Source organism: Dorea sp. ICN-14282 (genome assembly GCF_037890115.1).
GTDB classification, from domain to species: Bacteria; Bacillota; Clostridia; order Lachnospirales; family Lachnospiraceae; genus Dorea_B; species Dorea_B phocaeensis.
Window position 1 is genome coordinate 402,870 of the sequence record NZ_JBBKBH010000002.1, and the last position, 57,671, is coordinate 460,540.

Annotated in this window: 57 protein-coding genes and 4 pseudogenes (2 of these 61 cut by a window edge); 11 read left to right on the forward strand and 50 right to left on the reverse strand. The window is 40.1% G+C overall.

Features of this window, described 5'->3' with window-relative positions; translation table 11 throughout:
* Together WKT00_RS07375 and WKT00_RS07380 are read right to left on the reverse strand one after the other, a co-directional pair.
* Window positions 1-400 carry the beginning of an MFS transporter gene (locus WKT00_RS07375; protein ID WP_159459856.1) on the reverse strand. It extends 1,073 nt beyond the left edge of the window, so the window shows 400 of its 1,473 coding nt (coding positions 1-400); its start codon is at window positions 398-400; its stop codon lies beyond the left edge, outside the window.
* A 46-nt stretch (window positions 401-446) separates the two neighbouring features.
* Entirely contained in the window at window positions 447-2,375 is a 1,929-nt protein-coding gene (locus WKT00_RS07380; RefSeq protein ID WP_101695107.1) for an NAD(P)/FAD-dependent oxidoreductase, read from the reverse strand.
* A 215-nt stretch (window positions 2,376-2,590) separates the two neighbouring features.
* Between WKT00_RS07380 and WKT00_RS07385 the strand changes: the two genes are divergently transcribed.
* Window positions 2,591-3,190 (forward strand): TetR/AcrR family transcriptional regulator, encoded by a 600-nt coding sequence (locus WKT00_RS07385; protein ID WP_340262538.1) that lies wholly within the window; start codon window positions 2,591-2,593, stop codon window positions 3,188-3,190.
* Window positions 3,191-3,247: 57 nt separating this feature from the next.
* Here WKT00_RS07385 and WKT00_RS07390 read toward each other — a convergent pair whose 3' ends face one another.
* The 11 genes from WKT00_RS07390 to WKT00_RS07440 form a co-directional block, all read right to left on the reverse strand.
* On the reverse strand, window positions 3,248-5,536 hold the full coding sequence (locus WKT00_RS07390) for a leucine-rich repeat domain-containing protein (RefSeq protein ID WP_340262540.1): 2,289 nt from the start codon (window positions 5,534-5,536) through the stop codon (window positions 3,248-3,250).
* Between the two features lie 211 nt (window positions 5,537-5,747).
* The gene (dhaL, locus tag WKT00_RS07395) at window positions 5,748-7,496 is read right to left on the reverse strand and encodes a dihydroxyacetone kinase subunit DhaL (RefSeq protein WP_101695110.1); all 1,749 of its coding nucleotides are present in this window, start codon (window positions 7,494-7,496) and stop codon (window positions 5,748-5,750) included.
* Window positions 7,497-7,523: 27 nt separating this feature from the next.
* The gene (locus tag WKT00_RS07400) at window positions 7,524-8,087 is read right to left on the reverse strand and encodes an SIS domain-containing protein (protein ID WP_340262542.1); all 564 of its coding nucleotides are present in this window, start codon (window positions 8,085-8,087) and stop codon (window positions 7,524-7,526) included.
* Window positions 8,088-8,098: 11 nt separating this feature from the next.
* Complete coding sequence (locus WKT00_RS07405; RefSeq protein ID WP_340262545.1) at window positions 8,099-8,989, reverse strand: sugar phosphate isomerase/epimerase family protein; 891 nt, start codon at window positions 8,987-8,989, stop codon at window positions 8,099-8,101.
* Window positions 8,990-9,018: 29 nt separating this feature from the next.
* Window positions 9,019-10,026 carry an ABC transporter permease gene (locus WKT00_RS07410; RefSeq protein WP_101695113.1) on the reverse strand — a complete coding sequence of 336 codons (1,008 nt, stop codon included), beginning with the start codon at window positions 10,024-10,026 and terminating at the stop codon, window positions 9,019-9,021.
* Window positions 10,027-10,045: 19 nt separating this feature from the next.
* On the reverse strand, window positions 10,046-11,527 hold the full coding sequence (locus WKT00_RS07415; RefSeq protein ID WP_173814993.1) for a sugar ABC transporter ATP-binding protein: 1,482 nt from the start codon (window positions 11,525-11,527) through the stop codon (window positions 10,046-10,048).
* 93 nt (window positions 11,528-11,620) lie between these two features.
* Window positions 11,621-12,613, reverse strand: a complete 993-nt coding sequence (locus WKT00_RS07420) for a substrate-binding domain-containing protein (RefSeq protein ID WP_101695115.1) — start codon at window positions 12,611-12,613, stop codon at window positions 11,621-11,623.
* Window positions 12,614-12,727: 114 nt separating this feature from the next.
* The gene (locus WKT00_RS07425) at window positions 12,728-14,131 is read right to left on the reverse strand and encodes an ATP-binding cassette domain-containing protein (protein ID WP_101695116.1); all 1,404 of its coding nucleotides are present in this window, start codon (window positions 14,129-14,131) and stop codon (window positions 12,728-12,730) included.
* The gene (locus tag WKT00_RS07430) at window positions 14,106-15,143 is read right to left on the reverse strand and encodes a sensor histidine kinase (RefSeq protein ID WP_244094160.1); all 1,038 of its coding nucleotides are present in this window, start codon (window positions 15,141-15,143) and stop codon (window positions 14,106-14,108) included. The genes WKT00_RS07425 and WKT00_RS07430 overlap by 26 nt, the downstream gene beginning before the upstream one ends.
* A 12-nt stretch (window positions 15,144-15,155) precedes the next feature.
* The gene (locus WKT00_RS07435) at window positions 15,156-16,757 is read right to left on the reverse strand and encodes a response regulator (RefSeq protein ID WP_173814994.1); all 1,602 of its coding nucleotides are present in this window, start codon (window positions 16,755-16,757) and stop codon (window positions 15,156-15,158) included.
* Between the two features lie 145 nt (window positions 16,758-16,902).
* Window positions 16,903-17,346, reverse strand: coding sequence for an RpiB/LacA/LacB family sugar-phosphate isomerase (locus WKT00_RS07440; protein ID WP_173814995.1), 444 nt, complete (start codon window positions 17,344-17,346; stop codon window positions 16,903-16,905).
* Window positions 17,347-17,693: 347 nt separating this feature from the next.
* On the opposite strand from WKT00_RS07440, the gene WKT00_RS07445 reads away from it, so the two are divergent.
* Window positions 17,694-18,476 carry a DeoR/GlpR family DNA-binding transcription regulator gene (locus WKT00_RS07445; RefSeq protein WP_173814996.1) on the forward strand — a complete coding sequence of 261 codons (783 nt, stop codon included), beginning with the start codon at window positions 17,694-17,696 and terminating at the stop codon, window positions 18,474-18,476.
* On the opposite strand, the gene WKT00_RS07450 is transcribed toward WKT00_RS07445, so the two are convergent.
* From WKT00_RS07450 to WKT00_RS07550, 21 genes and pseudogenes are all read right to left on the reverse strand, one after another.
* Window positions 18,457-19,149 (reverse strand): vWA domain-containing protein, encoded by a 693-nt coding sequence (locus WKT00_RS07450; protein ID WP_340262566.1) that lies wholly within the window; start codon window positions 19,147-19,149, stop codon window positions 18,457-18,459. The two genes, WKT00_RS07445 and WKT00_RS07450, sit on opposite strands and share 20 nt — an antisense overlap.
* Window positions 19,150-19,834: 685 nt before the next feature.
* The gene (locus tag WKT00_RS07455; RefSeq protein WP_340262569.1) at window positions 19,835-23,350 is read right to left on the reverse strand and encodes a choice-of-anchor I family protein; all 3,516 of its coding nucleotides are present in this window, start codon (window positions 23,348-23,350) and stop codon (window positions 19,835-19,837) included.
* Window positions 23,351-23,473: 123 nt separating this feature from the next.
* Window positions 23,474-24,364: a YitT family protein gene (locus WKT00_RS07460; RefSeq protein ID WP_101695122.1), complete on the reverse strand. Its 891-nt coding sequence runs from the start codon at window positions 24,362-24,364 to the stop codon at window positions 23,474-23,476.
* A 161-nt stretch (window positions 24,365-24,525) separates the two neighbouring features.
* Window positions 24,526-25,269: an EFR1 family ferrodoxin gene (locus WKT00_RS07465; protein ID WP_101695123.1), complete on the reverse strand. Its 744-nt coding sequence runs from the start codon at window positions 25,267-25,269 to the stop codon at window positions 24,526-24,528.
* A gap of 44 nt (window positions 25,270-25,313) precedes the next feature.
* The gene (locus WKT00_RS07470) at window positions 25,314-26,504 is read right to left on the reverse strand and encodes a cation:proton antiporter domain-containing protein (RefSeq protein WP_340262578.1); all 1,191 of its coding nucleotides are present in this window, start codon (window positions 26,502-26,504) and stop codon (window positions 25,314-25,316) included.
* A 130-nt stretch (window positions 26,505-26,634) separates the two neighbouring features.
* Window positions 26,635-26,889, reverse strand: a complete 255-nt coding sequence (locus WKT00_RS07475) for a hypothetical protein (RefSeq protein ID WP_101695125.1) — start codon at window positions 26,887-26,889, stop codon at window positions 26,635-26,637.
* A gap of 256 nt (window positions 26,890-27,145) precedes the next feature.
* Entirely contained in the window at window positions 27,146-27,298 is a 153-nt protein-coding gene (locus WKT00_RS07480; RefSeq protein WP_159459857.1) for a hypothetical protein, read from the reverse strand.
* 283 nt (window positions 27,299-27,581) lie between these two features.
* Window positions 27,582-27,932: a HEPN domain-containing protein gene (locus tag WKT00_RS07485; RefSeq protein WP_101695327.1), complete on the reverse strand. Its 351-nt coding sequence runs from the start codon at window positions 27,930-27,932 to the stop codon at window positions 27,582-27,584.
* A 34-nt stretch (window positions 27,933-27,966) separates the two neighbouring features.
* The gene (locus WKT00_RS07490; RefSeq protein WP_101695126.1) at window positions 27,967-28,308 is read right to left on the reverse strand and encodes a nucleotidyltransferase family protein; all 342 of its coding nucleotides are present in this window, start codon (window positions 28,306-28,308) and stop codon (window positions 27,967-27,969) included.
* 317 nt (window positions 28,309-28,625) lie between these two features.
* Window positions 28,626-29,135: pseudogene (locus WKT00_RS07495) on the reverse strand (lysine--tRNA ligase); the annotation flags it as partial.
* 207 nt (window positions 29,136-29,342) lie between these two features.
* Entirely contained in the window at window positions 29,343-30,569 is a 1,227-nt protein-coding gene (locus WKT00_RS07500) for a tyrosine-type recombinase/integrase (RefSeq protein ID WP_340262585.1), read from the reverse strand.
* A 30-nt stretch (window positions 30,570-30,599) separates the two neighbouring features.
* Window positions 30,600-30,776: a hypothetical protein gene (locus WKT00_RS07505; RefSeq protein ID WP_004843915.1), complete on the reverse strand. Its 177-nt coding sequence runs from the start codon at window positions 30,774-30,776 to the stop codon at window positions 30,600-30,602.
* Between the two features lie 89 nt (window positions 30,777-30,865).
* A complete protein-coding gene (locus WKT00_RS07510) occupies window positions 30,866-31,090 on the reverse strand; it encodes a DUF6462 family protein (protein ID WP_009245419.1) in 225 nt (74 codons plus the stop codon).
* Between the two features lie 109 nt (window positions 31,091-31,199).
* A complete protein-coding gene (locus WKT00_RS07515; protein WP_101695128.1) occupies window positions 31,200-31,967 on the reverse strand; it encodes a hypothetical protein in 768 nt (255 codons plus the stop codon).
* A complete protein-coding gene (locus WKT00_RS07520) occupies window positions 31,967-32,899 on the reverse strand; it encodes a MarR family transcriptional regulator (protein WP_101695129.1) in 933 nt (310 codons plus the stop codon). The genes WKT00_RS07515 and WKT00_RS07520 overlap by 1 nt, the downstream gene beginning before the upstream one ends.
* Window positions 32,900-33,481: 582 nt before the next feature.
* Window positions 33,482-34,495 (reverse strand): DHH family phosphoesterase, encoded by a 1,014-nt coding sequence (locus WKT00_RS07525; RefSeq protein ID WP_101695131.1) that lies wholly within the window; start codon window positions 34,493-34,495, stop codon window positions 33,482-33,484.
* Window positions 34,496-34,528: 33 nt separating this feature from the next.
* Window positions 34,529-34,786: pseudogene (locus WKT00_RS07530) on the reverse strand (DUF1653 domain-containing protein); the annotation flags it as partial.
* Between the two features lie 70 nt (window positions 34,787-34,856).
* Window positions 34,857-35,172: pseudogene (locus tag WKT00_RS07535) on the reverse strand (arsenate reductase family protein).
* A gap of 1 nt (window position 35,173) precedes the next feature.
* A complete protein-coding gene (locus WKT00_RS07540) occupies window positions 35,174-35,629 on the reverse strand; it encodes a YaiI/YqxD family protein (RefSeq protein WP_101695133.1) in 456 nt (151 codons plus the stop codon).
* A 10-nt stretch (window positions 35,630-35,639) separates the two neighbouring features.
* A pseudogene (locus WKT00_RS07545) lies at window positions 35,640-35,774 on the reverse strand (VOC family protein); the annotation flags it as partial.
* 169 nt (window positions 35,775-35,943) lie between these two features.
* Window positions 35,944-37,512 (reverse strand): PucR family transcriptional regulator, encoded by a 1,569-nt coding sequence (locus tag WKT00_RS07550; RefSeq protein WP_159459858.1) that lies wholly within the window; start codon window positions 37,510-37,512, stop codon window positions 35,944-35,946.
* Window positions 37,513-37,680: 168 nt separating this feature from the next.
* Here WKT00_RS07550 and WKT00_RS07555 point away from each other — a divergent pair, with 168 nt between their 5' ends.
* The 3 genes from WKT00_RS07555 to WKT00_RS07565 all read left to right on the forward strand — a co-directional run bounded on the left by WKT00_RS07555 (window position 37,681) and on the right by WKT00_RS07565 (window position 41,466).
* Complete coding sequence (locus WKT00_RS07555) at window positions 37,681-38,970, forward strand: cytosine permease (protein WP_159459859.1); 1,290 nt, start codon at window positions 37,681-37,683, stop codon at window positions 38,968-38,970.
* A 28-nt stretch (window positions 38,971-38,998) separates the two neighbouring features.
* Window positions 38,999-40,087, forward strand: coding sequence for a DUF917 domain-containing protein (locus tag WKT00_RS07560; RefSeq protein ID WP_101695136.1), 1,089 nt, complete (start codon window positions 38,999-39,001; stop codon window positions 40,085-40,087).
* A gap of 101 nt (window positions 40,088-40,188) precedes the next feature.
* The gene (locus WKT00_RS07565) at window positions 40,189-41,466 is read left to right on the forward strand and encodes a Sapep family Mn(2+)-dependent dipeptidase (RefSeq protein WP_159459860.1); all 1,278 of its coding nucleotides are present in this window, start codon (window positions 40,189-40,191) and stop codon (window positions 41,464-41,466) included.
* 322 nt (window positions 41,467-41,788) lie between these two features.
* Here the strand turns inward: WKT00_RS07565 and WKT00_RS07570 are convergent, their stop codons facing one another.
* From WKT00_RS07570 to WKT00_RS07580, 3 genes are all read right to left on the reverse strand, one after another.
* The gene (locus WKT00_RS07570; RefSeq protein ID WP_242953077.1) at window positions 41,789-42,052 is read right to left on the reverse strand and encodes an ArsR/SmtB family transcription factor; all 264 of its coding nucleotides are present in this window, start codon (window positions 42,050-42,052) and stop codon (window positions 41,789-41,791) included.
* Between the two features lie 47 nt (window positions 42,053-42,099).
* Entirely contained in the window at window positions 42,100-42,879 is a 780-nt protein-coding gene (locus tag WKT00_RS07575) for an HAD-IC family P-type ATPase (protein WP_340262607.1), read from the reverse strand.
* A gap of 199 nt (window positions 42,880-43,078) precedes the next feature.
* Window positions 43,079-43,435, reverse strand: coding sequence for a helix-turn-helix transcriptional regulator (locus WKT00_RS07580; protein WP_044942672.1), 357 nt, complete (start codon window positions 43,433-43,435; stop codon window positions 43,079-43,081).
* Between the two features lie 398 nt (window positions 43,436-43,833).
* Between WKT00_RS07580 and WKT00_RS07585 the strand changes: the two genes are divergently transcribed.
* From WKT00_RS07585 to WKT00_RS07600, 4 genes are all read left to right on the forward strand, one after another.
* The gene (locus tag WKT00_RS07585; protein WP_003431289.1) at window positions 43,834-44,019 is read left to right on the forward strand and encodes a cysteine-rich KTR domain-containing protein; all 186 of its coding nucleotides are present in this window, start codon (window positions 43,834-43,836) and stop codon (window positions 44,017-44,019) included.
* Between the two features lie 16 nt (window positions 44,020-44,035).
* Window positions 44,036-45,022, forward strand: a complete 987-nt coding sequence (gene rlmN, locus WKT00_RS07590; RefSeq protein WP_006774449.1) for a 23S rRNA (adenine(2503)-C(2))-methyltransferase RlmN — start codon at window positions 44,036-44,038, stop codon at window positions 45,020-45,022.
* Window positions 45,023-45,076: 54 nt separating this feature from the next.
* Window positions 45,077-45,763 carry a hypothetical protein gene (locus WKT00_RS07595; RefSeq protein WP_318262928.1) on the forward strand — a complete coding sequence of 229 codons (687 nt, stop codon included), beginning with the start codon at window positions 45,077-45,079 and terminating at the stop codon, window positions 45,761-45,763.
* A gap of 322 nt (window positions 45,764-46,085) precedes the next feature.
* Window positions 46,086-46,304, forward strand: a complete 219-nt coding sequence (locus tag WKT00_RS07600) for a DUF6061 family protein (protein ID WP_117500817.1) — start codon at window positions 46,086-46,088, stop codon at window positions 46,302-46,304.
* A gap of 74 nt (window positions 46,305-46,378) precedes the next feature.
* On the opposite strand, the gene WKT00_RS07605 is transcribed toward WKT00_RS07600, so the two are convergent.
* Genes WKT00_RS07605 through WKT00_RS07615 form a run of 3 tightly spaced genes read right to left on the reverse strand, consistent with a single transcriptional unit; the run spans window position 46,379 to window position 48,346 of the window.
* Window positions 46,379-47,281 carry a TlpA disulfide reductase family protein gene (locus tag WKT00_RS07605; protein WP_117500816.1) on the reverse strand — a complete coding sequence of 301 codons (903 nt, stop codon included), beginning with the start codon at window positions 47,279-47,281 and terminating at the stop codon, window positions 46,379-46,381.
* Window positions 47,282-47,322: 41 nt separating this feature from the next.
* Window positions 47,323-48,210, reverse strand: coding sequence for a 4Fe-4S binding protein (locus WKT00_RS07610; RefSeq protein ID WP_009263529.1), 888 nt, complete (start codon window positions 48,208-48,210; stop codon window positions 47,323-47,325).
* A complete protein-coding gene (locus WKT00_RS07615; RefSeq protein WP_009263530.1) occupies window positions 48,203-48,346 on the reverse strand; it encodes a CD1871A family CXXC motif-containing protein in 144 nt (47 codons plus the stop codon). Before WKT00_RS07615 ends, WKT00_RS07610 begins: the two co-directional genes overlap by 8 nt.
* 93 nt (window positions 48,347-48,439) lie before the next feature.
* On the opposite strand from WKT00_RS07615, the gene WKT00_RS07620 reads away from it, so the two are divergent.
* Both WKT00_RS07620 and WKT00_RS07625 read left to right on the forward strand, forming a co-directional pair.
* Complete coding sequence (locus tag WKT00_RS07620; protein WP_022024520.1) at window positions 48,440-49,120, forward strand: response regulator transcription factor; 681 nt, start codon at window positions 48,440-48,442, stop codon at window positions 49,118-49,120.
* Complete coding sequence (locus WKT00_RS07625; RefSeq protein WP_117500814.1) at window positions 49,117-50,274, forward strand: sensor histidine kinase; 1,158 nt, start codon at window positions 49,117-49,119, stop codon at window positions 50,272-50,274. The genes WKT00_RS07620 and WKT00_RS07625 overlap by 4 nt, the downstream gene beginning before the upstream one ends.
* Before the next feature lie 240 nt (window positions 50,275-50,514).
* Here WKT00_RS07625 and WKT00_RS07630 read toward each other — a convergent pair whose 3' ends face one another.
* From WKT00_RS07630 to greA, 10 genes are all read right to left on the reverse strand, one after another.
* Window positions 50,515-50,811: a hypothetical protein gene (locus tag WKT00_RS07630; RefSeq protein ID WP_243037740.1), complete on the reverse strand. Its 297-nt coding sequence runs from the start codon at window positions 50,809-50,811 to the stop codon at window positions 50,515-50,517.
* A 90-nt stretch (window positions 50,812-50,901) separates the two neighbouring features.
* Window positions 50,902-51,222, reverse strand: coding sequence for an SdpI family protein (locus WKT00_RS07635; RefSeq protein WP_255779374.1), 321 nt, complete (start codon window positions 51,220-51,222; stop codon window positions 50,902-50,904).
* A 39-nt stretch (window positions 51,223-51,261) separates the two neighbouring features.
* Complete coding sequence (locus WKT00_RS07640) at window positions 51,262-51,558, reverse strand: hypothetical protein (RefSeq protein ID WP_008976879.1); 297 nt, start codon at window positions 51,556-51,558, stop codon at window positions 51,262-51,264.
* A gap of 10 nt (window positions 51,559-51,568) precedes the next feature.
* Window positions 51,569-52,567: a DUF6017 domain-containing protein gene (locus WKT00_RS07645; RefSeq protein ID WP_340262670.1), complete on the reverse strand. Its 999-nt coding sequence runs from the start codon at window positions 52,565-52,567 to the stop codon at window positions 51,569-51,571.
* Between the two features lie 90 nt (window positions 52,568-52,657).
* Window positions 52,658-53,557: a ParB/RepB/Spo0J family partition protein gene (locus WKT00_RS07650; RefSeq protein WP_009246957.1), complete on the reverse strand. Its 900-nt coding sequence runs from the start codon at window positions 53,555-53,557 to the stop codon at window positions 52,658-52,660.
* Window positions 53,547-54,332, reverse strand: coding sequence for a ParA family protein (locus WKT00_RS07655; RefSeq protein WP_009246958.1), 786 nt, complete (start codon window positions 54,330-54,332; stop codon window positions 53,547-53,549). Before WKT00_RS07655 ends, WKT00_RS07650 begins: the two co-directional genes overlap by 11 nt.
* Entirely contained in the window at window positions 54,311-54,568 is a 258-nt protein-coding gene (locus tag WKT00_RS07660) for a DUF6462 family protein (protein ID WP_009246959.1), read from the reverse strand. The genes WKT00_RS07655 and WKT00_RS07660 overlap by 22 nt, the downstream gene beginning before the upstream one ends.
* A 32-nt stretch (window positions 54,569-54,600) precedes the next feature.
* On the reverse strand, window positions 54,601-54,837 hold the full coding sequence (locus tag WKT00_RS07665) for a DUF6462 family protein (RefSeq protein WP_008976884.1): 237 nt from the start codon (window positions 54,835-54,837) through the stop codon (window positions 54,601-54,603).
* 239 nt (window positions 54,838-55,076) lie between these two features.
* Window positions 55,077-57,047 carry a lysine--tRNA ligase gene (gene lysS, locus WKT00_RS07670; RefSeq protein WP_445292931.1) on the reverse strand — a complete coding sequence of 657 codons (1,971 nt, stop codon included), beginning with the start codon at window positions 57,045-57,047 and terminating at the stop codon, window positions 55,077-55,079.
* A 144-nt stretch (window positions 57,048-57,191) separates the two neighbouring features.
* On the reverse strand, window positions 57,192-57,671 hold the 3' portion of the coding sequence (gene greA / locus WKT00_RS07675) for a transcription elongation factor GreA (RefSeq protein WP_101695155.1). Its footprint extends 3 nt past the window's final position; 480 of the gene's 483 nt are visible here — the last part of the coding sequence; the start codon falls outside the window, past its right edge; it ends in the stop codon at window positions 57,192-57,194.

Below are 57,671 nucleotides of genomic sequence, written 5' to 3' on the forward strand. Positions count from 1 at the left end.
TGTTAGCAACCATACCTGCGTTTCCAATTCCCTGAACCATAACACAGATCAGGAACGCCGCAAGGTTTGGCGCAAATAACGTACCGATGTCACAAAGGATTACGATCAGCAAGGATCCTCCCATAATCTTACGAATTCCAAGTTTCGGAATCAAAAACATGGACACAGAAGTTGCCACTACCATAATTGCAGTCTGAAGCGCTTTGCCCGCCGAATAGTACTGCCCTGCATCCCAGTCTGCCATAATATAGGATGTACACATAGAAAATGCACGCATATAAAAATGAATTCCAAAAAATCCGATTAATAATGCGATGGTTACAATTGCTCTTTTTGCTGGATCAATATATACGAGTACGTCATCCTCGTCATTGATCATGGTCTTTGCTTGTGTTGACATAATTTCCCTCATCTTTCTTTGTTCGTATATGATTCTTCTGTATTTCTTAGTCTTCTTCCAGGACGCGAATACAATGATACCCCTGGTGAATCGCATTGATAATCTTTCCTGGCTTTACATTGTCTCCAATTTGGACACATTCAAATCCCGCCTTTAAGATATCCATATAAAGATCCGAATTCGCTCTGTATCCTGTCGCGAACACCACGCTGTCACAATTAACCTTTTGGATCTCCCCATTCTTAGAAACGAGGACGCCGTCGTCTAAAATCTCGCTCACCTTTGCGCCGCACAGTAATGCTACACCCGAACGTTCTACCAGGTAACGGATATTCTGATGATTTGCCACAAAGCTTTCTCCCGCCATCAAGATATCATCCAGCATCTCAATAATGGTAACCTCTTTTCCCTGAAGCTTAAGTTCACATGCAAGTTCGCATCCTACATCTCCTCCGCCGATAACTACAACTCTCTGCCCGACCTGCTTCTTCTTCATGAGAACCGGAATCGCCGCACTTACATGCGGTTTATCATGCCCCGGAACCGGAATAATAAAGGGGCTGGCTCCCGTCGCTACAACCACATAGTCCGGATTTTCTCTTTTGACATCCTCGATATCAACCGCCGTGTTCAGGTGAAGGTCTACCTGGAACTTCACAATCTGTCTCTTCAGATATTCCACCTGCTCCCTGACATCTGTTTTAAAGCTCGGAGCTCCCGCTGCCGCCATCGCTCCTCCAAGATAAGTATTCTTCTCGTACAGGGAAACTCTATATCCTCTCTCTGCTGCCGTTGCCGCCGCCTTTAATCCTCCCGGTCCCGCTCCAATCACCATGATCTTCTTATCCGTCTTCGCCGGTGTCAACTTAAATTCTCCTTCTCTCATTCCATGAACATTCACTGCGCACGGTCTTGAGTGGCCTTTCATCGCATTGAAATGGCATTCTGCACATCCAATACATGGATTAATATCATCCAGATTCCCATTCTTTACTTTATTCGCCCAGTGCGGATCTGCAATCAATCCATGTCCAATCGCAACTAGATCAATCTTGCCTTCTGCAACCGCAGCTTCTGCCACATCCGAATGGTTCAGTTTGCCATGTGCCATTACTGGTATCTTCCCTGCAATCTCCTTAACCATAGGCGCCGCTTCCAGGTCAAATCCTGCCGGCTGATAAACAGAACTTACCATTCTCCAACGACAGGAATAAGAGCCGCGTCCAAAATGAATCATATCTACCAACCCACTGTCAGCAAGATATTTTGCAATTGCGATTCCTTCCTCCAACGGTCTTTCATCATCCATACTGTCAATCGTCATCTTGATAGCAATCGGATAATCTTTTCCACAAGAACGGCGAACCTCCTCTACAATTTCTTTTAAAAACCGCTGACGGTTCTCAAAGCTCCCCCCATATTCATCGGTACGATGGTTCCATTTGGCAGAAGTAAACTGATCAATCAGATATCCGCCGTACGCATGAAGCTCTATGATATCTACCCCTGCATCCTTCGCAAGCTTTGCAGATTCTCCCATCGCCTTAACCAGACGCTTTACACCGTCCGTTGGAAGCGCTCGGCACTTCATCTCCGGAACATAATAATTCGGAATCTCACTAGATGAGTAGGGTGGCGTATGCGGATCTATCCAGTTCATGCGCCCGATTCCCGGCGAAAGCTGGATTCCAAACTTTGCCCCGTAAAAGTGCACTCGTTCCGCCACCATCTGAAGCATGTAGACATCTTTCGTATTCGTCAATTTCTGACAAGGCGCCGGCTCAAACTCTGTTGATGCCACCACAGCTCCAGTCAAAACCAGTCCACATCCTCCTTTTGCTCTCTCTCCATAGTATTTCACATCACGCATGTTAAACGCATTCGTGACGTCGGTTGTTGTTCCCATGGGCGCCATAACGATTCTGTTTTTCAGTGTCAGGCTTCCAATCTGAATGGGCTCAAATAATTTGTTCATTTCTACATTCCTCCGTCAAAACTGTCAAAACCATATAGAATATTAGGTTTTCAGATGATATAATGAAACAAAGTATACTTTCCGTATGCTTTGCCCAAATTATGTTACCTCGGTAACATAATTGGATTTTAGTCTTTTGTCAATCTTTTGTCAATCTTAAACATTCAATACTTTTGCAAAAACAGCATATTACACGAAATTATAGAGGTGAAATTATGGAAAAAGCACAAAAAAAGAAAAGAAAAGGAGAACTTACCAAAGAGCGTATTCATAAGTGTGCAATGGAACTTTTTACTAGTTTTGGCTTCAAAAATGTTACTATTGTGCAAATTTGTGAGGCGGCAGGTGTTACAAAACGTACCTTTTATTATCACTTTTCCTCAAAAGACGATATTCTATCCGATATAAACGAGTACGTCGGCATCCATTCCCAAGAGCTTCTGAACTCCTTCGCCGAACCCTCTTCCAATGTAGATATTCTTTGGAAACTTCTCGGCTCTTATAGCGAAAATGCCAAAGAACTCGGTCCTTCTATCATTAACCGTCTTTACACCACGACGCTTCAAGGAAAAGAAACCGCCGTTTTCCCTGAAGAAATGTACTTATACCAAACCGTTATCCGAGTAATCCGAAACGCCCAGTTTGAACACGAGATTCCTGTCACTTCTCCGGCCGAAAATCTTGCGTACGCCTTATACCATGCATTCCGAAGTGTTTCCTTTACCTGGGCAGCCGGCAACAGCCAGGGAGACTTAATGGACAACTACCGCGCGGTATTTGACACGATTCTCGGCCTTGATTCTGGCAAAGGATAAAAAAATCAGAAGGGTAAACTCTATCAAGGAGTTTCCCTTCTGATTTTAAGTTAACTTCTACAACCTTTTTCTTCCAAATCCCCACATAACGCCTGCAAGTGCTGTCACAGCCAGTATGCTCCATAAACCAACGAACGACTCATCTCCTGTCTTCGGGATTTTCGTCACCTCACCCTTTCCAGATGGTTTGCCAGTTGATCCCTCCGGCTTTGGAACAGATGAATTTGTTCCGCCTTCTCCGCCGCCTGTCGCGCGTGTCACAGTAACATTCTTTTGAACAGCATTTTCATATTCCACTTCACGGAACAGATTTTCCTTTATCTCATAAGGGAAGGAAAGTCCTGTCAGTTCCAGCACAGCCTTACCTTCTGCGACTGCTTCTATCTTGTTGCCTTCTGCCCGCAGCACATTCTCATCAGAAGAGATAACCGCATAATTTTCACATGGTTCCTCTCCATAAGAAACTGCTAATTCTAATTCACTTCCCGCTTCTATACTATCCTTTAGATTCATCTGGAAACCGTCTTCAATCTGTGCATCTTTTTTAGAATACACGAATCTCGTACCCATATTGAGAATTTCAATCTGAGAATCCCTCTTTAAAGAAGCAGGCTGTATTCTTACGTAAAATACATCGTTCATTTCTTCCGGTGCAAGCGTTAATGTAAATCCATTCTTTTCTCCTGCCTGCCACTGCGGATCGCGTGTAGATGTATACACCTGAGTTCCTTTACTGTTGTTTACCGTAATCCAACTGATTTCCCGGTCATTTGGAAGCTTCACTTCATATTTTCTAGACGTATACTTACCTTCTGCATTTGGCTCCTGCGCCAGATCAAATACAATATTATTTCCAAGATTCAAAGGATCTGTTGGTGATACATACAAGTTGTAAATCTTAAATTTCTCTGGAATCTGATATACCGTATCATCGCCTGCCACCTTAAATGCAATCGTCGGTTGCAAGGTATAATTACCCTCCGGTATTTCCGTTCCGGTCTTTCCTGCGATCTTAAATGACAATGTATTTCCTTCGGTCTTTAACTCATATGCCTCAAAGATTCCCTGATCGAATTTGTTGCTTCCCATTCCTACTGTTCCGGTAAACTCAACGGATACCTGCTCTAATTGAACCGGATTTCCATCTGCATCCACAACGGTTCCTACCATAGCCTCATCTGATACAAAGAGATCGTTTCTGGTATCCATATGCAGATTCACACGATTCTGATCGGCAATATTTAAAGTGAAGCTATACTGCGCATCCTGTGTAAGATGAATTGGCAGATAATATGTAAAATCCGTCATCTCATATGCAATCTGCAAATTTGCAAGAATGTCCTTCTTGTTTCCTACGATATTCTCATCCATCTCGATAACCGCCACATTTTTCTCTGCATCGTAGGTAACAGACGCGCCCTCAACTTCTTCTAAAAATGTCACCGTCTTGGTTGTCGGCGCCTCAAACATTTCTGCCCAAAATGCATCCACATCCTCAAACCCTTTAATTTCCGGCAGCAGAACCTCTACGGATCCGCCTTCTTTTGGTACACGCACTTCCTTCGGATCTCCGGAAGTCTTCTGATTTACAGTTCCTATCATCAGTTCGTCACTGGATCCAAAATTGTCAATGTACAATTCATTTAAGAGCGGCTTTAATACGGTAAAGTCCGTAATATCATTCACACGCACCAGAATGGTTCTTAAGTTCCCACTGTCCACAAGCGGCTTCAAACAACTGATGTCCTGAATCAAATTGCTCTCAAGGCTTAGATAATTCAAATTCGTCAACTCGGCAAGCGGTGTAATATCAATTTTTGCAGTCTGACGGTTCACATAATGCATATCTAAGAATGTCAGCTTTTTCAAACTGGTCAGCGGTGAAATATCTCGAATCTTGTTATTATAAATATCCAGATATTCCAAATTTTTCAAGCTTTTCAGCGGTGTGATGTCCGTCAACTCGTTTCTATGAACATCCAATTTTTTCAGTTTTTGTAAATTTGCAATTGGAGATAAATCTGTAATTTCATTCTCCTTCAGATGCAGTTCTTCCAGATTCACCGCGTACTCCAGGCCCGTCAAATCTGAGATTCCATGTGTATGAATCTGTGTATCACTGTCAACAGTCGGAATATTCGTTGTATCCAATGTTGTCAAAGATTCCATTTCCTGCCAGGTAATCGGTGCTGTCTCCTCCTTCTTTAATGTAACATTAATCAATTTCTTTAAATATTCGTTTGGAACATTTACCTCCACACTCCCATCTGCTGCCTGTACTTTCATTCCTCCCACAAAAATACTACAGATCAGCATTGCTATCACAATTGCAGCTTTTTTTCGCATTCCCTGCGCCCTCCTTTTCTTTTGTTCCTGCTTTATGGCAATCCTTTTCTCCTTGCTGTCGATTGTAGTATAGCATCCGATTATTGTTTCTACAATAAGTATGATTTTTTTGAATATGTTGTACTATTTATGCAATTTTTCTATATCCAAAAACTTTGCAAGCAGCCTTGAAGTACAGTAAGAATTATCTATATCCGTTCTTTTATTTTCTCTAGTATTTCAATGTGCCTTCCACGAATTCTCTCATTCCCTGGAAAATCAGATATACAGAGGTTGCACCTGCATCCTGATGTCCAATTGCCCTTTCCAAAAGAGATTTCGCACGTCCGAATTTTGCTACATATTTCTTGGTATCTTCCATACCGATCCTCGCCGCTTCTTCTGCTTGTTTCAGCATCTCCAGCAGTCCAAGATCTGCATTTTTCTTCAACGCCTCTACAGCCGGTGCCAAAGCGTCCACCATCGTTTTATCTCCAACTTTGGCGCCTCCGCGCTCCTGAATGGCTGCCAAGCTCTTCTCCTCCATCTCTGCAAGATCAAAAGCTGTCAGAACATTTTTCGATTCCATACCTTTGGCACCTGCCAGGTATAAACTTCCAAAAATCACTCCAGACGCGCCGCCCATGGACATCAACATTGCCTGCCCCGCTTCTTCAAAAATACGGTATACATTTTCCTGATCTTCCAACTTCAGAAGCTTTCTCTTCGCCTTCTGCATTCCACCTGCCATGCCAATGCCATGATCTCCGTCTCCAATCGCACTGTCAATTTCTGTCAAATATGGCTTGTTTGCAATGATTTTATCCGCAATGTAAAGAAGCATATTCCTTGCATCTTCTACATTCAGTTCTTCCAGAACGCCTTCTTTACTTCGTATAATTGGAGCCGCTTCTATATCAGACTCGTCAAATTCGATTTCCTCTTCTTCCTGCGCTTCCCAGGTCACCTGCTCTGCTGCTCCCTTTGCATAATATGGTGAATAACATGGTGCATCGTAGTAACTCTTAAGCTCTTCATCCAACTTTAAGAAAGTAATGGAAAATCCACCCATCTCCATACAAGTACAATAGGTTTTCACCTCTGCATCATAGACCTTCAAACCATCTTTGTGCATCCGTTTATATAATTCATAATAGACCAGATTTAATTCTAAAAGTGGGGTTGATCCAAGTCCATTGACTAAAACTGCTATTTCATCCCCTTCTTTCAGATTCATTTCTGCCTTCAGCTCGTGGTACATGCGGTCTACCATCTCGCTGCACGGCATCATCTTGGTACGCTCAATTCCCGGTTCCCCGTGAAGTCCCATACCAAATTCCATTTCATCATCCGCAATTTCAAATGTAGGTTTTTCATTTCCAGGTAAAGTTCCCGGAGACGTTGCTAAGCCGATCGTATTTGTATTGTCCCGCGCCTTCTCCGTGATTCGCACTACCTCTTCTAAACTAAGTCCTGCATCACACGCCGCACCAGCGATTTTAATCGTATATACATCACCAGCGATTCCTCTTCTATCCGTGATCCTTTCCTTTGGCGCTGATGCAAAATCATCCCACTCTCTGACATGCGCCGTCTGAATTCCCTCTTTTTGGCACATTTCCTCTGCCATATCAAAATTCAGATTGTCCCCGGCATAGTTTCCATATACGAACAAAACACCTTTTCCCTGATCAACTGCTTTTGCAGCTTCCATAATTAACTCTGGATTTGGAGATGCACACACGTTACCACATGCAACCGCATCTGCCAGTCCCGCTCCGCAATATCCGGTAAACAAAGGCTCATGTCCGCTTCCGCCGCCGATCACCAGCGCAACTTTGTCTTTTCTGTGCCCTTTATAAAAAAATGCATTATACTCTCCTATTTTTTTATAATATTTCTGATAGGCCAGCAAATAACCTGTAAGACTTTCTTCCACCACATTTGATACATCTTTATTTAAGATTTTTTTCGTTCCCATAAAAAAACGCCTCCTTAAATGCATTCTCTATTCTATATTCCGATGGTTCTCTGCCATTCCTTCAAATGTAAGCCCTGGTGTCTCGTCTACAATCAGCATAACGATGATATCAAACATAAGTAACAGACACTGCTCAAAAAGATTTCCCATCGGCTGAAAAGAAGGAACCACCTCATCGGTTCCGCGGTACACAGACGCCGGCACAAAGAAGACTTTGTCTGCCACATTCTTGGCCGTCTCTCCACTTGGCGAACCGGTAACAACATAAATCATTGCCCCCGCCTCTTTGGCTCGCCTGCATACATAATCAATATGTCCGATTCTGCCGTCTCCAAGCGTTGCGACCAGCAGATCGCCCTCTTTAATAGCCGGAGTCGTATCATCCCAGATCCAGTGAATCTCTTTTCCCATATGCATCAGGCGCATGGCAAATGCTTTGGTTGTCATCCCTTCCCGACCAACTCCAATAAAGAAAATCCTAGGATGCTTTTTAATCTCATCCATAAATTCCCTCATATTTTCCTGATCCATCTTTTCAAATACCTGACGATGCTCTTCCTGTATTTTCCGATAAATTTCTTGATACTCCATATCTTCTCCTTTTAGCAACCCAGTTCTCTATGCAGATAATCCATTGTCTTTTTCATATTCTCATAGACACGATCATCATCGTCTTCAAATATCGTAACAACCTCCAAATACTGTATCCGATCATCAAGACCCGCCAGGCTGGTTGCCTCTTTGATCTTCTTGGGCGTTACAATTCCATCCTCGTGTGTAAAATCCCAATGCCGATCCCATTTTCCATCCGTCTGCTGTAAATGAATGGAGCCAATATACGGCGCACATTTTTGGAACCACAAATCAATATCCGCCTCTTCCTTCAAAAGGGGTTCATAAAGCGCATGCCCCCAGTCAATCAAAAGCTTCACCGGGATATCGGTATCCTTTAAATCCTCCATCATCTTCACAGACACCTCTGGGCTGTGCGGAAACTCTGTAATCAGCGGTGTTGCTTCAATATGAATCTCCTCCAATCCATTCTCACGTCCATATGATGCCAATTTTCTTATGTACTGAAGCATATCCTGATACCGCTCCTTGCGCTTCACCGGATCTTTTGCATCTTCATAAGACATTCCTCCGACCGGAGTTCCCATCACTTTCGCTCCCATTTTCACCGTCAAATCAATCGCTCTTTGAAAGAACATAAAGGCACACTCACGCTGCTCCTTAGACGGTGCCAGCAGATGAGCATAAGTATAGGAAGCCAGTCCGCCAAAAGTTGCATCTATCTTGACCCCTACATTCTCAAATGCTTCCTTGTACTGAATTGCCAGTTGGTCTCTTAACTCTGTCGGCCACCAGGGATCAATCAAATCCCAGGTGAACTGCACATGCTCCACGTTGAAATCATTCTTTATCATGTCTGCCAGACGTACCGGATCCAGCCAGCGCTTTACTGCAAATGACAAATTCAATCCCAAGTTCATTTTCATTCCTCCTTTTCCTTCGGATACACTTAATTCAGTTTAATTCTCTTCTGTCTGTTTTCTCGTACAATATCAGAAATAGAGCTGAAGGAAATCGCAATTACTACCACGATTCCACTGACTGCTGACTGCCAATATGAATTGACACCAAACAGTACGATAATATTCTGAATAATCGTAATCACGGCCGCTCCAATCAGAGCCCCTACCGGATTACCTACTCCTCCAGTCAGTGATACACCACCGATAACGGACGCTGCAATGGAATTCATTGGCCAGTCTTCTCCAATCGCAGTCTGCGCAGATCCCAGACGGCATACATATAAAAGTCCTGCCAATGCGGAAATCAGTCCTACGATAGAATAGATCATAACACGGATGCGATCCACTTTAATTCCCAGGATTTTTGCCGCTTCTTTACTGTTTCCAATTGCATAAATATAACGTCCTGTCTTTGTCTTTTTCACCATGAACAAAATCAGAATCAAAACTGCAACACAGATAATAAATGGAATCGGGACAGGACCCAAAGACTGCTTTCCAAGTACCTGTGTATCCGCCGGAATACCTGTAACCGCTTTTCCCTTCGTGATCACCAGTGTAATTCCTCCATACACGCCCTGCATTCCAATTGTTGCAACCATGGAGTTCAGACGAAGGCGAGTAATGATCATTCCATTGATAAATCCAAAGATAAGACCGAGAACCAGTCCGATAACCAAGCATAACCATGGATTTAATCCTACATTTACCATAAGCATTCCTGTCAGGATTCCACACAAGCAGGCCATCTTTCCAACAGATAAATCCAACTCTCCTACTAGAAGAAGCAACGACTGCGCAATACCGATCATTCCGATAAACGCAAGATCTCTAAGCACTGACTGCAAATTATAAATATCCAAAAAATACGGCGAAATAATGCTGGCAATAATAATCATCACTACCAGGATTGCCAGCATCGCTGTCATATTACTCTTTTTCAATGCATTCAGGAACGTATTTCCTGATTTTCCCTGTGTCTTTTCTTTACTCATAATTCAAACTCCTCTTTTTCTAAGCACTTACTCCGATGATCGCTTTCAGAATTGACTGCTGATCTGCATACTCATCAAATTCTCCGGCAATTCTTCCATCATACATTGCAATAACTCTGTTGGAACATTTCTTAATCTCTTCCATCTCCGAAGAAATCATAATAATTCCAATTCCTTCCGTTTCCGCAAGCCTCTTCATTAAACGATAAATCTCCGTCTTGGTTCCGACGTCAATTCCTTTCGTCGGCTCATCGAATACCAAAAGCTTGGGCTTACATGCCATTGCACGCCCGATAATCACCTTCTGCTGATTACCACCTGATAAAAACTGAATTTCTTTATCCGCTCCAGGGGTTTTCACGTCGTAGGTATCAATAACCTCCCGTGCCAGTTCTTCTTCCTTTTTTCTGGAAATATTCAACCCACTTTTCAACTGATCCAATACGGAAATCGAGATATTGTCTCTGATAGAAAGATCCGGCAAAATTCCTTGTTTCTTCCGCTCTTCCGGAAGATAGATAAAACCATGATTTACCGAAAAATTGGTATCTCCAAGCTTCCAGTCCTTTCCATCCAGTTTAACACTTCCTTCATACACCGGAAGATATCCGAAAATCGCCTGCATCAGCTCACTTCTTCCAGCTCCAACCAGCCCAGAAAATCCCAGGATTTCTCCTTTTTTCAACTGAAAGCTTACGTCTCGGAACCGTTCGCCCGTCAAATGACTTACCTCTAACAACACCTCGTCCGTTACTGCCGTCGAATAGAATCTCTCATTTTGATCCAGTTCTCGTCCCGTCATCTGTCGAATGACCCATCCTGTGTCAATATCCTTGATTTCTGAATAGGCAACCTTCTTACCATTTCGAAATACTGTAATAACATCCGCCAGTTCAAAGATCTCTTCCAACTTATGTGAGATAAAAATCACCGCTTTATTCTCTTTCCGGATATTTTCTACAATATCAAACAAAATTCTTGTGTCTCGACTTGTCAAACTGGTAGTCGGCTCATCCAAAATCAATGTTTCATAATCTTCATGAACTGTAGCTCGCGCAATCTGGAGAAGCTGCTGTGAAGAAATGGAAATATCCTTTACCAATTCCCCCGGACGTACTGGAATGGAGAATTTTTCCAAAACAGGGATCGCTCTCTTTTCCAGTTCTTTTTGATTTACATTCCCTTTGATTCCTGATTTCTCGTATGGAATAAAAAGATTTTCTGCCACGGACATATATCCAAATAAGTCGATTTCCTGTGGAACATATGCCACCTTGTCAAAGAGTGCTTTGTTTTTTCTTGCATTCTTTCCTCCAACCAGCACTTCCCCTTCTTCCGGCTCATACACTCCTGTCAAACATTTAATCAACGTACTTTTCCCAGCACCGTTCTCTCCGATAATGGCATGAATCTCACCAGGCTCAAAAGCTACATCTACAGAATCCAGCGCAACAACCCCCGGAAACATCTTTGTAATGTTTTTCGCCTCTAATATTTTCATATCCTATGCTCCTTATTGAAAAATCGGGGACGAGCAACTTGAATGAATCGAGTTACAGGTCCCCGCTTAATAATCTTACCCTTTTAATTCTATTTATTTGCCGCTGACAATTTCAATCCATTCATCTACATTATCTGCTGTAATACGGCCAATACCTGTATCAACATTAGCTGGAAGTGCCATTCCCTGCGCTGCCTGATAAGCCATAAGTACTGCATACATTCCCTGTTCCTGAGGAAGTGTAGATGATGTTGCTGTAATTGTTCCTGACTTCACATAATCAAGAATCTCAATTAAGTTATCCATTGCTACAAATGTTACTTTATCCTGCATGCCCTTCTCTTCAATTGCCGCTGCAACTCCAGATCCACATGCATCACAGTTCAGATAACCGGTCAGGTCAGGATTTGCTGCAAGAACTGCTGCCGCCTGAGACTGTGCGGTCTCTACGTTATCGTTGTCAATTCCACCATCTATCACTTCGATGTCCGGATATTTTGCAAGTGCATCCAAATGTGCCTGATATCTCTCTGCATGGTTAGGCGCGGTTGGTGCTCCCTGCATAACTGCTACTTTTCCGGATGTACCCATTTCTTCTACTAACATTTCTACTGCAATCGTTGCCTGCTCGGAGAAATCGTTACCTACAGACGTAAGTCCGCTTCCCTCTGGAGACGGAGCATCAAATAAGATGACTGGGATATCTCTGTCCTGTATCTCTTTGATAATATCTGCACTTCCATCATAGTCAACCGGGTCCAGAAGAATTGCTGTTGGATTTGTTGCCGCTGCCTGCTCCAGTGTAGAATTCTGCTCGGATACCTCTGCAGACTCCGGTGCACGGTAATCAATCTTTACTTCTACCCCAAGCTGTTCGGAAAGCAGATCCGCTTCTTTCTGCGCTCCCTTATTAACCTCGTCGAACCAAGCATGAACACACTTTGGAACAACAACAAAGGTCATATCTTCGGCCTTTCCAGCCTTTCCTCCCTCAGCTTTTTCAGCCGGTTTTCCGGAACTACATCCGACTGCCATTGCCATTACCATCGCCGCTGATAACAGCACTGCTACAATTTTCTTTTTCATTTCTTTTACCCTCCTTTTTTTCGTTTCGTCTTTTGGAATGATTTCATTATAAAACTCACTGCTACCTTTTCCAATGCGAGGAAATTTAGAATAGGTATGAACTTTTTAAGGAAATTACTCAATATTAATCGTTCGATCTGAAATATCTTCTATATACTCATCTCTTGTATTTACGATAATAACCGTTGTCCCTTTTTCCTGAAATTTTTTTATATAGTTTTTTACCACTCCCACATCTTTTACATCACACAGTGCAAAGGGTTCCAGCAAAATCAAAACTTTTGGATTAAAAATCAGCCAACGTTCCAATGTCAATTGAATCAACTCATGGATTCTCAAACTTCCTGCCTTCATAGTTTCCAGACTTCCCAACATGTTAGCACGTGTCATCTTTCGGATCCCTTTCTGAGCCTTAATATAATCTAGCGAGGATATCTTCTCCAGGGACGGAATCATCAGATTCTCCTCTACCGACATCCCCTCAAAAATTTCTTCTTTACTTCCAAGTGCGCTGATTGACACTACGCGTTCCTTTACAAGTTCATAACAATCCATCGTCGCATAATAATTCCCATTCAAAATATAATACGCATCCTCATAGGATCTTCTGCCGGACAACGCCATAAAAACCTTCTCTTTTACCCTTCTGTCAAGCGCTATCAAAGTGACGACCTCACCTCTGATAAAAGCCAAATTTTCTTTCCTTCCGTTTTTAATCTCTAGATTGCTAACACAATAAATCACATTTCCTTTCCGGGTCTTTTCTCCATCATTCTCTGTCCGTCCTGACAGTGTATCCCCGCCCAAAAGATAAAGCTCTAGTTGTTCCTCACTTTTGATATAATCCCTCTGACACTTCTTTACGATTCGTCCTTTTCGAAAAATAATATATTTATCCGACAAAAGTGACAAAATCAGATTGGAATGACTGCTTACAATGACGCCCATGCGCCCCACAATGATTCGATGCATACTCCTTGCGAATATTTCAATATCTTTTCTGCTCATTCCATCAAACTCATCTTCGATTACTACTATCCTCGCTCCTCTTCTGTAAGCCTTCGCAAGATCCAGAATCCTCTTCTCCAGCTCGGTAAGATGCTTTATTTTACAAGACACATCAAAATCTAAGTCCAACTCCTGAAAGTCTCTTTGCGCCTCTTCTTCCAGTCTGCCACGCCGGAGAAGTCCACCCCAGCCACCAGACTCCACCAAACCAAGATATTCCGCTACCGTCCAATCATCAATCTGATAATTCTCCACATGAATCCGATAGATATACCCGTTCAGTTCCTTCCAGTCCTTTACCTGTATGCCGCCCAGGTAAATGTCTTTTTTCCCATTCCCTTCCGCAATCTTTCCCGTAAGCAAATCTACCAAAAGATCTTTTCCAGAATATGTAAGCCCGAGAAATCCCACGCATTCTCCTTCCAGAATACATAGCGATACATTCTCGAGCTTTCTGGTTCGATTATACCGATCACTTAAATGATTAATTCTCAATAACTCTCTTTTCATCTTCCAGTCCACGCTCCTGTTTGTAATTCGCCGGTATTGTAATCTCTACATCCGTTCCCTGTCCTTGTGTACTGTAAATATTCACCCCATATGTTTCTCCGAAAAGCAGACGAATTCTCTTATGAATGTTAGGAAGTGCGATTCCAGTATTTCTCTGTGCCTCCTTCGCTTCTTCGTCCAAAATCACCTCATCAGACTGAATTCTGGCATTTAATTCTTTCAGTTTCTCTCCATTCATTCCTTTTCCGTTATCTGAGATTGTCAAAATAAGATTTTGATCTGTCACAATTACCTCTATCGTAACCTTTCCGCCTTCTAGCTTTTCTTCCAACCCGTGAAAAATAGCATTCTCTACAACCGGCTGAATAATCAAACGTGGAATCAGGAAATCATAGGCAGCTTCATCCTCTTCATCCAAAATCACCTCTAACGAAAACCGATTATTAAAACGGTATCTCTGAATCATCATATAATTCTCAATATTCGCCAATTCATCCCTCAAAGTTACCAGATTCCCCTTGCGGCTGATGCTGTAGCGGAAAAATGATGATAATGCCTCTACCATCTGTGCAATTTCCAAATTATCGTCCACTAACGCCTGTCCGCGGATCGACTCTAGTGTATTATATAAAAAATGCGGATTGATCTGACTTTGAAGCGCAGTAAGTTCTGTCTGTTTATTCAGAATCTGAGCTGAATTCTTAACCGTTCTCGCTGCGGCATACTGATTCATTAACGAATAAATCTGCTTGATAAAAGGAAGTCTCTCCTCTTCTCCACGAATCCGTTCCTCACTGCAGCCTGATTCTTCCAATTCCTCTAAGAGTTCAGCCATACGGCGAAGCGGACGAACGATGATAAATAAACCGTACAGTAGAATTCCTAACTGAAGCATTCCCCCACACAACACCAAAATCTCCAAATCGGCACCCAGCCTCCAAAATGTCCAGACAAGCACACATAAAGCTGCTTCTGCAAGCAGAAGCTTCTCTGCCTTCTTCACAAAATTCATAGCCTTTTCCTCCTACGAATGCAGCTTCCGATACAACACCGGTTTAATTCCCACCTGTTTTGTAAATATCTGACTAAAATACCTGGAGTCCTTATAGCCTACCTTATCCCCAATTGCCGCGACAGTTTCATTCGTATTACACAATAGTTCTTTGGCTTTTTCCATTCGCACATTCACTAGATACATGCTGAAATTAATTCCTGTCTCCTTTTTAAACAGTACACTGAAGTAAACCGGATTCAGTCCCACTATTTCCGCAAGATCTTCCAACACAATCTTTTCTCCGTAATGCTCCTCTACGTACTTCTGTGCCTGGCGAATCGGCTTTACAGATTCTGCTTCCGCAGCCTCTTTACTTTCACGAACAAACCCACCAAGACTATTTTTTAAAAATTGCTTCAAATCACGAATTGTATAACAATGCTGACAATTGGAAAGAATCTGTTTTCTCTCTCGCTCTGTTTCTTCTTGATGAAGTTCCACAAATTCAAAAAAGCAATTTACCAGCTCTTCCGCCAAATCATAACATCCTGAGAAATCCCCCTCATCCGATGTCATATATGTTCCATAACTTTGGTTAATCAGCTGTTCTATTCTGTCTGGAGAATAACTTTCGACTGCACTTTTTAACTGCTCCTTCCAAGCTTCCTCCAGAAATCCTTCTTTTGCTCTGGCATCATAAGGAATCCCCTCGGCATAGATCAGGCGCCCCACTCCATTCTTAATCCGATTGCCTACCGCCCGGTGAGCCTCTTTAATCGAAAACCGAATCTCTCCGAATTCCGTTCTTTCTTTTCCCACGCCAATTGTCACTTCGTATTGTTCAAATCCTAACAAATAACCTTTAATTTCCGACAGAATATCATTAATACTATTTCTAATCTGCTTTGACTTGCTATAATCATAGTTAAACAGACAGTACAAATGAAGATTTTCCTTCTCACAGGTTAATACTTCTTTTGCATCTGCCTTTAAAATGCCCTCTACAATTTCCTCAATCCGGCTAATCGTAAGCCGATCCTGCTTCTTATCTCGCTTATTATAGTCTACATAATCCAGTTTAATATCGATTCCACGGTAAATCTCGCCTTCCAGCACAATACTGGAATCCTCTTCGTTCATCTCATCTTGCGTTTCAATAATATTTTTCAAAAAATCTCGTTTGATAATATGGCGGCTTTCCGACACCGTTCTCTGCATCTTTTCCGTTTCTATCACACCCCGCCAATAGGCTCCAAGCTCAGTCGCAATCTTTTTCATCACCCGATTCAATTCGACCTCACTAATCGGTTTAAGCAGATAATCCTCCACGCCATACTGCAACGCCTGATGTGCATATTCAAACTCTTTATACCCGCTTACCACAACAAACTTAATTTTCTTATTCTTTGCGCGAGTCATCTCAATTAGCTCAAGTCCGCTGACTTTAGGCATTCGAATATCGGTAATCACAATATCCGGACACTGATCACTTTGAATCACATCAAATGCCCGTTCCCCATTGTCAACAACATCCAGGCATTCCAATTGAAACTCTTCCCAGTGAATCAGTTTTTTGATCAACATACCAATCCGAAACTCATCATCAACGATCAAAACCTTCCATTTTCGCATTTCTATCCCCTTTCACTTCCCTTTTCTGACAAACACTTTATTTTTCATTATAGAGGCTACAAATTCAAATAGCAATAAAAAAAGCCGGAGGCGCAACTCTCCCACGAAGAATCACGGCTCCGGCTTTTGGTTTTATCTTAGCCAGTTATTTCCGTTCCATATCATATTTTACGAATGCATCTACTTTTGGCTGTGAAGAGCATCCTTCTACAAACTCATTCGTAAGGAAAATCTTTGTCATCAACTCCCGCTCTTTGCTTCCTGTTGTAAATGCTCCCATACATGCAACATTGGCATCATTGCTAAGGCGTGCACGCTCTGCTGAATATGCGTCAGTAAGAAGCGCTGCATAAGCTCCCTTTACTTTATTTGCTGCGATAGATACGCCGATTCCTGTTCCGCACAACAGAATTCCACGGTCAAATTCTTTTGCCGCTACCGCTTCTCCAACCCGAATTGCAACATTTGCGTAGATTGGATCCTCACTTCCAAAGTCTGTTACTTCTCCTAATTTCTGTTCTTCAATAAAGCGGATCAAGTCCTGTTTTTCTTTCTCTGCGTTTGGATCACATCCGATTACAATTTTCATCTCTATCTTCCTCCTTATGATACAATCCTCTACTTTGATTTTTATCATGTTTTCCTTCAAAAATCAAATCACATTTCTTTAGTTTTTGTATAATTTCAAACATTTTTTAGCTTTTTGTTCATATTTTTCATCCACTAAACAGTGCCTATTTATCAATAATTTTCTGGATTTTCTTGTAATCCCCTCCATTTCCATCTCTGTTTTACACAATTTTTCACTCTATCTTTTATCTATATTTCACAAAATGTTTGTTTTTATCATTTTTTGTGCCTCGCTTAGCTTATTATGTTATACTACTATCAATTGGAACATTTTGCCGATATCCCGGCGACGGAAGGGAGCTATCTATGAAAAAAAAGGAACAACGTGCGAATAATCTATTACTCCTTCTTCAGGAATCCCCTGATTTATCTGTGAAAAATCTTGCAGAAATTTTAGGGGTGTCAGAAATGACGATCCGAAGAGACTTGAAATACTTAAAAGAAAATCATTTGTTTATCCGAAGCCACGGGATTCAGATTCCTGTCCAGGAACGAGCCGATATCACAAATATAGAAACCGAATATACCCTTTCCTCTGAGCGTACAAAGTCCTATAAAGAAAAGCAAAAAATCGGACAATTTGCGACTACGCTCATTCACCCCAACGACACCTTAATTCTAGATTCCGGGACTACCCTCGCCGAAATGGCTCGTTTTATTCCGGAGCACCAGAACTTAAGCGTCACCTGTTATAATTACTGCACACTGACCCAGTTATTCCAAAAAGAAGGTGTGCAAATTACTTTGGCCGGAGGTTTTCTGCACAGATCCGATCAGATGTTTGAATCTCCTTATGCCAATGAATTGATCCGAAGCCAGCGCGCCAACACCTTCTTCCTGGGGGCCTCAGGAATCCATGAAGCCCTGGGGATTACCTGCGCTCATAACTATGAAGTTCTGACAAAAAAAGCGGCCATGAGTTCTTCTCTGACCACTGTTCTTCTGGCTGATTCCAGTAAATTCGGACTCGTTCGCTCTGCATTTGTAGCGCCCCTTGCAGGTGTCGACGCTATCGTTACAGACGAAGGAATCACTGATGAATGGAAACGTATTATTAAAAATGCCGGGATTAAGCTGTATGTGGTGTAGAAGGGTAAGTCATGCTAAAATTTCTTATTTTTTCATGATATTCCTGGATTTCATCCATCCAGTCTTCATCAAAATAGTCTGCTGAATCATCACAAAGAACGGCTTTTCTTAATGCCCTTCCTATTACTTTAAAATTGATCGCAATTCCTTTTCGGTCATTTTCATAAGTCACAGAGCGATTTCTTTTGATTCCGATTTTCTCCGCCTGCTCCCCGGCATCAATATTGGCTCCCAAAAAAAGGAACTCCCATCCGCATTCTTTTTTGGCCTCGATTTTCCTTCTAATCTGTTCATAACTATACTTTTCACTTGCATTTTCATATCCATCTGTTGTAATAACAAAAATCACTTTTTCTGCTCTGTGCTTCTTCATAAGGCGCTTCTGAATATTTTCCATCTTATCAATCGCAATACCTACCGCATCCAGCAAAGCGGTACACCCACGAACATAATATTCCTCCTTTGTTAGGGGAAATACCGTATCTACAGGAAACCTATCATGGATAATTTCCACTTCATCATCAAAAAGAACCGTTGTAACATTTACCGGATGCCCTTCCGACTTCTGTTTTTTAATCATCCCGTTAACCCCGCCAATTGTATCATCTTCTAACCCACTCATAGACCCGCTTCTGTCTAAAACAAAAACCAACTCTGTTAATCCTGTACTCATGTATTACTCCTTTCCCGATCTGTTATGACCATCTCGCTCCCCTTCTCCAGGGGATCTTTTCAAATTTCATAATCACATTTTACATACAGTTTTGATCGTATTGGTCTCCCAACAGGCGACATTTATCTTCTGATTTCACGGGAACAGAAGAATCAGAAAACCGTCAGTCCGTACGCTTCTAATACATCATTGATTTTAAACATATCATAAATTCTATTCTGTAAAAAGTATGCTATTATAAGATCTGTCTTGGAACTTCTAGATAATGCAAAACCTGCGCTGGCTAATAAATCCTTCCCTTCATCTAAAGATAATTCTAATGCTATCGTAAAAGCTAATAAGCGCTTTAACAAGATACCTGACAACATACCATTGGGATATTGTTGGCAATTCTATTTACAATAAAACCCTCTTTAGCCTGAAATTACTATCTCAAGAAAACATAGTTCCGTCTGCACCGCAAGAACTATCTAACGAGGACTTAATGAAGGGAATGATCGATTTATTATATGATACACCTCAACCTCAAACTCTGATACTTTATCTCGAAACAAGACCATACAAGAGATGAAACAATTAATTGCACCATATATTAAAGGATAAACAAAGAATAGGAATGCCAAAACATTCCTATTCTTTGTTTATCCTAATCATATTGAGGGGGAGGCTATGATTTCTCCACTTTTTATTTATTCTTTTTTCTTAGCATACCCATCAGCAATACCGCTGCACTGCCGAACAGAAGTACAGTTGTAGCTACAAGCGGTGTTTGATCGCCCGTTTTAGGAGAAGTTGTCTTACTTCCTCTATTGGCAGAATTCCCGGTATGCGTTCCGCCGTTATCGCTTCCTCCCGGATTGCTGTCTGTATCCGCATTGTTATCTGTGTTGCTTCCTGTGTTATTCCCTGTGTTATTATCGGTATTGCCACCCGTGTTATCATTATCGGAAGCGTCCACCTTTTGTGAAGTCAGTTTGTAAACGGCAACGGTTCCTGATACCTCACAGGCTGCAAGCAGATAAGCATTTCCATCTCCACTTTCAGATGCAGAAATCATGCATAATCCTTCCGGAGAAACATCGCCAGCGATATCAGCGCTAAAGTCTCTAGTGTTGATATAATTCGCGAAAAGAACCTTATCCGGGTTTGTGATATCATAAGCCATAACTCCTCCGATTCTCTCCAAACCGATAAATGCATACGTTTTCTCTCCTACCGTTCCGATGGTTACATTTTCTGCCTCGACTCCCTTCTTACCTGAACGGTCATCTATTTCTACAGAGTCATTGGAACAATTAAAGTACTGCGGAAGATAGCCGGCTGTTTTTGCTTCTAATTCGTTTCCACTTGTATATACTTCTGTAAGTCCGGATTCATCTGCACAATAGACGGTAAAGGAGCGCCCTCCGAAGAGATAATCATATTCTGAACTTAATCCTTCATAATCACTCTGATCAAAGAATACCACCTTCCCGGTAAGTCCACTGTTTTCAGCTGTGATTTTTCCGGTCGGAGATGCGGCTCCCTTTGAGAAATTACATTCATCTTCATTGAGATACTCTCCCCACTCTCTGGCATCTCCTTCATTGGCAGTTACAATATAGTTTTTCCCGTTTGCCTCAAATAAAGAGATTCCATCCGGCATACGGATCCCACGAAGCGATGGATAAGATACTGGATTGTATGCCTCATCTTTTTTGTTAATGTCTACTGGATATTTCCCATAGTCTTCGTATCCTGCTGAGCAGACATTTTCTATGGAAAGTGTTTCTAAATCGACAATGGCAATGGCATTCGCTTCCTGAAGTGTAACGTATGCTGTTTTATTATTTGCCGCAATGTACTCCGGTTCAAAGTCAACGGACGGGGCAGTTTCTTTTTTCAAAATCACTCCATTTTGTACAAGCTCCGCTCTTTTTGCTTCACAGTCAAAGGAAGTAAAGTCAAGATGTGAAACATTTTGTCCTGCCACATCAACTACAGTAACTGTTCCTTGCGGATCCGTATTTCCAGCTCCATAACCTTCCCTTGGCTCTCCTTCGTCTGCCGAAAGAATTTTTGTACTATCCGGCGTAAATGTAACCATATCCGGCTGCACCCCAGCCTCATAAGCCTGTTCAAATGTCAAAGTTCCGTCTGCGCCGCAAGTGAACACCGCAATACAGCCGGCTTTAGAATACTCGGATGCCTGTATTGCCAACGCCAGCTTTTCTCCATTCGGAGAAACTGCGACAGACGTCATATCCCCATATAAGAAACCTTCGTAATTCTTCTCTACCAGCTCTTTGATATTGATATTTTTTCCATCTAATAAAGCAATATTTTCAGAGGTGCTCCTATCCTTCATCGGAATCGCTGTTAAGTTTCCGGTCACACCGTTGACGGCATACGCCCACCCAGTAACTGTATTGTAGTCTATAATTTCCATAACACCGCCATCTGCGTTCTGCATACCGGAATGGTATTGAGCTGTCTGAGTCATGGCAACAGAGGACTTTTCATTTTCTATTCCGTTTTTCTGTTCTCCGCCATTTGTGTTTTTCGTAACACTGAAGGAGTCAATCAATTCGCTGTCCGGAGAATTGCTGTCACCGGAAAGATTATAAACCTTTACAGCTATTTTGTTATCTGTCACATCAAAGACGGCGTAACTTGGGCTGTACTCCTGATTCCATTCCTGATTGCCGAGAGGCAGATTGCCAGCCAGGTAGGCATCAGAACCGGTTTGTCCATTTGCCAAAACAGGGTAATCCGCATTATTGGCTTTGTCTACCTTTTCAAACGGCATATAATACTGCATATCGGAGCAGCAATTTCCTGTTAAATAAATGGTTCCGTCAGGATCGTGAAAATCATCCAGCCTTTCTGCATTTCTTTGCCCATCTTTCAGCACATAGCTTCTAGAATAAACATGATCGTGGCCGCCCAATACAAAGTCAACGTCAAATTCATCCATTACCTGTTCAAAACCTGCATCCACATAGTTCTCAATATCAGAATCAGCTGCATGTTTTGCCACGGTCTGTGTCGATTTATGATGCGTAACAACTAACCATTGATACTGTCCGGAATACTCTGCTGTTGCTGCATTTAATGTTGTTCTGAAGTTAGAAACGATGGCTTCTGCTTCAGAATTATCCTTAGCAGCACTTAGAACACTTGCATTTCCCGCATTTTCATCATCATTTCCACCTGGATAAGCGCCGGTATTTAATGTAACAAAGAGAACATTATTGTATAAATAGTAATAGTTTCCTTTTGTCTCCATTTCCCTTCGTTCCACAAAGTCATACTGCCCTTCTTCATTTGGTACAACACCGTTTGACTCAGAAGCATTTGCAATCTCATCCGCAGTGGCCTGAATGTAGTTGCCATGGCTTTGACTCGTTCCACTGTTCTGTCCCCGGAATGTTGTCTGCACCTGATTCAGTGAATTTGCGCTTCCATCCACACTCATTTCATTAGGGAGATTGAAGTGGTCATCAAACATGTAGTGACGATCATGGTTCCCCACGGCAGGCGCATACAGGAGCGACGTCATTTCCTCCGGCGCGAAAAACGCTGCATATTCGCTGGATTTCCCCCAACTTTGATCCTCTACCTGATCTCCCGCTGACACAACGAGGTTTACCTTCTCCTCCTTCAGTTTCTGAAGCATCACCGCCCAGCCAGTCTGATTGTTCCCATCAGAAGGGTTCCATCCGCCGTTATTTGTTTCTCCGTTTTCCTTAATCTGTGGATCACTGGTAAAACCAAATCTGAATTCTCCATCATTTGCAGTGGTATAAGAATACTGTTCTGACCAGGTATTTCCATTATCATAGGAAATCTGATACACATAGTCCGTCCCCTTTGCAAGGCCCGAAACCGTGGCTTGACATACCATCTTTCCCGTATCTGTATACTTCCCTTCGACTACTTTCGTTGGTGTATGAAGCGCTCTTACTGATGCTTCTACTGTAGTATCTCCCATACGAACAATTGCATTTTTTGTCCCTTCCGGTGCATACCAATTAAAATTGACCGAGTCATCCCTTTCCCCCGGCTGTAAGGTAAGATATTCGATTGAAACCGTATGATCTGTCTGCTGCATCGTTACATCATCTTCCCCCGCTGCAAACACATTGCTTATTGCACTTTGACTGCACACGATAGAAGTAGCTGCTACAAATACGATTGCTTTTCTCCATTTTTCTCTCATGTAATTTCCTCCATTAACCACTTTCATTCAAATAACGATAAGATTGTAATGGCTCTTTATTAAGTTCCTTTGAGACAAATGTAAAAAAGAAGTTAAAAAAGGTATGACAAGAAAATCATTTCTCTATTCGTTTGCCCCCTCCCCTATCTGTATCATTTTAAATCCTTCTCCATGAACCTCATTCGATTCAAGCACAATCAGAAAAGAAGCTGGATCTGCTTTTTTTACAGCTTGTTGTACATGGAACATTTCTTTGTTGCTGCAGGCGCACATCACGACTTGTTTTTCTTCTTTATTATATCCTCCCTGCCCATTTAAAATGGTCGTTCCTCTTTGACAACACTCATCGATCAATTCACATATTAGATCGCCATGCTCTGTAACGATCAATGCAAGCTTTCCAGCGTTGATTCCATACATCAACTTGTCTACTGCAACAGCAAAAATGAAATTTACTACCATTCCGTAAATGATGCCATCGATATCTCGAAACAAAATTCCACCAACCAGGATAATCCCAACATCAGACCAAAATGCAATTTTCCCAAGTGATAAATGCGGTTTGATTGCCTTCACCGCCATAATAATAAAGTCTGATCCACCGGTAGAAGAATTCTTAGAATAAATTAATGCATAACCAATCCCCCCAAATACTCCCGTGCAAAGAGCCGCTAATAAGCGATCCCCTTCATATACCGGAAACAACGGCGCTACATAGTCAATCATCAAAGAAGAAATCACCATACAGCGTAAAGAACTAATAAAGAATTTCCTTCCAAGAAGTCGATAGCAAATGATGGCCAGCGGAATATTTAAGAGAATGGTTGAAAAGCCAATCGGAATATTCAGTAATCGATATAAAATAATAGAGATTCCCGAAAATCCTGTCATCGGAAACTTTGCCTGTACAGCGAAATTATAAATTCCCGCCGCAATAAATACGCTCCCTATAAATTCCCACGCTAACTGCGTTGCAAGTATCTTTGCTCTTTGCATAGAAAATTTCGTTTTCATATTTTTATCCCTCCATTTCAAACAAAAAAAGAGCGAAAGCGCATTATATAAAAAATATAATACGCTTTCGCTCTTCGGGCATTAGACTAACATTATTTTACCCATTTTGTCAAGTACTTCTTATTTTTTGCTTTTTCTTAACTACTCCTACATTCTATAAATCACTTACAATGATAACGTGGTTTTCCTTTGCTCTTCTTTCCATATTCAATCGCTTCCTTGGGGCAAGAACAAATACAAGCCATACAATGGGTACATTCACTTCCCCAAACAGGTTTCTCTTTTTCCAATCGGATATTGCTTAACGGGCATAACGACACGCATTTCCCACAGCCTACACAAGAATCCTTGACATAAAATGGTGTGGCTTTTACAAATAGTGGGTAAAACAGTCGGTTCACCAATCCACTTAATAGTCCATCCCAGAAATGTCCCTTCCGATCCGGAAATTTCTTCGTCATCTGAATACAGCTAATTGCCTGTTCGATTGCTGGCTCTGCCGCTTCTATAATTTTTCCCGCCTCTTTTTCATCCGGTACCGGGAACATGGCAATGTAATTCTCCGGCATGACAATCTGTGCCGTTCCCATATACGTCCAATTCTTTTTTTCGCAAAGTTCCTGGTTGTGTCGATCTGCTTTTCCAATCGAATCTCCACAATTCATTACAAACCACACATGTTCTACATCGACAAATGTAGTCTGTAAAAGCCATTCTTTGACCAGTGTCGGAATCTGCCATGCATAGGTAGGCGTCACGATAATCAAATCTCCCGATACCGCAATCGAACCGGTATCCTTTCTTTTTATTCGATCATTGATACATATCATGTCGTCAGAAGTTTTTTCCTTCATTCTTTTTGCAATATATCGACTGTTCCCAGTTCCTGTAAAATATAAGATCATAATTCCACCCCAGCTTTCCCCAAAATTAAAAATTCAACATTGCACTATTCGCCCTTACCTATCTTACTCAATAGTTTTTTGTATGACAAGTCAATCGCAAACGCTCCGAGCGGCGCCGTAACTACTATTGCAAGCACTGCCGCTGTAAGTATGGTATCTCCGCAGGCAAATCCAAGCGCAAGCGGCATCCCGCCAATCGCAGCCTGAACCGTTGCCTTGGGCATATATGCCATCATAACAAATATTCTCTCTTTTCTTTTCAAGCTTGTACCAAGAAGACACACAAGGACACCTATCATTCTAAATGCAAGGGCTCCCGTGATCACTATCATTGCCCGCAATCCTACTTTTCCCAAATACTCAATATTTACGGTTGCGCCCACTAATACAAATAAAAATACTTCTGCTGCCACCCACAGCTTCCCATATTTTAGAGAAAGTCTTTTCGCTACAACTTCCCGTTTTTTCTGCAGTCCAATCCCAATAAACATAATTGCTATCAGCGCAGAAAATGTAATCTCTGTTGTCAGCCCATCTTCAACTACCACAAGCAAAAAGGACATGCTCAACATGATCAATACCTTGGAAGTATCTCGTATATGTACTCTTTCAAAAAAGTATGCCAGCACAACTCCAAGTAGGAATCCTATTATGATTCCCAGAATGATAGAGACCGGAATATTTACAAAACGAATCATGGACGGGCCTTCTCCTTGCATCATTCCGACAAACGTTGAAAACAAAACAACAACATAAACGTCGTCCACAGACGCCCCCGCAAGAATCAACTGCGGGATTCCCTCCTTCACTCCATATCCCTCTTCCATTAGCTTCACCATTCTAGGCACTACAACTGCTGGGGAAACTGCCGCAAGCACCGCCCCCATAAGCGCCGCTTCCAACATGGTCATTCCCATCAGTTTGGGCGCAAGGAATATAATTCCTAATATTTCAAATGAAGCCGGAAGAAAACACATGAGAATCTCAGGTCGTCCAATCTTTTTAAGCCCAGATAAATCTAAGCCAAGACCCGCTCTTGTGAGAATAATGACCAATGCCATTTTACGCAGTTCTGCTGATATTCCAAGTATGCTTTCATCCAGCAAATTTAAAGCGTATGGCCCCAGCAGCATTCCTGTAAGCAACATTCCAAGCAAACTCGGAAGCTTTATTTTTTTGCATATCCCCCCCATTGACATGCCTACTATCAGAATCAATGAAGTACTTAATAACATAACACGTCTCCTATTCTAATCCTCCTAAAACAAATCCCAAATGTACTTCTGATAAAAGATTACTCGTATCAAAGTCACGAATATTTTCGTCTTTGTTTTAGGTCTTTCGAATTGGATTATAGCATGTTTTTCAACATTCTTCTATCTCGCCTGTATTTTTATCTTTTAATCTTGCAAGATCCTCTTCAAATCGCTTCGCATCCCGTTTTAACACCTTGCAGAAAATAATACAATAATGGGAATCTTCACGTCTCATTTCTCCTTTAAATCTCACCCTCACCCTATTCTGCACAAATAATTGATCTGCAAGATAGGAACCATGGTCCACATAGGCATAATGTACCGAAAATACCGAAAAATCCATCATTCTCCAAAAATTCTTCATCGTCATCCACTCCACATATAAAGATAGCTGCGGAAGATCCGAAGATCTCCCACAGCCTGTGCTTAGAACTGAACCTCCACACGCAGTTTCCTGTAGGTTTTCTACAAGGCAGCTGTTAAAAAATATGCATCCGATTTCACATCTACTTTGACCATAAACTGATAACTAATAACTTATAACAGACATACCTTAATCCTGAACAAAAACTTCCCTGAATCATCACCAATCTCTTGAAGCCTTGTACGGAAAGTATTTTTTAAATATCTACTTCAAACTGTACCGTCTGGTTGTATTTATCTAGCGCCATCTGTATTTCCATAATAGACTTAGACACGCTTTCATACTCCTGCTTAATCAATTCCAAATCGTAGTTGATATATCTGTACTCCGGAACTGAATTTCTAGACACATAGGGGCGTTGTTCTTCTCTTGACTTAGGACGTTGATATTTTATTGATTTCTTCAGCTAATGCCACTTGATTTGCTGGAGAAAAAGATAACATCCCTTCTGACCAAACTCATCTTCACCCAGACTATAAGAGCATTCCCTTTTTCTTTAATCAAGTGTATCAGATTTTTATTAAAAAGGGGCACTCTCTGAACGTTTTTTATTTCAAAAAGTGCCCTTAATAATCTGTATTTATAATTTCAAAAGTTTTTTGGAAATCGGCGTAAGTCTGGTGTAGTAATCTCTATTCTGTTTTCAAGAACTCTTCAATCACTTTTACAAATTCTTCAGCTCTATCATATTGTTCCTTTGCATCCTGTAAGGACACAATGAAAAAATCTGCGTAATCAGTATTATTCCGAATTTGAAATGCCTGACTGATATATTTTGAATATTTCTTATCAAACTTTCCTGTCTTCACATATTCTTTCTGAAAATATGCAATAACTCCAGCGTGCTTTGAAAAGTCTTGTCCTTCTACCGCAAGCAACGCTCGTACTGCTGTAAACATTGCATAATAAGAACGACCTATTGAATCTTTATAGCTTCCATTCTCTAAAAGTATTTTCGAAGAATGTAATCGCTCTTTTGCCATTTCCAACCGATATATTTTTAATTCTTCTCTATTATCAGGCAACAACTTCTACCCCCTCATTTTCGATATTTCTATAATAGGGTAAATCATTTTTATACTTCTCATATTCCGCAAAAGGAATAACTGTTGGTGATACTATCGTACCATACTCCAATTCTAAATCTGAAGAAATATCCCATACGCTTTTCAATCCTTGTTGGAGTTTTTCTCGCTCTCCCCGCACAATGGCAACTATATCTATATCTGAGTCCTTTTGATAATCACCTCTGGCATAAGAACCGTATAAAATAATTTTCTCAACATTTGCTCCATATACCGCTTGATACGCCTGAATCATCGCCTGCAATATTAAATTCAGTTCATTTCGTGTACACATTTCTTTCACACTCCTCTGATTATAACATATAGCAGCTTACTTTAATTTTATTATAACGTAATTTTTCTAAAAATAAAAGTAATCTCTCTATGTCTTTTATTACTCTTCATCGGCATCATCTTTTCTCTTCTTTTTTGAGTCATAAATGGTGCCAAGAAATAGTCCGGCACCTATCCCTATTGCCATTCCCGTGTCAGTGTTATCAAACGCAACACCCAAAGATGTACCAAGGGCACTCTTTGAAAATTTTTTCTTTCAAAAAGTGCCCTTAACAATCTGTATTTATATCGCTATCAAATTACGAAGTTCTTACTCTCCTAGTACAATTTTGCTCCTGCTGGAATCTTGTCATCAAGGATCAGAACATTGAGTCCTTCTCTTCCTTCTTCAAGGTGTGTAGCAGAGATGATCATACCACAAGAATCAATTCCCATCATCTTACGTGGTGGAAGGTTTGTGATTGCAAGCAATGTCTTTCCAACCAGTTCTTCTGGCTCATAATAATCGTGAATTCCGCTTAAAATCACACGATCTACGCCACTTCCATCGTCTAATACGAACTTCAGAAGCTTCTTGGATTTTGGAACTGCTTCACATTCTTTAACCTTTACAGCACGGAAATCTGACTTGCTGAATGTCTCGAAGTCAACCATATCTTCAAACAATGGTTCTACTTCTACATTAGAGAAATCAATCTCAACCTTCGCTGGGGCAGCTGTTTCTTCTACTGGAACAACTACTTTTGCAGCTACTGGAGTTGACTGTGCAGCGTTGTTTGCTTCGTTCTTCGCAGCGCCCTGTGACTTCATTGTCGGGATTAATTGAACAATCTCTTCCACCCTTGTCCACTGAGCTCCGTCAGGCACCGCACACATCCAAAAACTGATTTTTTTGGTCTTCCATTGAGATCCATAGAGCCCCAAGTCGGCTGTGTCTTTTGTGTAGTATAAGTTTTTATTTAATAGATGAGGAAGATATATCTCCCTCTACTTTTATGGTGCGCACATGTCCTCAAAAACATGATACATCACTAATTATATTATAATCTTTCCCTGGAGATTTGCAACAATTTCCTGTTTTTTCTCCTGTGTCGCTTCCGCATAAATATCCATGGTTGTTGTAATATCTGAGTGGCCCATGATACTTTGGATCACCTTCAAATTCGACTCATTCTCACACAATCTTGTGCAAAATGTGTGTCTCAAATGATGGGCTGAAAAATGAGGAATAATGAGTGGTTCTCTATCCTCTTTCTCTGCTATTTCTATTTCATCTTTGTTATATGCAACTCTTGCCCTTTCAATCGCTCGATTAACTGCATTTGGTAAATATACCGTTCCGGTTGCTGTTACAAAAACGAAATTTGAATATCCATCAATCTCTTCTGAGGAAAAGCCAATGCACTTTTGGATCTCATACTCATCCAGAAAAGCATTGAACACTTCATCGATCATCGGAATGGTTCTCCGTCCTGAAATCGTCTTTGGTGTAGAAATATGCTTGACCGATTTTCTGTTTTCATCAGGTCTGTAGATAAAAGTATGATTTACACTGATAATACGCTTTTCAAAATCCAGGTCATCCCATCGAAGACCGATGCATTCACCAATTCGCATTCCTGTTCCAAGAAGGACCGTTATAATAGGTACCCATCCTTGATATTCCCGATGGGCTTTTAAGTAATCCATAAAAGCTTTCTGCTGTGGAATCGTAAGCGCATGTCTCGGATTATCTTCCCAGATATGGCTCTTTTTGATTTCTGCCATTAATCCGTCTGTCGGATTTTGTCTGAGCAGTCCATCCCTTACACCCATCTGGAATGCCGGATGCAACTGTGTATGTATACTATCCAGCGTATTTGCTTTCATTTCTTCATCCAGGATAATACGATAATAGAATTTTTTCACATCAGAATATTTGATCTTACCAATCAGTCTTTTTCCAAATGTGGGTCTGACAAAGTGATTATACATATAGAGATAATTCACTTTTGTTGATGGTTTCAAATCATATTTCTGTTCGATAAACCGATCATACAGTTCATTCAGCGTCATCCTGTCAGCCAGCTGCGGATTCAGTCCATCTTCTTTGTCGCGGATGATTTTTCTTTCTTTTGCTCTGAGTTCAACCAATGTTTTTGCGTAAACAGTTCGTCTATTTTTATCTAAATCTGTATAAGAATAAGAATAGCGACCGTCTTTTCTCTGACTCTCACCGGTTCGCAACACATACCCCCGGCTGTCTTTTCTTGATTTTGCCATCCTCTCACCTCACTAATCGTGAGGAGCATCTTAGCTGTGCTTATCCTGTCGGTATAATAGTTCCAATCCTTTCTTAAGCACCTGCCCTTTTGTAAGATCGTACTTTTCAGCATAAGCTTCCAATTGCTTCTGCTCAGCATTGGAGAAACGGATGGTGAAACGATAATTCATGGGATCATCACTCTTTGGTCTTCCCATCTTTGCCATACTATTTCCTCCTTCCTTACAACACTATTATACTTTGTGTCCGACAACAAGTCAACGTGTTTTGCTCCTCATGTATTACATTGTATTTTTTATAATTCATCTCTGAAATTTTCAAGATATTCATCCACAATCTCTGTATTGACCAGAACAACTCTCTTCACATGATAGACTGCTTTCGCATCTTTCGCTAATTCCTGAAATGTATGCAACCCCATAGAATATAATTGTGCCCCTTCCTCATAACGGACAAATTTCTTTCTTCCGACCTGCACCAGCTTTTCCAATTCTGGAATTTCTTTTCTGACTTTAGGCATGAAAAAACCTCCTTCCTTCGTACATAAAAAAAATATCTTTCATATATACAAAAGAAGGAGGGTGAAAATACAGCCTCTAATGTGAAATTTTTTTGGCTTTAGAGAAAAATTATGTATTATCGTTCAAATTGTAGCACAGGTACAACATATCTATAATTTTTTGTTTATCCGTCCCTCTAATGCCTAATGATTTTAAATCTACTGTTTCATCAGCTATTTCAGATAAAAATTTTTTCATATCCTCCGCTATTTCCAGGCTGAGAACTTGCCTTGTATTGGCTGTGATTAACTGTGCTAATCGGAACACATCGTTTTTATGTTTCTTTATATTTTTGCTGTCAACCTGCTCTCCATTTAGCTTGCGTTCTTTTAAATCCAGCCACGCTTTTGCCTTAAATGGTATCAGGCAAGTCGGACTTAATACCGGAATGCCATCAACCATCATTTGTCCGGTTTTTAGCAATTCATAATACGCTTCGTTTAGAAGGATTGCCGACAAGCTGGAGATTTCATCGTCTATCGGAAGCGGTGTGAGAACTGCATCATCTTCCAATATAATAAAATCTGGATTTCTGGAAAATATTTCTATCATGTATGGATATTCTTTGCTTTTCGGAGATGTGAAACGATAAAACTGTGCATTTCCGGTACTTTTATTCAAATGCTCATATCCTGCTTCCTTGACATACTCCCAAAACTGCCTGCCAAACTCCGCTGTTATGGATTCAACAATCAGTACAATATCTACATCTTTTGTAGCCCGAAACGGTAATTCTTCGTTTTCCATAATCAAATCGCAAGCTGTCCCACCGATGATGACATATTGATTTTCAAATCCCTGAAATCTTTCCTTAAATTTTGTAAATCCGTTGACCATTACTCCTGCAACCTTCTTTCCTGCAATTCATCTACTGCTTCTTCAATTCTCTCATCATTTGTATCTCCAAAAGATAAAACAATGGAAATATCGTCAGCACTGTTATCCTCCGAAAATTGTTTCGGGTTGTATGCCCATAATTCAAGTCTGACCTGTTTATCCGGGTCTATCAGTTCATCTGTCAGCAAAGTTTTATCATAATCTTTCTCACTAATTGCATAGGTAAAAACTCGGCTGGGATTTAGCATTGTTTTTTCAGAAAGTGCCGTTTCCCCTGCAAAGACCATGTTTTCTGTAACTTGCGCCTTATCTATATATCCTGCTTTGCGGACAGGCGTCGTCAAATATACTTTTGCTTTTTCAAATAATTCATCTCGCTTATATTTTGACTCAATAAACTTGTTGACACCGTCTTTTGCTACAAGAAACAAATCCGTCGCTTCCAACTGCTTTACTGCTCTAGTCAAGGTCATTGCTGTAAATGGAAGCACTTTTCTGGCTTCTGAAATATACAAGCGTTTTTTCTTACTATACAGATAAAACAAAAGCAACTGCTGCGTTGAGTAAACAAACTTACCTGTCAGCTTTGGCGGTTCTTTCTCATCTGTAAGCATTGTTCCAATGAAAGGAAGAAAGATCTGCTTATCAGTAATAAACGGTATATTATTTTCTATAAGACTTTTTCTTCGATAATTAGATACTGTCGCAAGTTCAAAGACGACTGGCACATTATCAATTTGCTGTATTTTTGCAATTTGTTTTTTCAATGCCGGAAGTGTGGCAAGTTCTTCTATTGGAGCAAGCATTATACAACGTCTGTTTCCAATATATGCTGTTTGAAAATCATAACTTCCTGCGATGTAAACAGGCAAAGAATCCTGATGATTCCATGCTTCATATTTTATAGAAATCCCGAATACGCTGGTAAGCATATTTCTCATTCTCCTTTTAACTCTTTTTCTTTCATTTTAACTTTGACAATGTTAAAAGTCAAGTTTTTGAGTTATTTTGATTTTTCTAAAATTCTTTTCTCTCACACCCTGTATTTTTCCCCTCCATCTTTTGTATATGTAAGAGGGTTCGTAGATTAGAGCAAGATCCACCCATATATTACCATATCGCCATTTTTATGGCTTCGGTATACTTCTGGGTCATCTTGATGGGAATTACGTTTTCCCATACCCTCGTGACGACATCAAAGATGTCTATTGGCTTTCTATCAAAGATAGACGCAGCACTTTTATGTAACCGGAAGGGACAGCCGGCTAAAAAATGGAAGATAACATAAGAGATGTCATGCATTATGAAAGGAGAAATATGGCACCACCCAAAAAAGAAAATAAACTCAAACGAAAAAATTCGTAACATTAAAACTTTCCGACATTGAGTATGACTTATTAAAAAATGAGGCGCATATTACAGGACTTTCCCGTTCCGAATATCGTAAGCGCATAGTTTCGGGGTGTCCCCAAAACTATGCGCTTACCATATAACAACTGGAAAGTAGGATCTTCTTATTTATCTTGCACAGAAAACTTTCTCATCATAATAATCCTCTCAAGTATTTCCTGCTTGAACTTTTCAACATCATTCGTTCGCTTGCGCACACCTGCTGCGGCAGCATGTCCACCTCCACCAAATGCCTGCAAGAGTTCATTCACATTGATCCACTTTCCATCAGAACGGAAAGAACATCTCCAACGATTTTCTTCCTCCTCGTACATAGTAAAGCCAAGCTTAATATCCTCGCAGTCTCTGAGAAATCCACTGATTGGATGGATATCTTCATAGCTGATTTCTTCTGTCTCACACTCTGCATGATTGATGCAAACACATGCAACCGCTCCATCCAGCAGACGCTCTGCACGTTTCAACAGTTCCAATCTCTTCTGCAGACTTTCCAATGTATCTTTGTACATCGTCTGCATGACATAACTATGATCCACTCCCATCTCAAGCAGTTTCATCGCGGCCTGCATAGTACTAACTTGCACTCTGTTAAAGCACCCTGTGTCATGCAAAATCCCCATATAAATATAATCTGCTGCAGTCGGACTTATTTCACAATCGATCGTATTCTTCAGCTTATTCTCATCCAGAATATAATAAACATTCTCTGCACAAGCTTCAGAGATTTTTGTATAGTTCACATCTCCGTAACCTTCATTAGAGGCATGGTGATCAATTACTATACTTGCTTCTGCACCCTCGTAATATTTCCTGCCTATCATCCTTGCTAAAACTGCAGTATCACATACAATAACACCATATTTTTCTTCTACATCTGGCTTCTCAAACGGATTGAAGACCTTATCCATGCTCACCTGTTTCTTCGGGCCTTTATCCAACGTATCTGCTAGATATGGCAGCACTTTGTACTGCGGATAGTTTACCTTTATATAATGTGCAAGTCCCATCACCGATCCGGCGGCATCGCCATCTGGATTCAAATGTCCTAGAAGAATCACTATAGTTAAATTGTGTTCCTGCATCATAGATTGAAATTCTCTGTCAAAATTGAATATCATTTAATTTCCTTTCAGTTGGATCGTTTACTTTATTTATCTAGGCCAAAAATCTACCGTTACCACCTCAAACCTATACTTCTGCTTTGCATCCGGATATTTCTTTCGATCCACTTCGCTGCAAAACATATCGTATGGTCTGGCACACGTTTTATAAGGTGGATACAATGCCTGATAGATCACCAACTTCTCACCATTTTCTGTATGCTGAGCAAAAGTCAGAATCCGATACAAATACTCTGCTGTCTCCGGATTTACATTTTCACGTTTGAAATGCTGAACGATATCACCAATATGAAATCTACATTCTTCCATACTCTGCATCTCCTCCGTTCTCTTATTTCCACACCTTCCAGATATCCGGCTAATATCCAAGAGTGAATTGTTTTCCATTACGGACCACCGGTGTTCTTAATCACCTGCGGGTTTTCCAGTACCTTCTCAAGTTTATCTTCCTCTGCAATGTACTTAGTGAGCGCAAGCAGATCCTTATTCTTGCCCTCCCAGTTTATCATATTTTCCAGTCCACCATTTGTCTGGGCGACAGAATTAAATTTCCCCTTGCTCATGCCTTTTTCTTTCATATCAATAAACTGAAACTTAATCCCACGTTCTTTAAAGAAACGTTCTGCTTTCTTTGTATCATTGCACTTCTTTGTTCCAAAAATCTGTATATTCAAATTAGTTTTCCTTGTCCATCGCCATATGTATCATTTTTTCAAAAGACTCTCTGAAATGTTCATCATCCTCTGCTGTTCGTTTTCTTGGCCCTTTCAAATGATTCTTTCCGGATGCCCTTCGTGCTTTCTTGTTCAAGTGACGCTCCATAAGCATCTGGTCAATATTTTCATTCGTATACCATTTCCCGGACTGATGAATCGCATATGCACCCTTTCCAAGAGCCATTGCCGCCACTCCATAATCCTGTGATACAACAATATCTCCTTTATGACAAATGCTGATCAATTTATAATCCACTGCATCTGCTCCGGCTCCAACTACGATCACTTTACTATAATCAGAAGCTAACACATGATTGGTATCACACAACAACGTTACCGGAACATTGTGCTCTTTTGCAACTTTTTCAACAATACCAACTACCGGACAGGCATCTGCATCAACAAAAATCTGCATATTTTCTCCTTTAATCACACCTGAATGGAGTGCGAACCTCAATAAGATTACCACTGGGATCATACAGTCTTACAAGCTTCTGGCCACCTGCAATTTCTGTCAGTTCAGTGGCATATCGGACGAAATACTTACCAGATTCATATTTCGCAAGCAATGCTGCTATCAAAAGCGCTGTCCATACAATGGTACATACAAAATGGAAGATTCTCCTAATTTTGTATGTAAGGGTGTGCTCACCGAGCGCACCACTGCAATAAAACCCTCGTCATATTTTGTCAATCACGAGTGATAGACTTTGATTTGAAATTCTCACATTAGGAATTTTCGTTTAACCGCCACAGCGCAGCTGCTAGATAAAAATCATAGGTGGCCGGCATAAGGGTGAAATCGGTGTTTGTTATCTGCTTTATCTTATTAAGCCTGTACGTCACAGTATTTCTATGCAAAAACAAGGTGGCTGCAGTGGTGCTCAACTGGGAGTCGCAGTCGATTAGGTACACTGCAAGGGTTTCCATCAGGTTATTACTGTCGTCCTTTAAGGCTTCTATTATGGATTTGATTTGATCGTTTCGATTGCCTCTATTTATAGCTAGATTTGTGATTTCCTGCGAAAATATAACATCATACATGTCGCGAAATTTTCGGTGGATGAAAATTTTGCTCATTGCTGCTGAATTTGCACAAAAGTCTGAGTATATTTTCCTCATTGAAGTTAGATTTTTGCTAGACTCCAAGAAAAACAAGGCTCCCTCATACTCGTTTATGCATTTCTCTATTTCCGTAGCTATAATGCCATCATCCTTTTGGGAAACCATTATAGAACTTAGAATTACAAGTCTGTCGTCAATAATATCCTTAACGTAGAATCTTTCACTTTCCTTCAATATGCCTTCAATCTGCCGAAGAATGTCTGTTAAATTGTCTTTTTCCGATTCTACTACAAGAATAGTTGAAAGCTTAGAAAAAGGCACACCACTAGCTTCAAGGAATTTTTCTCCTATTACGCGCGATGATTTCAAGATCAAAGTAATAACAGTATTATAATTCTGCATATCGAGGGTGTAGCCCCATAAGGTTGAGAAGAAATTTGTGCATGCACAAATTTCATCTAGCTTGTGTTCACTAATGCTGTTTTCGTTGCTTGAAGCATATAATGTAAGCCAGGTATTTCCTGCGTGGGGGAACTCTTTTCTATACAAATAAAATGACTTATCCTGCAACATTATGCTTTTACAGAAATGGTCCGTTGAGCCATCAGCGAAGGCATTAAAAAAGAATTCTGGACCAAATTGTCCAAAGGACGGCTTATATATAGATGTGAAATATAAACCGTTTTTGTTATAAAGCACAAGGTTACAGTTATAAGTTTCAGCTATTACATTTAGCAGGGTTTCCATGCTTCTTTTATTGTAAGGAATCTGCTTCAATCTATTCTCCACAGTGTCTGAAAAGGAATCCGTAGATGCCTGATCGTAGAAAACAGCCCCCATTACATCTTTAATTACATCACTATAACTAACACTATATTCTGCTTCGTCTTCAATAAGAATTAAAGGTATGTTCATAACGTCTGCAGTCTGCAACAACTCGTCAGACACCTGAGGGATGACGTCGCCCACGTAAAACAGCACTAGTGCAACGCCTCCAGCATCATATAAGTTTCTCATTTCCTCGCATTGTCTAGTAGGATCATCTTTAATTGAATAAAATGACGTGACTAACAACTCATTGGGATTGAATACACTAATTGCCTCTACAGACTTTGCAGGTATTTCTATTACAGATACTGATGATACTATTCTACCCAGTCCATTCTTGCCTGCAATCACTCTCGCAGAATGAAAAGAGGGTAGTCTTAAACAATCTTGAACAGTAACACTCATGGCTCCTCCTAGTATAATTTTTTCCTTTATGATATCAAAACTCACAGTCATAAACAAGGCTTTTGTGCAAAAGCACAATATGATTGATAAATAATTCTGTCATCTGCATAATTATCATTTATAATAATGTGTGCTATCATAGAGAAGATTCAAAAGGAGGTACCCATTATGAGTACAAATGAAAATAAAGGTAAGAAAGCAGAAGTCACAGCTCTGCAGGCAATTTCTGCTGAAGACAGAAAAGACTGGATTTCGTTAGCCTTCGTTCAGGCCGGCATATGTGTATGCGTTCCTGCATTCCTATTGGGAGCGTTATTAGCGGAAGCAATGCCTATATGGCCAGCAATTATTTCAGGGTCACTAGGCTACTTAATTGTAGTAGTAGGTATGGTTGCAACGGGAATGATAGGCTGTGACCTTGGACTAGCATCCTGCACATGCTGTCAGGCCGGCTTTGGAAAAAGCGGAGCTAGATTTATCGTAAGTACAGTCTTTGCTGTTAACATGATTGGCTGGTTTGGAATCCAGAATGGAGTATGTGGAGAAGCCTTCAGTAACGCAATGCTAGCTATGACCGGATGGGATATTCCAGTTGTAGTTTCAAACACAATTTGGGGAATCATAATGCTTCTGACTGCAGTATATGGAGTGCATGCGCTAGAAAAACTAGACAAGATTTCTATTCCATTACTAATGATCATTATGTGCTACGGAACATTCCTAGCATTTAAGGTTTACGGAACAGGAAACCTTAACGATGAAGGAACCGTACAATCTATGAGCTTCATGTCAGGTGTAGCACTATCATTTAACTTCACTGCTGTAGGTACAATCACTGGTCCTGACTATACTAGATTCCAGAAAAGCAGAAAAGACACTGTTAAATCTGTATTCTACGGTGTATTCCCAATGGGTGTAATAACTCTGATTATGGGAATCGTTCTTACAAAGCTATCAGGACAGTATGATATCAGTATGGTTCTAATTGAAGTAGGACTTCCACTCCTGGGCATCATTGCACTTGTTATTTCAACATGGACAACTAACTCAACAAATGCTTACAGCGCAGGTCTTAACATTGTTATGGCACTTAAGCTTAAAGATAACCGAAGAAGAGAAGCTACTTTAATTTCAGGAATTGTTGGTATTGTATTATGCGACCTGGGTATCTTGGGACACATTGAGGGAGTGTTAAGCTTACTATCATACGTTGTTTGTCCTGTTGGCGGAGTAATTCTTGCTGACTACTGGGTTGTAGGAAAAGGTAAAGCTAAGAACTTTAGACCACAGGACGGTGTAAACTGGGCTGGTGTAATTGCTTGGGCATTAGGTGCAATTATTTCTTATACACTAGTTAAAATTGAATTCGTTGGTATCATTATAGGTTTTGTTATCTATCTTATTGCAGAGCGCTTTATTCCATCTGCATCAAGAGATAACGCCGAAAATATAGCATAAATTATCACAAAAAAGAGGAGACAGAAAAATGAGAGAATTAAACAAACAGGACATGATTGATCTATTGTACGGATGTGCAGTGCTTGGTACCGGTGGTGGCGGTCCACTTGCTGACGGTTTGGCTCTTTTAGAAGAACATTTCGAAAAGGGAAAAACTCTAAAATTAATCACTTTAGATGAACTTCCAGATGACGAGTATGTTGTTACTCCTTATGGTTGCGGTGCTCCATCAGCTAAACCTGATCCTAGATTAGCTCATCTGAAGCATAGCGAAACAGCTTCCGCAGTTTTAGCTGTACAGGCTCTAGAGGAATCTTTAGGTAAGAAAATGTATGCAATTGGCTCAACTGAATTAGGTGGAGAAAATACAGCTGAGGCTCTTCACGTTGCACTGTTAATGGATTTACCTCTTATTGACGCTGACCCAGCCGGACGTTCAGTTCCTGAACTGCAGCATTCTACATACTATGTAAAGAACGTTCCTATTTTCCCTATGGGCGTAGCTACAAAATTTGGTGAAAAAATTGTAATTCAGAATGTAGCGGATGACCTAAGAGCTGAAGATATCGTTAGAGCTATTGCTGTTGTAAGTGACAACCTTGTAGGTGTAGCTGATCACGCAAACGTTGGTAAGGTTATCAAGAATTCTCTAATTCCTGGTGCAATTACTTACGCTCAGGAAATCGGTAGAGTTCTTAGAGAAACAAAGGAAGCTGGCGGAGATGTTGCTTCTGCTATCTGTGATGATAAAGAAGGTAAAGTATTATTCAGAGGACACATTTCAGATTACACTTGTGAAACAAGAGATGGCTTCAACTTTGGTGAAATTCATCTAAAGGGCGAAGGAGATTATACGGACGAAGCATATCGCATCTGGTTAAAGAACGAAAACATCATCTCATACCGCAATGGCGAAGTTGATGTAATTGCTCCAGACCTAATCTGCATGATTAACGGAGAAGGAAATCCAATGACTACACCTAATTTTGAAGTTGGTGATAAGATGACAGTAATTGCACTTCCATCCCCTGAAATCTGGACTACTCCAGAAGGTTTGGAATGCTTCGGACCTAAGCACTTTGGATTTGATGTTGAATACAAACCATTTGAAAAATAATTGAAGATGTACAAGGGCCGGTTGTATAATAATATATGATCGGCTTTTGTTTTAGAAATTATTGCGAGGAACTATCGCGAAGAAGTAAGGGAGTGATAAAAATGGAAAAGATGATTGATGATTTACGTTCTATAATTAATATCAACAGTGTGTGCGAAAAAGACTTGTCCAGCGCTTATCCTTTTGGAGAAGGTGTACACATGGCCCTAAATAAAGCTCTAGAAATATGCAAGAGCTACGGGTTTGAGACTAAAAATTGCGAGAATATGATTGGATATGCTGAAGTAGGAAGCGGAGAAACTCTAATGGGCATTCTGGTTCACCTAGATGTGGTACCTGCTGGTGATGGCTGGGACACGGATCCTTTTTCTCTTGAAATCAAGGATGGAAAGGTTTACGGTCGTGGTGTGACAGATGATAAAGGACCTGCAATAGCAGTAATCCATGCCATTAAAGAACTTCTTGACGAAGGTGTTACATTTAATAAGAGAGTCCGCATCATTTTCGGTCAGGCAGAGGAGACCGGTGCGTGGGAAGACATGGAATACTATAAAAAGAACGAAGAAGCCGTTGACTTTGGTTTTACCCCTGATGCTGATTTTCCTGCAATCTACGGAGAAAAAGGAATTGCACACTTAAAAATTGCTTTTAAGAAGTCCGATACTTGCTTCAACAATGTTTCTGGCGGAACAGCCATAAATATGGTTCCAGACAGCTGCACTGCGTCATACTCTGTTCATGGAGAAACAAAGACTCTCTCTGTAACAGGTAAGGCGGCCCATGGAAGTACTCCTGAGGACGGAGAAAACGCCATTTCAAAGTTGATGAATGAACTGAGTGGAGTTGTTACAGATTGCAAACTTGTTGAGTTCTTCCACGAATTTATTAAGCTAGAATATAACGGCGAAAGTCTTGGCGGACAGGTCTCAGATGAAGCAAGTGGTCCAGCAAGCTACAACATTGGTAAGATTGAAACTGTTGGCGATGATATTGTTCTATACATTGACTTACGTTATCCTGTAACCTTCAATCTCGAAGACATTGTAAATGCCATTAATAGTCATCTTTCAGAAAATGGTTTCAGTGATGTTAAGGTAGAGGTTATTACAAATAAACCTCATGTTTATATGGACAAGAACGGTGCTGTTATCCAAACTCTTCTTTCCGCTTATCGCGATGAAACCGGAGACATGAGCGAACCAACGGTCATCGGTGGCGGAACCTATGCAAGAGCAATGAATGGAATTGTTGCCTTCGGCCCTATGCTACCAGGTAGAGAATTGACAGAACATCAGGCAAATGAATATATCTATTTGTCTGATTTGATCCTTGCTAAAGAAATCTATAAGACTGCAATTAAAAGACTTGTTTCAGAATAATAATCAGGAAAAAAAGTGCTCATCATTCCTGTAACCATAATCTATTCTTTTAGCAGATTTGATTTTGTTGCTGAGGCTTTCAAACATAGAGCGTCGTAATGATCCCTTTTTAGAGTTTTTTCGATATTATCTATCAGGGGGTATACGCCGCTCTATTTTACTATGAAAAAACACTTGATGTTCTCTCGCAAGCTCGCTTAACTACCAAAGTAAGTCAGCCACTAAAAACGGTGAAAAAATCTAAGAGATTTTCCCACCGCCATGTCTGGATCACTCCGTCTTTCTATTCATTTCTTATATCCATCTTGTTTAATCTTAAATATTACAAACAATACTCCTTATCAAACATCATTTTGCATCTTTCAATAGCATTTTGTACATATTCATCTTGCACTATATAATAAATGTATTTTCCTTGTCTTTGACTTTTTACTATACCATTAGCTTTTAATATATTTAATTGGTGGGAGACTGCCGACTGAGACATCTCTAATTCTTCCGCTAATTCTCCAACACATCTTTTTGTCTTTAATTCAAGCACTATCCTTAGTCTTGTAGAATCTCCCAGCGTTTTGAAAAATTCCACCAATTGCAAGCAATCTTCTATAATAAGTTTTTGCATTTTCATCTAAATTATAAATTATGCACTCTTAATGCTCTAATAGCATTTAATATTGCAATAATCATGACACCAACATCTGCGAAAATAGCAAACCACATATTCGCAATACCTATTGCACCTAGTCCAAGACATGCAAATTTGATAACCAATGCAAAAATGATATTCTGATATACAATTCTAAGACATTTTCTCGAAATCTTGATTGCTTTAGAAATTTTTAGTGGATCATCATCCATAAGGACTACATCTGCAGCTTCAATTGCTGCATCAGAACCCATTGCACCCATTGCAATTCCAATATCAGCACGAGTCAATACAGGTGCATCATTAATTCCATCTCCGACAAAGGCTAGTTTATCTTTCTCTGCTTTTGTGGAAAGTAGTTCTTCTACTTTTGACACTTTATCTGCTGGAAGTAATTCGCTATATACTTCATCAATTCCAAGTGATTGTGCCACTTGGTCTGCCACGCGTTTTGCGTCTCCTGTAAGCATTACTGTTTTTTCTACCCCAGCTTTTTTCAATTCCGCAATCACTTCTTTTGAATGAGGTTTTAATATATCAGAAATTACAATATGTCCCGCATATTTTCCGTTAATTGCCATGTGAATGATTGTTCCAACTCTATGACAATCATGATACTCTACACCTATTTTTTTCATAAGCTTGCTGTTTCCAGCAGCCACCTCATACTGCTTTATGGGAAGCTGCTTCATCTTCTCGTCGATCAGCCGCTTTTCTTCTTCCGTAACGTAAAACTTCATCTGTATATTTCTCTTTCGGTTTTCCATTTCCGCACCGCCTTTCGGTATAAGGGTTTGGGATTATCCCAACAAGCACTTTTCGCAAACGGGTACTCGTTTGCTGTGCTTGCTATCTACTCCTTATCCCGTTTCAAAGGCAGCGTTTGTTGCACTCTCTTTCTAATTTGGCGCAAAAAAAGATTGCAGCCCCTATGCGCTGCAATCTCCTGCTTCCCATATTGTGAGGTTAGTCCTCTGCTTGTTCGACTTCTGTTATCTCCCTTGCCGTTGCGGTTACAATCCGTATGCCTTTATCGCTCATACCGTCCAGCAGCGCGTCAAGCTGCCGCCGCCCGGTGGATTTCTCCGCATTGCTGTTCGGGAAGAAAAATTGATCTACCGAAATATGATACCGGGTTACAAGGTCATAGAATACCTGTAAACTCGGCTGTTGTCCCTTGTTCTCGATATTCGCAAGGTAGCGCGGGGAAATATATAACTCGTCGCTTACCTTTTTGCGGCTCTCGCCGTATTCATTTCTCGCGGCTTTTATAGCTGCCCCGAAAGCCTTAAAGTCGTACAATGGTACGGGTCTTTTTGCCATTTTCATTCACCCTGTTACATTTTACAGTTCACCTTTCTTTTTGGATATGTCCACACAATTCATATCATTAGGTTAAATACTTCCTGTTGTGTATTGACAGTAGACTGATTTTCTGATAAAATAAAATTTATGTAAAAGGAGGCGGCGTTTATGTTGCATAGCATGCGTATTAGATAAGCATTGAAAAAAAGGATTTTCCCATTTTCAACATGGGCTTTTTTGTCATGCTTATTTTGCGGATGCTATACAAAAAACTAACGACGTATAGATATAGTATAGACATAGTGCAAGCTATGCCTTAGTTTTGTTGTACTGCTCTGTGCATTATAAATGCAGGTCAATGCTCATGTTGAGGATTGACCTGCATTTTTTTGTGTAAAAAGGACGAGTGAAATATAATGCTTAAAAAATATTGGATAAAATGTCCGATTTGTAACGGAAAGACGAGAGTTCAAGTATTTCATAATACTGTATTAAAAGATTTTCCTCTTTTCTGCCCTAAATGCAAATTGACGCATATCATTGATGTAGAAAAATTAGAGATTGTAATCAAAAATACAGAAAAACAAACTTTTATTATTTAGAAGAAAGGATATAAAAATGAAACGTTTACCTAAATATACGCCTGCGGAAGTACGGAATGATCCATACGGATTTACTTACAAAGAAATGTCGGAAGTTATTGGCGAGAATGAAGCAAAAGCCTTATATGAAGAATTATATAAGCAATTACCACGCAAAAAAAATCTATCAATGTTGGTAAAAAATATTTGCAAAAGCAGTGATACTGAAAAGTATGTTTACGAACTGAAAGACAACAAATACATTGAAACGGTTTTTATCAAGCGGCGAGATGGTGGAACTGTTTGCGTGAGCACACAAGTCGGTTGTCCTGTTGGTTGTATTTTTTGTGAGTCCGGGCGAAATGGCTTTGTTCGTAATCTAACATCGTCAGAAATCGTACAACAGATTATATTGTTGCGTCGAAAAGTAAACCGTATCGTTTTTATGGGTATGGGAGAGCCTTTATTCAATTATGACAACTTGATAAAAGCAATCCATATTCTCCGAGATAGATATGGGCTCAACTTTCCAACCGACGGCATTACCATATCAACAGTTGGTCCGGTCGATCAATTAAAAAAATTGCGCGAGGAACATCTTAAAATTCAGTTGACAATATCTTTACACGCAGCAACACAATCTGCAAGAAATCGTATTATTCCTCACATGCGCATATATGCTATTGAAGATGTTGTTAAGCAAGCCTTATCCTATTCTGAAAGGCATAATCGCAAAATTGTCTTTGCGTATTTGCTTTTACCGGGTATAAATGACCGGCCCTCAGATGTAAGACAACTTGCAAAATGGTTTCGGGGCAAAAAAGTTATGATTAACGTGTTACAATACAACCCAACAAGCAATTCAAGAATTAAAGCACCACAGAAACGGGAAATAGTTGCATTCAAACATCAATTAGAGCAAGCAGGACTTGAAGTTACTATGAGAGTTTCTCATGGCAGAGAGATTAACGCGGCTTGTGGACAGTTAGCTAACACATATAATAAATTCAAAAAAAATGATTAAAAGTGCCAGACGCATAGACGCAGAGCCGATAACGCATTAGGTCAAAAAACCTATGTGTTATCGGCTTTTTTATTTAATATTGCGCAAAAGCCGCTGTTCCCTATTATCGGTTATGCTATCCATCAATATCACGGTATTTTTCTAACACATTCTCTGAAAGCAGACGCCCCAAAAGAACGGATAGAAATAACCTTTGACGATCTGCAATCAAGCCTGAAAGATCTCTCTACATGCTATTTATGTGGAAGTTCTGATTATAGTATGATGGACTATTATCGAAAATTTGATACGGTTGGACTGATTTCCCTCAATGACTGGTACGTCTTAGATTTCCAACTAAAAGCATATGATGAAAACGGAAATGAAATACCAAATAAAACCGGTTCAAATATACTTTTTGGAAACACAGGCGAAATCACCTATTCCTCTCATGGAGATGTTTCCAGAGGAATGGCTGAGATAGATATCACGTTACCGGAAAACTATAAATTGAACAAAAGAAATCTAACGGATCATCTCTGCCAAAGTTGCCTTGATAAAGTTGCTGCTTCCTTAGAATATTGGAAATATAAAAATGAAAAGAAAGAACCAATCCCGCTATGTTTGGTCGATTTTAAAACTCTTGATATCTATTCCTTACAAGATTATTACCGATCAATTTTCATCCGGGATTATTATATAGAAATGGATTTTAAAGACAACTCTGTAGAAACAAAAGCCTTTTATCTGCCAGAAAGATAAAAATTATAATATACTGAAAAAACGACAAATTTGAATTGAGATTTCACCTGTTTTAAGAAATTTAATAACTGTTATATTTTGTTATTAAATTCTCCGCAAACCATTGAAAACACTCGATTTACCGCAGGTGAGCTTTCCCTTATTGTTTCCCTTGTGTTATATCGTTCCACCAGTGTTTACGAACTCTGATAAGGGAAAATACAAGGGCAAAAAAATTATATAAAACAGTATAACACAAAATAAAAATGACATGGTGAACTGATTGAAATGCTTCTGATTTTTGTAGCAAATAATTGATTGAACGATAAGGAGATAAGATACGATGAGAACAATATTTGCAGAATATAATCCCGGACGAAACAGCATTGATGTTTATACCAGTGCAGACTATATGCTTCGCAATGACTGCTGGGAAGCAGAAAAGAATTTGAGAACCACACCCGGATCAGATTGTGCATTAAACACACTTGCCATTGATGAACCACTAGAATATGCGAGACTGTATCTTGATGGGAATTTACAGATGTGGGTAGATGCATAAGATTCCTTGACATTATAGTAATGTTCAAAAAAAGCTCTCTGTGCAATGCACAGGAGCTTTTTGTATGTAGACCTCTATTTATTTGTGCTGTCTGCATCAATTACAGACTGAATCTGCTTCATAAGGGCATCATAGTTGTCCTTGTTATCAATTCCGCCGAGCATTGGTTCGCCTACAATATTGCCATTTCTGTCAACAAGTATAGTTGTTGGAAAGGCCATGATTTCTGAGGCATATTTACCGGCAGCACTAGAGGAGTCAATTGACAGATTACGATATTTGACACCCTGGCTTTCAAGAACAGGGGTAGCCTCTTTGATAGCTGTTTTATTGCCATCGAAGGTCTCAGTGTTGATGCCAACAACTTCTCCGCCCATTGATTTGATAGCATCATTTAATTCGTTAAGCTTGGATAATTCAGCGACACATGGTTTGCAGCCGGTAAACCAGAAATTGACGACTGTTACTGCATTACCGGAAAACAGGCTGTCATCAACCTTATTGCCATCAAAATCCTCACCGGAAAAATCACTGAATATAGATGAGGCATTAGAGCTGTCCTTCTTGTTATCGTCTGATGATGTATTTTTGTTTTCAAGCTCTGCTATCTGTTCCTCGATTTTTCGTATGGTTTCAATATCCTCATTAAGTGTTTTAAGCTCATCGTCTGTGAATGAATTCTTGTTTGATTCTACGGTACCGGCAAGATAATCAGCATAATTTCCGTTTGGATCGGCGTCACTTTTGTTCATCATGCCAAATGCCTTGTTCCACACATCAGCGTGATCTGCAAAAAGCTGATTTTCCTGCTGATATAAATCATCAAGCCTGGAATCTGATTTGCCGGATTCTTCTGAGCCGGCTTCAGTCTGAGTGTTCTTAGAATCTGTTGTGGAAGCTTGCTTTACGCCACATGCTGTAAGTGATAATGCTATGCAGAGTGTAAAAATAGAAATAAATGATAATTTGTTTTTCATGAGTAATTTCTCCTTTAAAATAATAGTAAAATGTTTAATAGCTATCTGTTGTCATTTTTTTGACATGATTTTCCCATAAACCGGTAGCAGATGGCGTCCTTCGGACAGGCCTTTATGCAGGCACCGCAGCGTATGCACTCGGGGTGATCCGGTGTCTTACACACATCCACATCCATCTTACATGCCTTTGAGCATTGACCGCATCCGACACATTTGCTGCTATCAACGGTGATTTTGAGCAGGCTGACCTTATTAAATAATGAGTAGATTGCTCCAAGCGGACAAATCCATTTACAGAAGGGCCTGTAAAATAAGATACTTAGTACAATCACTGCAATTAAAATCATACACTTGAAAGAAAAAAGCTTTCCCAGCGCAGAACGGATAGCAGCATTTCCAATAGATAACGGTATAGCACCCTCTAAAACACCCTGAGGACAGATATATTTGCAGAAGAACGGGTCTCCCATTCCTATAGAGTTCGTTACAAGCATCGGAAGAAGTATAACGAAAACAATAAGAATGACATATTTTAGGTACCTAAGAGGCTTTAGTTTGGCTGTGGATAATTTCTTTCCGGGGATTTTATGAAGTAAATCCTGAAACCATCCAAATGGGCACAAAAAACCACATATAAATCTGCCGAGAGTTACACCGAGTAAAATAAAAAATCCGGTTATGTAGTATGAAAACTTAAATTTTGATGATCCGACAACTGCCTGAAATGCCCCTATTGGACAGGCTCCTGTCGCGGCAGGGCAGGAGTAGCAGTTTAATCCGGGTACGCATACTGTTTTTGCATTGCCCTGATATATTTTACCCTTAAATAAATTTGGAATATGAATATTGGTCAGCAGCGTTGCTGCGGCCTGTATCCAGCCACGTATTTTTGCCAGTTTTCTTGATAGTAATTTCTTTTCCTTATCCAATTCCGACACACTCCAAACATAGTTTTATTGCTTTACCAAGCACTGTAGCCGCCTCACCTCTGACTGCACCATAGCTTATCATGGATACACCAAGGATAAGCAGAATGATTTGACATGTTTTTTGGTATTTCAACATAATGTTGCTCCTTTTTGTTGTATTGTTGACCAGCTGACTTTGGTATTATACAATATAGGTTGTAAAATTATTGTTAAGAAGCAGGAGAACATTTTGAGATTATTAATTGTTGAGGATGAGAAACAAATATGTGATATGGTTGCAAAGAGTCTGTATGCTGCCGGTTATGAGGTGGATACCTGTTATGATGGGAAAGAGGCTCTTGAATGTATACTGTCGGAGAATTATGATCTGATAGTTTTGGATTTGAATCTGCCGGGGATGGATGGCATGGAGCTTCTTAAGGAGCTTAGAAAATACAATGATGAAACTAAGGTTTTGATATTATCTGCAAGAGGTCAGATTGCTGATAAGGTAGAGGGACTGGATGCAGGAGCAAATGATTACATGGAAAAACCATTCCATCTGCAGGAGCTTGAGGCACGTATCAGAAGCCTGACAAGAAGGAAATTTGTACAGAATGATATATGTCTTAAATGCGGAGAAATAAAGTTTGATACGATTAAACGCGAGGCATATGCAAAGGAAGAGCCGGTTCCACTGACAAGAAAAGAGAATGGTATTTTGGAATATTTACTTATCAATATAGGCAGACCGGTGAGTCAGGAGGAGCTGATAGAGCATGTGTGGGATGCCACGGCAGACAGCTTTAGCGGAGCAATCAGGGTACATATGTCTTCACTTAGAAAAAAGCTCAAGGCGAAGCTGGGATATGATCCCATTCAGAACAAGGTAGGTGAAGGCTATAAAATACGGGAGGAGTCTGACAGATGAAAAGAATGTCGCTACAGTGGAGACTTACGTGCATTACTACATTGTGTATTGCTATTATATGTGGCTGCCTGACTATGTTTGTCTATAAAAATGGTGTGCATTACATCGATTCTCTGCAGGATGCGGTAGAGTCACAGTGGGATGAAAAAGGAAACAAATCAGATGAAATATATATCAGCATACCGGACGATAAGTGGGATGAGTTTGCGGATGAATTTTCGTTTCAGGTGTACAATAATAAGGCCGACTATAAAAGAAACAGTCTGATAATCACGGTTTTGCTGGCGCTTTTGGGAGGTGTCGTCACTTATTTTATAAGCGGGCATGCACTCAGACCAATCAGGGAGTTTTCAGATAAAATTGAAGAGGTACAGGCTCAGAATCTGTCTGATTCAAGAATAGAGGAAAACAATGTTAAGGAACTGAACCAGCTGGGTATTTCTTATAATAAGATGCTTGAGCGTCTGTCGGAAGCATTTGAGATACAGAGACAGTTTACTGCAAATGCAGCACATGAGCTGCGTACTCCATTAGCGTTAATGCAGGTACAGCTTGATTTATATAATTCTGCCTCTCACCCGGGAAATGATGCAGACACTTTGCAGACCATAAAAATGGTTACGGAACAAAATGATAAATTAAACAGGATGGTAAAGACTCTTCTTGACATGAGTGAGCTTCAGACGGTGGGAAGGGATGATAAAATTATATTGGATGCTATTGTTGAAGAGGTTTTGGCAGACCTTGAGCCTCTTGCCGTGGAAAAGAATATAAAGCTGATTGGAAAATGTGAGGATGCCACTATGACAGGCAGTGATATCCTTATTTACAGGCTTGTATACAATCTGGTTGAGAATGCCATCAAATATAATCATCCGCTCGGACAGGTTACAGTAACCGCATATCAGAGAAACAAGCATGTTTATCTGTCTGTAGAAGATACGGGAAGCGGAATACCAAAGGAGCTTAGGGAGAGAGTGTTCGAGCCATTCTTCCGTGTGGATAAATCCAGAAGCCGGGAGCTGGGTGGCGTAGGGCTAGGTCTTGCTTTTGTCCGTGAAATCGTTAGAGTACATGATGGCAGTATTTGTATCAAATCAGGCAAGACTGGGGGAACGATTTTCGAGGTGACTTTTGCACAGCATTCAATGTAGCGTTCCATTTTACACATTTGTCAACGCTATTAAAACAGATTTGCTAAATGAGAAAAATAGAATAATTTGTTATTTGACTGAGAATAATTTCTTCTCAGCGTTTCCGACAACTATTTTCTTTCCTTTGACGAGAGTGTAATAGAAACTGTGTAAGTTCTGATGACCTGCACTCCAAATTTTGTCAAATACCAGAATTGTCAGTCAAGGCTGTAACCCTTACCTTGACTGACAATCCGGTATTTAAAACAGGGTAATCAAGCAGGTAATAGAAAAATTATCAGACAACTTACTTACACACTTTTTTAGACATTCCCCCTTTGACACCTTCTCACTTATTCTCTGATAGATTTCCTTTATCTCTGCATCATTTTCCCCATTTACAACTAATATTTTTCCATCTATGTTCACGACAACATATGAATGGCAGGAGGCATGAGTATAGCGGATATAATCTCCGAAGATATCGTTTTTGAAGTTACCCATAGCATGCTTCAGTTTTCCAAAACCATTAGTTCTGTAATCATTATCGTTCTGCAATACATTTTCTTCATAAGAAATGCTATCAATTTGCGAATACTCCCTGTATAATCATTCCATCCTTTTGCTTCAATGTTAAAATCACGATCATTACAACGAATCTGAATGCTTCCCCAAAACAAAGTCCATATAATAAACACAATAGCGGAAATTGCGATGATCAGATATATCACACTTTTTTGTATTATACTGAATTTTTAAGCCTTCTCCGGTTGCCAGCTTTTTCTTATAAAAAAAGTAGGAGTAGAGAATGCTAATGATTGCAGCTGCCATAATGCTTATAATATACACAACCAATGCAGCCATGCTTTTCCCAAAAAGTCCACAAAGCATACATAAAATACCTGATGCCATCCATAATTTGCCGCTAAATCTATGTGTTTCCCTAAAGTGGAGAGGCTCTATTTTCATCTGAAATCACTAAGACTCTTTCAACTATCATCATCTTTTTTAACCTAAAATCAATGCACATATTTTTTCTCTAAGCAAGTCGATTACAGTATCTATAAATTCTCCAGCAAATAAAACAGAAATCAGAACACCTCCCATACAAGCCAGAAAAGCTGCCTGGAGCCAGTCTTGGTAACAGATCACTGTTCCTATGAGCAACGCCATAATTCCGAATCCCAATATCTTTTTTGCGATTGCCACCATATGTACCAGTAACTTCACTCCGGCACCTATGATTGAAATGATGAACCACAATGGAACCAATAACACTCTTCCTGCCAATTTTAAAATAACCATATCCATCCTCCTATTTTACCAGCCACGGCATATCATGATTTACCTCTGCCCTGTAATATCCGTTTATCGTTGAAGGGGCATTGAACAATGCCGCAAGTAAATATTTCTTGATATTCTTGATTTTACTCGTATTTCCTTCCAGACAATGCAGCACATACTCTACATGGGAATAATCCAGTTTCATGAATTTTCCTCTTACCAAAGCTCCTGAATACCAGTTGCTTGCAATCAATACTTTCTCACTCTTACATATAACAGTCTCTACAATCAGATCCACAATTTCATCAATTTGATCTTTGTCATGAGGATGACTCACTAACAGAGACTCATAATCCAGATTTTCTTTGATCAAAGATTGATACGCCCGTAGCGTTTCCATCTCATCATCCTCGGATCCCATCACATCTGCAGATACGATATGATTCGATTTATTATTATTCTGATTAGTATTGTTAATATTAGTATTATTAGAGTTTGAATTGTAAACTTCTTGAAGTTTATTTTCAGGACTTCTTGAAGTTTGATTTTGGGACTTCTTGAAGTTTGAATTGTAAACTTCTTCTGTCCCTTCTTTCTCTACAGAAGTTTGATTTGTAAACTTCACCATCTTTGATTTCTCTTTTTTCTCTTCCTCACATTCCTCCTGAACAAATGATTTTACATAGATGATCGTAACCTTTCCAAAGCCCTGCCTGCGCTTTTCAATTAATCCTATCCCTTTTTCATCATCCAGCTCCTGAAGAGATTTCACTGCTTTATTTCTGCCACAATTCAATAATTCCATGATATCTTCAATGGAAAAATAGATATATGCCCGATTTTCTTCATCAAACCACTGATTCTTAATGGATAAAGACATTCTGTCCAACATCAAACCGTATAAGATTTTCGCATCACTGGAAAGATCCTTAAAGCAGTCATTGGTAAATAACGCTTTGGGTATTCTGTAAAAACTAAACTGGTCTGCTTCTGTTCCATAAAAATATTTAAAATTCATTTTTTTGTCCATGTATCTTCCTCCCTTCCTTTCTCTCATAGAAGTCCTTTTTTTAAACTTCTGCATCTATTCTTTCTTCGGGTTATCTTATTTTGACAACCCTCATTTCTGTTCTCTTTTCCATTGTTCCAACAATGCCTCAATCACCTTTTCCATATCCGTTTCCGAATAATCTTCCGGAAAATATTTTGTGAGCTTCTTTCCTGATAACACCACTTTTCGTTCCGGTGCTTTTACTGCTATGCAGCTATTGAAAATCGAGATCATAAATCCCTGGTTCACAGGTCCTTCTTCCAACTGTTTTCTCAAAGCTGTAATCTGCTTTGGTTTAATAAATCCTGTATCTCGGATATACTCGTAGATCCATTTCTGCATTTCCTTATCAATGTAGGAAATATCAACGGCAATGGTAAAATTCAATTTTTTTGCATCTACCATATCTAATAACTCCGGAATCAATTCTGTAAGGCGAATGTAACGCTGAACATTACGAGCACTCTCTCCTACCTGTTCAGCTATAACTACATCAGTACGATACTTCGTGCCATTTTGGCACAAAGTTAAATCGTTTCTTACCCCTTGTCTCTTCATTGCCTCCAATTTCATTCTATAAGCAAATGCTTTTTCACTCGGAAGTAACTCTTCGCGTTGGATATTGGCATCTACCATAGCGATGACTGCATCATCATCGGATAATTCTCTCACAATTGCAGGAATTGTTGCCAATCCAGCTATAACAGCCGCGTGCATTCTTCGATGACCTGAGATCATCTCATATCCATTTTCACCATCGGACCGTAACAAAACTGGTGTCAATACCCCGTAGGTCTTTACACTCTCTACTAAATCTGCCATCTTTTCATCATCCAATACTTTGAAAGGATGATCTTTAAATGCATGTATTCTGTTGATTTCTATTTCCATTGCAGACTCTTCATTGACTACTCCTAGCAATTCATCAATGCTTGTCAATTTGATTTTTTCTCCACTTCTACTTTTCATTTTCCAAAACCTCCTGCGTCAGATTTTCATAAGCCATAGATACTTTTCCATTTGGACAATGACAATAAATACTTTTTCCTTCCGCACTTGCTTCAGCTACCTTAACTGACAGTGGAATGACATTTTCAAAGATAGAAATCTTAGATCCATAAGTTTCTCTCACTCTGGAAGCAATATCTTTGGCGTAATTAGTACGAAAATCCACCATTGTCAAAAGAATTCCCTGTATCGTTAGCTTCCGGTTCAATCTCTTCTTTACCATAGAAATAGTCCTGATCAACTGTTGAAGTCCTTTAACCGGCAGATATGCAGCTTGTACTGGTATCAGAACCGTATCAGAAGCTACTAAAGCATTGATGGTCATCATGCCTAAACTCGGCATACAATCAATCAAAATATAATCGTATCGTAATCGCATCGTATCAATATATTCCTTCATGATCAGTTCCCTGCTCATTACATTACTCATGGTTACTTCCAGAGCAGATAACTCAATATTGGCTGGTAGGAGATCCACCTGTTCCTCATGATGTAAAATGCCTTCTTCCTCAGCAATTTCCTCGTCATTGATAATATTCATCATAATAGTTGCAAGTGTAGTTCCAATATCATCCGGTTCTACATATCCAAGACTAGCTGTCAAACTCCCCTGTGGATCCGCATCAATCAATAACACTTTTTTCCCTTGTCTTGCCAACCCAACTCCAAGATTTAAAGTCGTTGTACTTTTTGCAACTCCGCCTTTCTGGTTTGCTACTGAAATAACCTTTCCCATTCTTCTTTCTCCCTTCTGACATTTTCTCGCAGGTATTTTTCAAATGTGCTTCGCTTAATTAGAACTTTTTTTCCAATCTTATAAACTGCTCCTGCCTTATGCGATAATCTTACAATTGGCTTATATCCAAATTCGTAATAATCCATAGCTTGTTTATAACTTATAAATTCATGTTGCATAAATTCTATATCTTCATCATCTATAAGATTAGAAAACATCCATACCTTTCCATGCATCTCAAGTAAATTCCTTTCTCTAATTTGTCATCTTATTTTTCATGAAATTGTTCAAGATATTCATCAAAGATTTCTCTGTTTATCAAAACGATTCCATCCATTCTGTAAATCGCACCCGCATCATTTGCAAGTTCCATCAACTTTTTATGTGACAGGCTATATACGATTTCTGCTTGTTGATAACGAAGAAATTTTCTTCTAAGTCGACGGGCTTCTTCTTTTACCTCTGAACGCTTCTGTTGGTTATAGTACATATTTTCTGTTTTCAAATCTGTTTCTCCTTTCAGCTTTTACTCAACCACAGCGGACATTGTTAATGAATAAAAAAAGGGCACTCTCTGAAAGTTTTTTCTTTCAAAAAGTGCCCTCAACAATCCATATTGTTGGAGTAGTATTACTGACAACTAATCACCATTCTTCATGATGATTCATGTTGGAATACGAATTTGTTGTCAAATTGTTGTCAAAGAAAATTTTTGTTGTCAAATTGCGAAGTATTTTTACTCACTTAGTACAGTTTTGCTCCTGCCGGAATCTTATCATCAAGAATCAAAACATTGAGTCCTTCTCTTCCTTCTACAAGGTGTGTAGCGGAAATAATCATACCACAAGAGTCAATTCCCATCATCTTACGTGGTGGAAGGTTTGTGATTGCAAGTAATGTCTTTCCTACTAAGAATTCTGGCTCATAGTAATCGTGAATTCCGCTTAAAATCACACGATCTACGCCACTTCCGTCATCTAATACGAACTTCAGAAGTTTCTTAGATTTTGGAACTGCTTCACATTCTTTTACCTTTACAGCACGGAAATCTGACTTGCTGAATGTGTCAAAATCAACCATATCTTTGAATAATGGTTCCACTTCTACATTAGAGAAATCGTATGTTTCTTTCACTTCAGCAATTGCTTTTTCCACTGTTTTTTCAACCGGAGCAGACTGTGCCGCATTGTTAGCTTCATTCTTTGCAGCCCCCATGCTCTTCATTGTCGGGAATAACAGTACGTCACGAATCGCTGCGCTGTCTGTCAGCAGCATACACATTCTATCAATACCGAATCCGATACCACCTGTTGGCGGCATACCGATCTCCAGTGCATTCAGGAAATCTTCGTCGGTTGTATTTGCTTCGTCATCGCCCTGTGCAAGCAATTCTTCCTGAGCTTTGAAACGTTCTCTCTGATCAATTGGATCATTCAGCTCAGAGTAAGCATTTGCCATCTCCCAGCCATTCATAAAGAACTCAAAACGCTCTACGTATTCTGGATTCTCCGGTTTCTTCTTAGTCAGCGGAGAGATCTCAATTGGGTGGTCTGTTACAAAGGTCGGCTGAATCAGGTGCTCTTCTGCAAATTCCTCAAAGAAGAGAGCCAGGATATCACCCTTTTTATGACGCTCTTCAAATTCTACGTGATGTTCTTTTGCAAGTTCTCTTGCCTGCTTCAGTGTCGTTACCTCATTCCAGTCAACACCAGCGTATTTCTTGACAGCATCTACCATCGTAATTCTCTCAAACGGCTTTCCAAGATCCATTTCCACACCGTTATAAGTAATGGTTGTCGTTCCCAATACATCCTGTGCCACATAACGGTACAGATTCTCAGTCAAATCCATCATTCCGTTATAATCGGTGTATGCCTGGTATAATTCCATCAATGTAAACTCTGGGTTATGTCTGGTATCCAGACCTTCGTTACGGAATACACGACCGATTTCATAAACCTTTTCCAAACCGCCGACAATCAGACGTTTCAGGTAAAGTTCCAAAGAAATTCTAAGCTTCAGATCTTCATTTAACGCATTAAAATGAGTTTCAAACGGTCTTGCAGCAGCTCCGCCGGCGTTCTGTACCAGCATCGGAGTCTCTACTTCCATAAATCCCTCGTTGTCAAGATATCTTCTGATAGAGCTTAAGATCTTAGAACGTTTGATAAAGGTATCTCTTGCGTCCATATTCATAATCAGATCTACGTATCTCTGGCGGTAACGCATATCTGTGTTGGTCAATCCATGATATTTCTCCGGCAGAATCTGCAGACTCTTGGACAAGAGCTTCACAGCAGATGCGTGAATAGAGATTTCACCTGTTTTGGTGGTAAATACCTCTCCTTCGATTCCCACGATATCTCCGATATCCAGCTTCTTGAAGTCCTTGTAAGCTTCTTCGCCAATGCTGTCTCTTGCCACATAAGACTGAATATTTCCGCTCTGGTCAAGAATATTACAGAAAGATGCCTTTCCCATTACACGCTTCTGCATAACACGACCTGCTACGGACACCATTTTCCCTTCTAATTCTGCGTAACGATCTTTCACCTCCTGCGCATGGGCGGTTACATCGTACTTCGTAATCACATAAGGATCTTTTCCATTTGCCTGAAGGTCTGCCAGTTTCTCTCGACGAACCTTTCTCAACTGATTGATATCTTGTTCCTGTGCTTTGTTCTGCTGCTCAGCCACGACTCTTTCTCCTCTCATCTTAAAAATCTGTTTTCTCATCTGTTTGGCCGCAAACATTTGCGGACCCGTATTGTGAAGTTCAGACCCCTCATAGCAACATAAGGGGTCTGAACTCTTTTGCATCTCTACGCTATATCATACTTTGGGATATGCAACAGCTTCTTATAAAGAACGGCTGATATGAAGAACTTCATACTCCATAATTCCTGCCTGTGTCTCTACCTCTACCTGGTCACCCACTTTGCATCCCATTAAAGCCTGTCCAACAGGAGACTCATTGGAAATCTTTCCTTCCAGACTGTTCGCCTCAGTTGATCCAACAATCTTGAATTCCATCTCTTCCTCAAATGTCTTATCGTATACTTTTACAGTACATCCTACGTTGATTTTGTCGTAGTCTACTTCATCCTCTACAACAACTTCTGCATTTTTCAGAATTCCTTCCAGCTCTTCAATACGCGCTTCGATATCTCTCTGCTCGTCTTTTGCTGCATCATATTCTGCGTTCTCAGACAAGTCACCTTGCTCTCTGGCCTCTTTGATCTTTCCGGCAACCTCTTTACGCTTTACCACTTTTAAGTTCTCCAACTCGTCTTCCAAAGCCTTCAGTCCTGCATAAGTAAGTAATCTTTTCTTTGCTTC

What these genes read in the sequence shown, in the direction of transcription:
- WKT00_RS07380 (WP_101695107.1), bottom strand. Translation starts at nt 2,375, where the DNA reads ATGAACAAATTATTTGAGCCCATTCAGATTGGAAGCCTGACACTGAAA.
- WKT00_RS07385 (WP_340262538.1), top strand. Translation starts at nt 2,591, where the DNA reads ATGGAAAAAGCACAAAAAAAGAAAAGAAAAGGAGAACTTACCAAAGAG.
- WKT00_RS07390 (WP_340262540.1), bottom strand. Translation starts at nt 5,536, where the DNA reads ATGCGAAAAAAAGCTGCAATTGTGATAGCAATGCTGATCTGTAGTATT.
- dhaL (WP_101695110.1), bottom strand. Translation starts at nt 7,496, where the DNA reads ATGGGAACGAAAAAAATCTTAAATAAAGATGTATCAAATGTGGTGGAA.
- WKT00_RS07400 (WP_340262542.1), bottom strand. Translation starts at nt 8,087, where the DNA reads ATGGAGTATCAAGAAATTTATCGGAAAATACAGGAAGAGCATCGTCAG.
- WKT00_RS07405 (WP_340262545.1), bottom strand. Translation starts at nt 8,989, where the DNA reads ATGAACTTGGGATTGAATTTGTCATTTGCAGTAAAGCGCTGGCTGGAT.
- WKT00_RS07410 (WP_101695113.1), bottom strand. Translation starts at nt 10,026, where the DNA reads ATGAGTAAAGAAAAGACACAGGGAAAATCAGGAAATACGTTCCTGAAT.
- WKT00_RS07415 (WP_173814993.1), bottom strand. Translation starts at nt 11,527, where the DNA reads ATGAAAATATTAGAGGCGAAAAACATTACAAAGATGTTTCCGGGGGTT.
- WKT00_RS07420 (WP_101695115.1), bottom strand. Translation starts at nt 12,613, where the DNA reads ATGAAAAAGAAAATTGTAGCAGTGCTGTTATCAGCGGCGATGGTAATG.
- WKT00_RS07425 (WP_101695116.1), bottom strand. Translation starts at nt 14,131, where the DNA reads ATGAAAAGAGAGTTATTGAGAATTAATCATTTAAGTGATCGGTATAAT.
- WKT00_RS07430 (WP_244094160.1), bottom strand. Translation starts at nt 15,143, where the DNA reads ATGAATTTTGTGAAGAAGGCAGAGAAGCTTCTGCTTGCAGAAGCAGCT.
- WKT00_RS07435 (WP_173814994.1), bottom strand. Translation starts at nt 16,757, where the DNA reads ATGCGAAAATGGAAGGTTTTGATCGTTGATGATGAGTTTCGGATTGGT.
- WKT00_RS07440 (WP_173814995.1), bottom strand. Translation starts at nt 17,346, where the DNA reads ATGAAAATTGTAATCGGATGTGATCCAAACGCAGAGAAAGAAAAACAG.
- WKT00_RS07445 (WP_173814996.1), top strand. Translation starts at nt 17,694, where the DNA reads ATGAAAAAAAAGGAACAACGTGCGAATAATCTATTACTCCTTCTTCAG.
- WKT00_RS07450 (WP_340262566.1), bottom strand. Translation starts at nt 19,149, where the DNA reads ATGAGTACAGGATTAACAGAGTTGGTTTTTGTTTTAGACAGAAGCGGG.
- WKT00_RS07455 (WP_340262569.1), bottom strand. Translation starts at nt 23,350, where the DNA reads ATGAGAGAAAAATGGAGAAAAGCAATCGTATTTGTAGCAGCTACTTCT.
- WKT00_RS07460 (WP_101695122.1), bottom strand. Translation starts at nt 24,364, where the DNA reads ATGAAAACGAAATTTTCTATGCAAAGAGCAAAGATACTTGCAACGCAG.
- WKT00_RS07465 (WP_101695123.1), bottom strand. Translation starts at nt 25,269, where the DNA reads ATGATCTTATATTTTACAGGAACTGGGAACAGTCGATATATTGCAAAA.
- WKT00_RS07470 (WP_340262578.1), bottom strand. Translation starts at nt 26,504, where the DNA reads ATGTTATTAAGTACTTCATTGATTCTGATAGTAGGCATGTCAATGGGG.
- WKT00_RS07475 (WP_101695125.1), bottom strand. Translation starts at nt 26,889, where the DNA reads ATGAAGAATTTTTGGAGAATGATGGATTTTTCGGTATTTTCGGTACAT.
- WKT00_RS07485 (WP_101695327.1), bottom strand. Translation starts at nt 27,932, where the DNA reads ATGGCAAAAGAGCGATTACATTCTTCGAAAATACTTTTAGAGAATGGA.
- WKT00_RS07490 (WP_101695126.1), bottom strand. Translation starts at nt 28,308, where the DNA reads ATGTGTACACGAAATGAACTGAATTTAATATTGCAGGCGATGATTCAG.
- WKT00_RS07500 (WP_340262585.1), bottom strand. Translation starts at nt 30,569, where the DNA reads ATGGCAAAATCAAGAAAAGACAGCCGGGGGTATGTGTTGCGAACCGGT.
- WKT00_RS07505 (WP_004843915.1), bottom strand. Translation starts at nt 30,776, where the DNA reads ATGGCAAAGATGGGAAGACCAAAGAGTGATGATCCCATGAATTATCGT.
- WKT00_RS07510 (WP_009245419.1), bottom strand. Translation starts at nt 31,090, where the DNA reads ATGCCTAAAGTCAGAAAAGAAATTCCAGAATTGGAAAAGCTGGTGCAG.
- WKT00_RS07515 (WP_101695128.1), bottom strand. Translation starts at nt 31,967, where the DNA reads ATGGTCAACGGATTTACAAAATTTAAGGAAAGATTTCAGGGATTTGAA.
- WKT00_RS07520 (WP_101695129.1), bottom strand. Translation starts at nt 32,899, where the DNA reads ATGCTTACCAGCGTATTCGGGATTTCTATAAAATATGAAGCATGGAAT.
- WKT00_RS07525 (WP_101695131.1), bottom strand. Translation starts at nt 34,495, where the DNA reads ATGATATTCAATTTTGACAGAGAATTTCAATCTATGATGCAGGAACAC.
- WKT00_RS07540 (WP_101695133.1), bottom strand. Translation starts at nt 35,629, where the DNA reads ATGCAGATTTTTGTTGATGCAGATGCCTGTCCGGTAGTTGGTATTGTT.
- WKT00_RS07550 (WP_159459858.1), bottom strand. Translation starts at nt 37,512, where the DNA reads ATGAGTGTTACTGTTCAAGATTGTTTAAGACTACCCTCTTTTCATTCT.
- WKT00_RS07555 (WP_159459859.1), top strand. Translation starts at nt 37,681, where the DNA reads ATGAGTACAAATGAAAATAAAGGTAAGAAAGCAGAAGTCACAGCTCTG.
- WKT00_RS07560 (WP_101695136.1), top strand. Translation starts at nt 38,999, where the DNA reads ATGAGAGAATTAAACAAACAGGACATGATTGATCTATTGTACGGATGT.
- WKT00_RS07565 (WP_159459860.1), top strand. Translation starts at nt 40,189, where the DNA reads ATGGAAAAGATGATTGATGATTTACGTTCTATAATTAATATCAACAGT.
- WKT00_RS07575 (WP_340262607.1), bottom strand. Translation starts at nt 42,879, where the DNA reads ATGGAAAACCGAAAGAGAAATATACAGATGAAGTTTTACGTTACGGAA.
- WKT00_RS07580 (WP_044942672.1), bottom strand. Translation starts at nt 43,435, where the DNA reads ATGGCAAAAAGACCCGTACCATTGTACGACTTTAAGGCTTTCGGGGCA.
- WKT00_RS07585 (WP_003431289.1), top strand. Translation starts at nt 43,834, where the DNA reads ATGCTTAAAAAATATTGGATAAAATGTCCGATTTGTAACGGAAAGACG.
- rlmN (WP_006774449.1), top strand. Translation starts at nt 44,036, where the DNA reads ATGAAACGTTTACCTAAATATACGCCTGCGGAAGTACGGAATGATCCA.
- WKT00_RS07600 (WP_117500817.1), top strand. Translation starts at nt 46,086, where the DNA reads ATGAGAACAATATTTGCAGAATATAATCCCGGACGAAACAGCATTGAT.
- WKT00_RS07605 (WP_117500816.1), bottom strand. Translation starts at nt 47,281, where the DNA reads ATGAAAAACAAATTATCATTTATTTCTATTTTTACACTCTGCATAGCA.
- WKT00_RS07615 (WP_009263530.1), bottom strand. Translation starts at nt 48,346, where the DNA reads ATGTTGAAATACCAAAAAACATGTCAAATCATTCTGCTTATCCTTGGT.
- WKT00_RS07625 (WP_117500814.1), top strand. Translation starts at nt 49,117, where the DNA reads ATGAAAAGAATGTCGCTACAGTGGAGACTTACGTGCATTACTACATTG.
- WKT00_RS07635 (WP_255779374.1), bottom strand. Translation starts at nt 51,222, where the DNA reads ATGAAAATAGAGCCTCTCCACTTTAGGGAAACACATAGATTTAGCGGC.
- WKT00_RS07640 (WP_008976879.1), bottom strand. Translation starts at nt 51,558, where the DNA reads ATGGTTATTTTAAAATTGGCAGGAAGAGTGTTATTGGTTCCATTGTGG.
- WKT00_RS07645 (WP_340262670.1), bottom strand. Translation starts at nt 52,567, where the DNA reads ATGGACAAAAAAATGAATTTTAAATATTTTTATGGAACAGAAGCAGAC.
- WKT00_RS07650 (WP_009246957.1), bottom strand. Translation starts at nt 53,557, where the DNA reads ATGAAAAGTAGAAGTGGAGAAAAAATCAAATTGACAAGCATTGATGAA.
- WKT00_RS07655 (WP_009246958.1), bottom strand. Translation starts at nt 54,332, where the DNA reads ATGGGAAAGGTTATTTCAGTAGCAAACCAGAAAGGCGGAGTTGCAAAA.
- WKT00_RS07660 (WP_009246959.1), bottom strand. Translation starts at nt 54,568, where the DNA reads ATGCATGGAAAGGTATGGATGTTTTCTAATCTTATAGATGATGAAGAT.
- lysS (WP_445292931.1), bottom strand. Translation starts at nt 57,047, where the DNA reads ATGAGAGGAGAAAGAGTCGTGGCTGAGCAGCAGAACAAAGCACAGGAA.